Consider the following 54,322-nt stretch of genomic DNA (forward strand, 5'->3'; position numbering starts at 1 on the left):
GGAGGTGGTCGCGCGCGGACGCGACGTCGATCGCCGGAGGATCGGGATCGGAGCCGACGAGCATGGCGAGCGGCGTGCCCTCGGCGTCGCGCAGCCAGGTCGCGACGACGACGCCCTCGAGCTGGTCGGCGAGCGCGTCGGAGCTGCCGGGATCGGCGTCGAGGTCCAGGATCACGACCGGGTCGCCGTCCTCGAGCAGCGCGCGGAGCTCGGTCAGGCAGCCCTCGGTGGGGGTGGCACCGACGTCGGCGGCGTCGAGGCGGGTCCGCATGCGGACCCCCTCCACCTCGCGGGCGAGGGTCCACCGGCGGATCCCGACCCGCTGGCTGAGCGCGGCGGCGACCTCACGGGCGACGGATTCGAACGCAGGCGGTTCGACCCCTGTCACGATGTCGCTCGACTGCACTGTTCCACATCCGATGCCCGCGCTGACTGCTCATCTGGTTGTACCCAGCGTGATCGGCGCGCACACCGACCGGATGGTCCGCCTGTGGACGGTCAGGCGCCGCGGGCGCGCTGCTTGAGCTCGGCGTACTTGGGCTCGCGCTCCTTCAGCCACACCAGCAGGGGCGCGGCGACCACGACCGAGGAGTACAGCCCGAGGAGCATGCCGATGAACAGGGCGAGGGACAGGTCGAGCAGCGTGGCGACGCTGGTGACCGCGAAGCCGATCGCGACGAGCACCGCGACGGGGAGGATCGACGTGACCGCGGTCGACAGCGACCGCATCAGGACGTGGTTGAGCGCGCCGTTGGCGACCTCGCCGTAGGTGCGCGTGGACACCCCGGACAGGGCCTTGGTCTCCTCGTCCACCCGGTCGAACACCACGACGGTGTCGTACAGCGAGTACCCGAGGATGGTGAGGAACGCGATGACGGTGGCGGGGGACACGCGGAAGCCGGTCAGGGCGTAGAGCCCGACCGAGGCGATCATGTCGTGGGCCAGGCTGGCGATCGCGGCGACGGCCATCCGCCACTCGAAGCGGATGCTCAGGTAGACCACCACGAGCAGCAGGAAGACGACGAGCCCGCGGACCGCCTGCTCGGTGATCTGCGCCCCCCAGCGGGGCCCGATGGTGGAGGCACTGACCTCCCCGCCGCTCAGCTCGGCGAGCACGTCGATGACGTCGTCCTCGCTGACGTCGGGGTTCTCGCTGAGCGCCTGCGTGGACACCTCGGCCCCGGCGCCGTCGTCGAGGATCTGGACGATGGTCTCGTCGATGCCGGCCTCGGTCAGCGCGGCCTCGATCTCCTCCACGTCGAGGGTGTGGTCGGCGTCGACGACGGTGAAGGACGACCCGCCGACGAACTCGATCGAGAAGTCGAGCCCGCGGACGAGCAGCGCCAGGGCGCTGACGGCGAGGATCGCGATGACGACGAGGAGCCACAGCCGCGACCGGCCGATGAAGTCGATCTCGGTCTGGCCGGTGACCAGGCGGGTGAGGATGCCGTCGCGGCCCTCCGGCCGGGTCGGCGTGGCGGTCGAGTCGCTCACTTGCGTCCCTTCTTGCCGGCGCGGCGGGTGCGGGCCACGGTGCTGCGCTCCTGCGCGGCCTGCCGCTGCTCGTCGGTCACCCCGGCGCCGAGGCCGACCCACGGCGCGGACGCGAGCTTCGGGCTGCGGGCGACCAGGCCGAACATCCCGCGGGTGAAGGTGGCGAACAGCAGCACGTCGATGATCGTCGACATGCCGAGGGTGAAGGCGAACCCGCGGACGGGCCCGACGGCGAGGAAGTACAGCACCACGGCGGCGAGGAAGCTGACGACGGCGCCGGTGAAGTTGGTCCTGAAGGAGTTGTGGAAGGCGTGCTCGGCGGCGGTGCGGATGGTCCGCCCGGCGCGCAGCTCGTCGCGGTACCGCTCGCGGTAGATGATCGAGGAGTCCCCGGCGATGCCGATGGAGATGATGATGCCGGCGATGCCGGCGAGGGTGAGGGTGAACCCGACGAGCTCGCCCAGGACGATGAGCAGGCCGTAGATGGTCGCGACGCCGACGACGATCTCGAGGGCCGCGAGCAGGCCGAGCCCGCGGTACAGCACGACCAGGTAGACGGTGACGAGGGCGAGGCCGATCACGCCGGCGACGAGCGCGGCGTCGAGGGAGTCCTCGCCGAGCGTCGGGCTGATCGTCTGGAAGGTCCCGAAGTCGAGCTGGATGGGGAGGGCACCGGACCGCAGGACCAGGGCGAGGTCCTTCGCGGCGTCCTCCTCCCCCACCTGGATGACGGCCTGGCCGTTCGGGATGCCCTGCCCGCAGGCGATGTCCTGGGCCATCGGCGAGGCCTGCTCGACGACGTTGTCGAGGACGATCGCGAGCTGGCGGGTGACGCCCTGGTTGCAGGCCAGCTCGGCGGTGATCTGCTCGAACGCGTCGGCGCCCTCGGAGTCGAACTCGAGCGCGGTCAGCCACGTCTGGCCGAGCCCGCCGGGGGCGATCTCGGCGCGCGCGTCGGTGAGGGAGTCGCCGGAGACCGTCGCCGGTCCGAGCTGCAGCCGGGCCCACTGGTCGCGGGGCAGCTCGTCGCCGTTCGCGTCGGTGGTGCGCAGGCACAGCACGACCGGCTCGTCGGGGTCGGGGACGCTCAGGTCGTCCCGCTCGTCACAGGTGGCCCCGGCGTCGACCGGCGCCGCCGGCTCCTCGGTGGCGGGCGCCTCGCTGACGGGCTCCTCGCTGGCGGGCGCTTCGGTGGGGTCCGCCTGCGCGACGGTCTTGCTGGCCTCCGGGGCCGGGTCGGCGCCCTCAGTGGGGAGCGCGTCCTCGGAGGGGAGGGGGAGCGCCTCGGCGGTCGGCGGCGTGAACTCGCCGGTGGTGCCGGGCGGGATCTCGGCGAGGACCGGCCGGAACTGCAGCTGGGCGGTGCGGCCGATGATCTCGCGGGCCTGGGCCTGGTCGGCGACGCCGGGGAGCTGCACCTGGACGGTGTCGCCCTGACGGGCGATGTCCGGCTCGGCCACGCCGAGCGCGTCCACGCGCTCGCGGATGGTCTGCACGGTCTGGTCGAGGACCTCGACGTCGATCTCACCCTGCCCCTGCGCGGGGATCAGGTCGGCGCTGACGCCGCCCTGCAGGTCGAGGCCCAGCCGGGGCTCGAGGCCCGCGACGAGGATCCAGGTCCAGAGCGCGCCCAGGAACACCAGGTAGGCGACGATGAGGGCGGTCAGGCGGCTTCGTGACATGGGCTACAGCACCGGGACGTCGTTGACGGTGATCTTGAACTCGGCGCCCAGCGTGCGGCCGGCGCGACGGCACATGACCATCCGCTCCATGAAGATCTCGAAGTACTCGAAGACCGGGGTGACCGAGGTGTCGACCTCGAGCTCCAGCGTGAGGGTCTTCGACGGCACGGTGATCCGCGCCGGGGAGTGGTCGCGCGCGGGGTCGAGTCCCTCCTCGCGCCGCACGTCGTCCAGCTCCTTCTCGAAGCCGGCCTCCTCGCTGATCGGCTCCGGCTCGATCCGATCGGAGACGCGGAGGAAGCTCGACGTGACGGCGTAGTTGACCCGGTCGTGGATGTCGGCCTCGATGTCGCCGGTGTCCCGCACCCGCGAGCGGTGCACGTCGGACTTGTCGGCCACGATCACCGCGGCGCTGACCGGGCTGACCGCGACGCCGTACTGCTCCTCGTGGTTGCCGACCGCACCCATGATCTGGGCGATGTCGACCATCGGGATGTCGAGCTCGCGCAGCACCGTGAAGGCGATGATCCCGGAGGTCTGGCCGTGCTGGGACCGGCTGACGACGTTGCCGATGTCGTGCAGGTAGCCGGCGACCGCGCCGAGCTCGGCGAGGTGCTCGTCGTGGCCCAGGTGGGTCAGGACGTTGTAGGCGATGTGCCCGACCAGGTTGGCGTGGCGGAAGCCGTGCTCGGTGAAGCCCTGCGCGGAGAGGAACTCGTCGGCCATCTCGAGCATGCCGGAGATCTCGGCGTGCTGGCGCACGGTGTCGAGCAGCGGGATGCGGCTGCGGCCGGTCGACTGCTCCGGGGTGGTCTGCTCGAGCCCCTCCGCGGTCCTCCCGCCGAGGGGGACGCTGGCAGGCAGCAGCTCGGACTCGACGTGGGAGTCCAAGGGCTAGCGGGTCCCGTCGTCGGTGGGGCGGTCGTCGTCGACGGTGTCGACGTCGTCGTCGAAGTCGAAGTCGTCCTCGTCGCCGAAGTCGTCGTCGAAGTCGTCGTCCAGGTCGTCGAGGTCATCGCTCGGCTCGGTGAGCGACTTGCTCACGGCGTTGCGGGCCATCGTCACGACCGTGCCGGGGGCGATCTCGACGCTCATCGTGTCGTCGGTCAGGCCGACGATCTCGCCGTGGAACCCGCCGATCGTCACGATCCGGTCCCCGATGCCCAGCTTCTTCAGCATCGACTGCTGCTCCTGCTGGCGCTTCCGCTGGGGGCGGATGATCAGGAAGTAGAAGACGAGGCCGATCAGCAGGAACGGCAGGAGCGAGGCGATGGGGTTCGCGGCTGCGGCGCCGTCCCCGCCGTTCTCGGCGAGGAGGATGGCGTCGGACGCGCTCGCGATGATGGTGGTGGTGATGGCCATGTCGAACCCTTGGTCCAGCCGTTGGAGTCTCGGTCGTGGCGCGCCGCGGTCGATCGACCGGGGTGCAGGCGCACGCGAGGTCAGCGCACTGCCTGGCGCGACGAGCAACGGTAGCACCTCACCGAGAGGCCGCTGCGCCCGCCGTCGGCCGGGTCAGCCCTCGAACAGTCGGGGGACGTCGGCCTCCGGCGGGGCGAACGGCAGGTCGAGGTGGGCGAACGCGGCGGCGGTCGCCACCCGGCCGCGGGGCGTGCGGGCGAGCATCCCCCGCTGGATCAGGAACGGCTCGACGACGTCCTCGACGGTGTCGGGCTGCTCGCCGACCGCGACCGCGAGCGTGCCCAACCCGACCGGTCCGCCCCCGAAGTCGCCGCACAGGCGGTGCAGGACCATCCGGTCGAGCTTGTCCAGGCCGGCGTGGTCGACCTCGAACATCTCGAGGGCCGCCGCCGCCGTGGCGGCGTCGACGGTGCCGTCGCCGCGGACCTCGGCGTAGTCGCGGACCCGCTTCAGGAGGCGGTTGGCGATCCGGGGCGTGCCGCGGCTGCGGCGGGCGATCTCCTCCGACCCGGCGGTGTCCACCGGCACCCCGAGCAGCTCGGCGGAGCGCCCGACGATGCGGGTGAGGTCGGCCGCCTCGTAGAACTCGAGCCGGGTCGCGAAGCCGAACCGGTCGCGCAGCGGGCCGGTCAGCAGACCGGTGCGGGTCGTCGCCCCGACCAGGGTGAAGGGGGGGAGGGGCAGCCGGAAGGCCTTCGCGGCCGGGCCCTTGCCGACGACGATGTCGAGGACGAAGTCCTCCATCGCCGGGTAGAGGATCTCCTCCACCGCCCGCGGCAGCCGGTGGATCTCGTCGAGGAACAGGACGTCGCCCTGCTCGAGGTTCGTGAGGATGGCGGCCAGGTCGCCCGGGCGCTCGAGCGCCGGGCCGCTCGTCGCCCGCAGGGCCGCGTCCATCTCGGCGGCGACGATGTGGGCGAGGGACGTCTTGCCGAGCCCCGGCGGGCCGCTGAACAGCAGGTGGTCCGCGGCCGCACCGCGCTGGCGGGCACCGGTCAGGATCAGCTCGAGCTGGGCCTTCACCCGGTCCTGGCCGACGAACTCCCCCAGGCGGCGCGGTCGGAGGGACGTCTCGAGGTCCGCGTCGTCGGCGGCGGGCTGGGGGTCGAGCAGCGGCTCGCGGTCGGCGTCCATCAGGTCGCCAGACCGCGCAGCGCCAGGCGGATCAGGTCCTCGGCGCTCGCATCGCCGGGCAGGCCGCGCAGGGCCGCCTCGACCTCGCCGGCGCCGTAGCCGAGGGCGCCGAGCGCGAGGCGGGCCTCGGACCGGGGATCGCTCGCCGTCGGGCCCGCGCCGACGCTGGTGGCGCCGGCGGTGGCGAGGTCGCCCAGCGACCCGACCTTCGAGCGCAGCTCGAGGATCATCCGCTGGGCGCCCTTCTTGCCGACCCCGGGCACGGCGGTCAGGGCGGTGACGTCGTCGGCGATCACCGCCGCCCGGAGGCCGTCGGCGCCCAGGGTGTCGATGGCGGCCAGGGCGATCTTCGGGCCGACCCCGGACACGCTGAGCATGACCGTGAACAGGTCGCGGTCGGCGGGGCCGGTGAAGCCGTACAGATCCATCGCGTCCTCGCGGACCGCGAGGTGGGTGTGGAGGGTCAGCTCCTCGCCGCGTCCGGCAAGACGCGCGCCGGTGGGCACCCGCACCCGGTAGCCGACGCCGGCGACGTCGAGGATCACCTCGCCAGCCGAGAGCTGGGCGACGACGCCGCGGAGGAGGGCGATCACCGTCCCCTCCCCTCCCCCGGTCGGCGGATCGGCGCGAGGCCCGGGCCGGCGTCGGCCAGCGCCGCGGCGAGTCGCGGCGGCAAGCCAGCCGGTTGGTTGCGAACACCGGGTTGTTGCAGGTCGCCTGGTTGTTGCAGGTCACACAGCGCGACCGCGAGGGCGTCGGCGCGGTCAGCCGGGGTGGGTGGCGCGTCGAGGCCGAGCAGGTGGGCGACCATGTAGCCGACCTGGTCCTTCGCCGCGTCGCCGACGCCGGTCACCGCCGCCTTGACCTGCGACGGGGTGTACTCGACGACCGGCAGGTCGTGGACCGCGCCGAGCAGGTGGACCAGGCCGACGACCTGCGCGGCGCCGATGCCGGTGCGGGCCTGGGCGTTGATGAAGACCCGCTCCACCGCCAGCACGTCGACGTCGTGGCGGACCAGCGTCGCCTCGATCGCCCGGTGGACCGCGTGCAGCCGCTGCCCGTGCGGCGTGTCCGCCCCGGTGGCGACGACCTCGGCGTGCAGCTGCGACGGGCGTGGCCGTCCTGCGGCCACCACCGCGATCCCGCAGCGGGCCAGGCCGGGGTCCACCCCCAGCACGATCCGTCCGAACATGCGTTTGACCCTAGCAGCGTCACAGCCGACTGGGGTGAGCCAGCCCCGGGTGGCCGACGAGGTCCTCGACGGGCGACGGGAGACCGACCAGCCAGCCTTGTGCGTGGGTGAAGCCCAGGTCGGTGGCGAGCTCGAGGTCGGCCGGCTCCTCCACCCCCTCGACGACGGTGCGGATCCCCAGGGCCGGCCCCAGCCCGGCGATGGCGCGCAGCACCTCCCGGGGGGCGTGGCCGCGGCGCGCGGCGGCGACGAAGTAGGCGTCGACCTTCAGCACGTCGATCGGCAGCTCGCTGACCGAGCGGAGCGACGAGCTGCCGACGCCGAAGTCGTCGACCGCGATCATGACCCCCAGCCGGCGGACGGCCGCGAGGCTCTGCGTGACCTGCGCGACGTCGCGCATCAGCATCGTCTCGGTCAGCTCGAGGACCAGCCGGCCGGCGGGCACGCCGAAGGCGGCGGCCTGCTCGACGACGCGGTGCAGGGACCCCGGACCGGCGAGGTCCTCGGTGTCGAGGTTCACGCTCAGCCGCACCCACCCGGGCAGCTGCGCCATGGCGGCGAACGCGGCCTCGCGGGTCCGCCAGGAGATCCGCGGCCACGCGCCGAGGTGGTCCGCCGCCTCGATGAAGCGGCCCGCGGCGACGACCCCGTCGGGGGTGGCCATGCGGGAGAGCGCCTCGACGGCGCGGATGTCGCCGCCGTCCACCTTCACCACGGGCTGGAGGTGCGCGGTCATCTGCCCGCGGGCCAGCGCACGGCTGAGCCGCCGCTCCATCGCCGCCCGCTCGGAGTCCCAGCGGCGCAGGTCCGCGTCGTAGCTGCGCATCCGGCCGGGTCCCTGCCGCTTGGCGGACGATGCCGCGGTGTCGGCTTCGTGCAGCACCCCTTCGGCGTCGCCGTCGAGGGCAGCGGTCGCCCCGACGCTGACGCTCAGCCGCACGCGCCGGCCGAGGACGGTGACCTCGCCCGACACCGCGTGGAGGCGCTCGGCGAGCCCAGCCGACAGCGCGTCCAGGGCAGCCGGCGTGGCGTCCCCGCGGGTTCCCCGCGCCAGCACCACGAACTCGTCGCCGCCCATCCGGCCGACCACCCCGCCCTCGGGCGCCGCGGCCTCGATGCGCCGCGCGAGGGCGCGGAGGACCTCGTCGCCGACCCGGTGGCCCATCCGGTCGTTGATCAGCTTGAACCCGTCGACGTCGACCACCGCGACGGCGACCGGGACGCCGTCGGCCAGCCACGCGTCGAGCTGGGTCAGCGCCGCGGCCCGGTTGGCGACGTCGGTGAGCGCGTCGTGCGTAGCCGCGTGGTGCAGCACCCGCGCGGCGCGACGGTGGTCGGGGATGTCCTGGCTGACCGCGTACACGCGGCCGCTGACCGGCTCGTGCCGGATGGCGTAGACCACCTGGAGGTCGTTGCCCTGGCGGTCGAGGGTGCGCAGCTCGACCTCGACGATCTCACCGGCGATGGCGCGGGCGAGCGCCTCCTCCCAGGCCGGCAGGTCGTCCGGGTGCACGGCGTCCTGGACCGTCCGGGTCATGACGTCCTCGAACGGCATCTTCACCAGGTCGCAATAGGCCTCGTTCGCCCACACCGACCGCCCGGAGGTGTCGAGCACCGAGACCGGGACCGGCAACAGGTTGCCGATCCGCCGGATCGACTCCTGCTCCAAGCCCTCCCCCCCGAGCGCCGACATGCCCTACGCGACGGCCTCCAGCAGGTCGTCGGCGATGTCGTAGTTGGCGTAGATCTCCTGCACGTCGTCGGCGTCCTCGAGGGCGTCGATGATCCGCAGGACCTTCTTCGCCGAGTCCTCGTCCGTGATCGGGACGTTGACGCTCGGCAGCATCGTCGAGTCCGACGAGGAGACGGTGATGCCCGCCGACTCGAGGGCCTTCCGCAGGCCGTTCACGTCCTCGGGCGCGCAGGTGATCGTGAACTGCTCGTCGTCGGCGGTGACGTCCTCGATGCCCGCCTCCAGGCCGGCCACGAGCAGGTCGTCCTCGGACGTCCCGTCCGCCGGGACGGTGAGCACGCCGGTCCGGGTGAAGAGGTAGTTGACCGCGCCGGGCTCTGCGAGCGACCCGCCGTGCTTGGTGAACGCCGCCCGCACGTCAGCGGCCGCACGGTTGCGGTTGTCGGTCAGGCACTCCACGTACACCGCGACGCCGCCGGGGGCGTAGCCCTCGTAGAACACCGTCTCCCACTGCGCGCCCCCGCCCTCCTTGCCGGAGGCCCGATCGAGCGCGCGCTGGATGTTGTCCTTCGGGACCGACGCGTCCTTCGCCTTCTGGACCATGGTCGCGAGCGTCGGGTTCGCGTCGGGGTCGGCGCCACCTTCGCGGGCTGCGGCTTCGATGGCCTTGATCAGGCGGGCGAAGAGCTTGCCGCGCTTCGCGTCGGCAGCGCCCTTCTTGCGCTTGATCGTGGACCACTTGCTGTGTCCGGACATCTACGTCACCCTGAGCATCTCGAGGAACAACTGGTGCAGACGGGGGTCGCCGGCGAGCTCCGGGTGGAACGCGCTCGCCAGCAGCCGGCCCTGACGGCAGACCACGATGCTATCGCCGGCCGCCTCGTCCCCCACCCGGGCGAGCACCTCGACGCCCTCGCCGGCCCGCTCGATGGCGGGGGCGCGGATGAACACCGCCCGCAGCGGTCCGCCGTCCACGCCGCGGACGTCGAGGTCGGCCTCGAAGCTGTCGACCTGGCGGCCGAAGGCGTTGCGGCGCACCGTGATGTCCATCGCGCCGAGCAGGGGCTGGTCGGCGGGTCGGCCGTCGTGGTGGGTGGCCTGCGAGGCGAGCAGGATCGCGCCCGCGCAGGTCCCGAAGACGCCCATGCCGTCGACGATGCGGCTCTTGAGCGGCGCCATCAGCTCGAACAGGGTCAGCAGCTTCCCGATGGTCGTCGACTCCCCGCCGGGGATGATGAGCCCGTCGAGGCCGTCGAGCTCGTGGGCGTGGCGGACCGGCGCGGCGGTGACGCCGAGCCCCTCGAGGATGTGGAGGTGCTCGGCCACGTCGCCCTGGAGCGCCAGCACGCCGATCGTGGTCGTCATCGCCCCCAACCTATGCGGGGTGGCAGGATCGGCGTCCCATGAAGGCCCTCGTCATCACCCGCCCCCCGCAGATCCGCGTCGCCGCGATGCTGACCCTCGTCGTCATCGTCAGCTGGGCCGCGGTCAACGCCGACCTGTCGGACTTCGGCGTGCTGGCCTACCCCGCGATCGTGGCGCTCCAGACCGTGCGCGAGTGGAGCTGGCGCCTGGAGGTCACCACCCGCGGCCTCCACGAGCGCCAGGGGGTGGGTGCGCCCCGGGACATCGACTGGAAGGCGGTCGACGCCGTGATCATGCCGGACGCCGCGTGGTGGCGGATCAACCCGGTCCTGAAGGTCGAGGGCGCCCCCAACATCCAGATGACCGCCACCGAGGACGTCGACGCCGTCATCCGGCTGGCCCAGCAGAAGCGGAAGGAGATCATCGGCGACCCCGCGTCGATCTCGCTCACCCGCTCCCTCACCCCCTGGGTGGTGCTGCTCTGCCTGGCGTGCCTGCTGCTCGGCGCCCAGATCGCCGGAGCCGCCACGTGACGGGTTCCACGGAGGGTCAGCCGGGTACACCGAGCGCCATGCATCGAGCGCGCACCATCCTGGAGGGGGTCACCGGCGCCACCGTCTCGGTCGGCAACGCCGTGGACGTCTACCGCAACGGGGACGAGATCTTCCCGGCCATGCTCGAGTGCATCGAGCGGGCCGAGCGGACGATCGACCTGCTGACGTACGTGTACTGGACGGGCGACATCGCCCAGAAGATGGCGCACGCCTTGGCCGAGCGCGCGCGGGACGGGCTGCGCGTCCGGGTGATCCTCGATGCGGTGGGCGCCTTCTCGATGAACTCCGAGCTCGTGGAGGAGATGCGCGAGGCGGGCTGCCACGTCGAGATGTTCCGCACCGTCGACGACCGCCCGACCCGCCTGCACCACCGGACCCACCGCAAGCTGCTGGTGTGCGACGAGTCGACCGCGATGACCGGCGGGGTCGGCATCGCCGAGGAGTGGGAGGGGGACGCGCGGAACCCCGACGAGTGGCGCGACACCCACTTCCGCGTCCGCGGTCCCGCGGTCCGTGCGATGACCGCCGCGTTCATCGAGCACTGGGTGGAGTGCGGGCACCCGACGTGGACCGACGACGACACCTTCCCCGACCTGGACCGGGCCGGGGACTGCGACGTCCTCGTGCTCCGGGGGACGTCCGGCCCGTTCTGGCACGACATCGGCCTCGCGATGGACGCCCTGCTCCGGGCGGCGGAGTCGAGCATCCACCTCACCACCGCGTACTTCGTGCCGGGCGAGAGGATGCTCGAGCTGCTGTGCGACGCGGCGACGCGCGGCGTCGACGTCCAGCTGCTGCTGCCGGGCACCCACCTCGACAAGCGCGTGGTGCACCTGGCCAGCTCCGACGACTACGAGCAGCTGCTCGAGTGCGGCGTCACGATCCACCACTACGAGCAGACGATGCTGCACGCGAAGACCCTCACGATCGACGGCCAGATCGCGCTGGTCGGCTCCGCCAACATCGACGAGCGGAGCATGCGCCACAACGAGGAGATCTGCCTGGCCGTCTTCTCCGAGGGGCTCTGCGAGACGCTCGAGGGCCACTTCGCCGACGACGTCGCCGCGTCCGAGCTGATCGACCTCGAGGGCTGGCGCGACCGCCCGATCTACAAGAAGTGGGCCGAGGCGATCGTCAACCCGATCCAGGACCTCTTGTAGGGGCTCGTACCTACCAGCCGCGGCTGGCCAGCCGCTGGGTCTCCGACAGGTCGTCGAGGTTGATGCCGACCATGGCCTCCCCGAGGCCGCGGGACACCTTGGCGATCACGTCGGGGTCGTTGCAGTAGGTGGTGGCCTGCACGATCGCGCGGGCCCGCTGGGCCGGGTTGCCGGACTTGAAGATGCCCGATCCGACGAACACGCCGTCCGCGCCCAGCTGCATCATCATCGCGGCGTCCGCGGGTGTGGCGATCCCGCCGGCGGTGAACAGCACCACCGGGAGGGTGCCGGTCTCGGCGACCTCGCGGACCAGCTCGACCGGCGCCTGCAGCTCCTTCGCCGCGGAGTAGAGCTCGTCGGCGCTGAGCCGGCTGAGCCGGGCCATCTCGCCGCGGATCGCCCGCATGTGCCGGGTGGCCTCGACCACGTTGCCGGTGCCCGCCTCGCCCTTCGAGCGGATCATCGCCGCGCCCTCGGCGATGCGCCGCAGCGCCTCGCCCAGGTTCGTCGCGCCGCACACGAACGGGACGGTGAAGGCGTGCTTGTCGATGTGGTGGGCCTCGTCGGCGGGGGTCAGCACCTCGGACTCGTCGATGTAGTCCACGCCGAGGGACTGCAGCACCTGCGCTTCGACGAAGTGGCCGATCCGCGCCTTCGCCATCACCGGGATCGACACCGCGTCGATGATCCCGTCGATCATGTCGGGGTCCGACATGCGTGCGACCCCGCCCTGGGCGCGGATGTCAGCCGGGACGCGCTCGAGCGCCATGACGGCGACCGCGCCGGCCTCCTCGGCGATGACGGCCTGCTCGGGTGTGACGACGTCCATGATAACGCCGCCCTTGAGCATGTCGGCCAGGCCGCGCTTGACCCGGCGCGTGCCGGTCACTTCAGTGGTGGACTCGCTCATGGCCGTCATGGTATCCGCCACCCCGCGGGCCACTGCGGCAGGCCACTGCCACCGCGACGACCAGGGGCACCCTCGTAGGGGAGGGGTGCCGTCGCACCTTGCAGCGACACCGGCCGTCGGAGTCGGTGGGTGGCCGCGCGCCTGTGGACCGAGTGGGCGACCCTGTCGCACGGGTGGCCCACCATCCGGTGCATGGAGGACTCACTGCCACCACCGGCCCCGATCACGATGTCCCGAGCGGCCACCGACGTGCACCGCCTCCCCCCGGAGCCCGGGCGTCCGTGCCTCCGCGGGACCGAGCTGCGCTACCTGCTCATCCTGATCCTGCACCGCGAACGGCGCGCGCTGACGGTGGGTGAGCTCGTCGCGGCGGTCGACCGCGCGGGCTTCGACGTCCTCGGACGGCCCGGCAAGACGGTCTCCGACGCGCTGCGGTGGGAGGTCGACCGCGGGCGAGTGCGCAAGCCCGCCCGCGGCCGCTACGCGATCGGCACCGTGTGCCACCAGACGCGGTGGCGGATGCGGCGTCGGATCGCACGCCGCCGCGCGCTGGGCGGCACCTCGCACGTCCCCGGTTCGCGACACCCGCGCCCCGCGCCCGACGCCGCAGCGGCTCTGAGTCCGCCAGCGGCGTAGAAGGGGCATCGCCGGCCCATGCGCCCCGACGTGGTGGATCCGGCCCACACCCGGGCGACATCCACCACGTCACCAGGCCCGACGGCAGTCCCACCGAGGCGACCCGAGGACCCGTTGTCGCTGAGAGGTGCGACAGAGGGTCCGCGACGGAGACCGTCAGCCCTCCGTCGGCTCCTCGGTCGGGGCATCCGCGCTGATCGGGCCGGTCGGGGCGGTGTCGACGCCGAAGGCGTTGGGCTGCAGCTCGACCCACGTCCGCCCCGGCGCCAGCGGGAAGATCCGGCCGTCGGCGTCCAGCCACTCGAACTGGCTGTCGCGCGACGTCTTCCGCCACGAGCCGGTGAAGACCTGCCCGTCGCGGAGGAACGTGGCAGGTCCCTCCCCGATCAGGTCGACCCCGACGGTCGGGGCGCCGGAGACGTCGACCCCTCCCCCGCCGCGGATCCCGACCGAGGCGTAGACGACGTTCTCGGCCGCCACCTGCTGTCCGGAGGCGGCCAGGTGGCGGGTGCCGTTCTGCCCGCGTTCGAACACCTCGCGGTCGGCGCGCCACGCCCAGGAGTGGCTGTAGTCGTCGCTGAACGCGGCGGCGACCGCCTCGACGGGCGTGCCGTCGTCGGGCACCTCGGCGTCGAAGGGCCACGGCTCGGTGGCCGGCGGCGCGTCGGTGCCGGCGTCCCACAGGCGCTGGGCGATCGCGTTCAGGTTGTGCGGGGCCGCCCGGTCGCCCACCCGGTAGATCGCCCCGCCGGCCTGCCCCTCCTCGAAGACCGTCAGCCCGGCGCTGAACAGCACGTTGTAGGTCGGGGCAGCGGCGCCGGAGATGGCCAGGATCCCCTGGAACGGCGGGAACAGGTCGGCGTCCACGTCGCGACCGGACCGGACCGGACCCACCTCACCCGGGTCGGTGGACCCGAACACGGCGAGGAAGCGCGTGATGCCGCCCTCCACGAGCTCCTCGAAGACGATGTCGGCCTGATCGAGCCCCAGCTGGGGGCGGGCCGCCGGCGAGTTGTCGACCTTGATGCCGAGCGCCGGCAGGTCCAGGCGGGCAGGGTCCGCGACCTCCTCCCCCGTCAGCGGGTGGGTGGCCACCTCCTCGGTCGCGGTCGGCGTCGGCGTCGGCGTGGGAGTCGGCGTGGGGGTCGACTCCGTCGTCGGCACGGCGACCGGGGTGGGCGAGGCGGTCTCCTCCGGCTCGCCCGAGCCCGAGCACGCGGCGATCGCCAGGGCGAGGACGAGGAGGAGGGCGGTCAGGTGGCGGGTGCTCACGAGGGAGGGAGTGTAGCGACGCTCAGGAGGTGCTCCGACCAGCTGGCACGTCCGCCTCGCCGGCCTCCCCGGCCGCGGCGAGCTGCTCGGCCACGAAGCCGCGGTGGACCTCCCGGTAGATCTCCTCGACGCGCGAGCCGATCACCGACCAGCTGTACTCCTTCGCGGTCCGCTCGCCCTCCGCGGCCATCGCCGACCGCAGCTTCGCGTTGGCCAGCAGGGCGTCCAGGGCGTCGGCCAGCGCGATCGAGTCGCCCGGCGGCACCATCCGGCCCTGGACGCCGTCGGACATCACCGTCCGGTAGCCCGGGATGTCGCTGGCGACCACCGGCAGCCCGGCGGCCATGCCCTCGAGGAGGACGATCCCGAACGACTCGCCACCGATGGCCGGGGACACGAAGACGTCCGAGGAGGCGTGGTAGCGGGGCAGCTCGGCGTGGGAGACCGCGCCGACGAAGAGGACCTCGGTGCGCAGGCTCGGGGGGACCATGTGCTGGCAGCGCTCGCGCTCGGGCCCCTCCCCCACGACGCACAGCCGCAGGTGGTGACCCGAGGCACGCAACCGCAGGAACGCCTTGATGAGGGTCTCGAGCCCCTTGCGCTTCTCGAGGCGCCCCACGAAGAGGAGGAGGGGCCGGTCGGGGTCGACGAGGGCCTCGAGCGGCTCGGCGCCGGCGAAGCGGTGGTCGTCGACGCCGTTCGGCAGGATCGTGAAGCTGCTGGTCGGCACCCCCATGGCCTCGGCGGCGAAGCGCTGGGCCGAGGGGCTGACGGCGACGCGGACCTTCAGGTCCTGCACGATCTTGCGGATGAACGGGGCGGTCGCCCGGTAGATGCGGTCGGAGTCGGACCAGGCGTGGAACGTGCCGATCTTCGGCATCGGCCCGCCGACCGTGGCGGCCATCGACACCCACGGGGCGAGCGGCTCGTGGATGTGGGTGATGTGGGGCCCGTACTCCTGCAGGCCGCGGCGCATCCGGTACACCACCCGCGGCCCGAGGCCGACGGGGGCGACGGAGGAGTTGTAGCGGATCGGCACCGGCCGGCCGACGTGCTGGACGTACCGGTTGATGCCCTCGCGCGGGAGGCGGCCGCTGGTCGGCGCGAAGATCCGCACCTCGTGCCGCTCGAGGAGGAACTCGGCGAGGTTCGCGACGTGGGCCTTCACCCCACCGGGCTTGGACCAGTCGTACGGGCAGACGAGGGCGACCTTCACGAGGGCCGGTCCGCCTCGAAGATCGGTTGGAAGGCGTGCCACTGCGCGGGCGCGAGGCGGATCAGGTCCTCGAGGGCGTGGGCGGTCGCCTGGACGCCCTCCCGTGCGGTCATCTCCGCGGTGGAGAAGGCCGGGAGGACCTGCAGGTGGTAGCGCAGCCCCGGCCGGTGGAGCATCGTGATCGGGACGATCGCCGCACCGGTCCGCTTGCTGAGGAGGGCCGGGCCGGCGGGGATCCGGGCCGGCTCGCCGAAGAAGTCGACGAGCGGCGCGCGCCCGGACAGGTCGCGGTCGCTGAGCAGGCCCACGAGGTGGTTGGCGGCCAGGACGTCCCGCAGCCGTCCGGTGAGATCGTCGCCGCGTCGCAGCGGCACGATCTCGAGGCCGAGCGCCTCGCGCATCGTCACGAACTTCTTGAACACCTGGCGCGGCCGCAGCACCTCGGCGACGCAGGCGAGGTGGTAGCCGTGGCTCTCCGCCCACCGCGCGGCGATGTCCCACGACCCGTGGTGGGCGAGGAGGACTATGGCGCCACGACCCGTCTCGAGCACGGCGTCGAGGTGCTCGAAGCCACCGGTCGTGGTCCGCTCGTCGAGCCAGGACGGGTCGATGTCGGCCGCCCGGAACGCCTCGACGTGGTAGCGGGCGTAGCTGGCATAGGCCTCGGCGACCGTCGCGTCGAGCTCGGCCGGACCGACCACGCGGGACAGGTTCCGCCGGATCATCCCGTCGTCGGCGACCCTCGTGGCCACCCGCCCGCCAAGTGCGCCCAACCCGAAGGCCACCGACCGCGGGACCCGGCGCGTGCCCTCCCAGACCCCCTCCCAGACGTGGCCGGAGAGCCGCTGGCGGCGGGTCTCGGGGGTCCGCGGCGGCGGCACCCGGTCGACCGCCCCGTGGTTGCGGTCCACCACCGCCCCGGCCAGGCCGCTGCCCCGGTAGGCGTAGCGGCCGTCGGGGCCCGGTCCGTGCTCGGCCCGCGGGGCACGTGGAAGACCCGGCACCATCGGTGTCGGGTCGTGCGCGTCGGGGTCCGAGGCCACGTGCATCGCCCCGGAGACTACGCGGCTACCAGTCCGTGGCGATGTACTGGGTCTCGCAGAACTCGTAGATGCCCTCCGTCGAGCCCTCACGGCCGAGCCCGGACTGCTTCATGCCGCCGAAAGGGGAGGCGGGGTCGCTGACCAGGCCCTTGTTGAGGCCGATCATGCCGGCCTGGATGCGCTCGCTGACCGACAGGCCCTTCGCCAGATCGCGGGTGTACACGTAGCCGGTCAGGCCGAGCTCTGTGTCGTTGGCCATCGCGACGACCGCGTCGACGTCGTCGAAGGGGTAGACGGGCGCGATCGGCCCGAAGATCTCGGTGTGGGCGATCTCGCTCGCGTGGTCGACGTCGCCCAGCACGGTCGGCTCGAAGAAGTGCCCGGGACCGTCGATGGCCTTGCCGCCGACGGCGATCCTCGCGCCGTCACCGGTGGCGGAGCCGACCAGGCGGGTGAGGGACTCGACGGCGTCGGCGTCGATCATGGGGCCGCACCCGACACCCTCCTCGGTGCCCCGGCCGACCGTCACCTGCCCCATCCGCTCGGCGAGTGCGGCGGTGAAGTCCTCGGCGATGCCGCGCTGGGCGTAGAACCGGTTGGCGGCGGTGCAGGTCTCCGCGGAGTGGCGCATCTTCGCCGTCATCGCCCCCTCGACCGCGGCGTCGAGGTCCGCGTCGTCGAAGACGATGAACGGGGCGTTGCCGCCGAGCTCCATCACGGTCTTCAGCACCCGGTCGGCGGCCTGTCGCAGCAGGATCCGACCGACCTCGGTCGAGCCGGTGAAGCTCAGCATCCGCACCGGCGTCTGGGCGACGGCGGTCTCGACCCACGACGACGAGTCGGTGGTCGGGACGATGTTGACCAGGCCGTCCGGCAGACCGGCTTCGAGCAGGAGCTCACCGATCCGCAGGCTGGTCAGCGGCGTCTGCTTCGGCGGCTTGATCACCACCGCGTTCCCCGCGGCCAGGGCCGGCGCGAGCTTGCGGGTGATCATCGCCGCGGGGAAGTTCCACGGGGTGATCATGACCACCACGCCGATCGGCGGGTGGTGGACGATGATCCGCTTGTCCGCGGCGGGCGCGGTGCCGATCTGGCCGCGGATCCGGACAGCCTCCTCGGCGTTCCAGCGGAAGAACTCGGCGGCGTAGGACACCTCCCCCTTCGCATCCGAGAGCGGCTTGCCGTTCTCGGCGGTGATCAGCCCGGCGAGCTCGTCGGCGTGGGCGACCATCAGCTCCCAGGTCCGCCGGAGGATCTCCGACCGGTCCCGGGGCGGGGTCGCCGCCCACCGCTGCTGCGCGACGTGCGCCTTCGCGACGGCGTGGACCACGTCCTCTGGGCCGCCGGCCGCGACCTCGGCGATGGTCTCACCCGTCGCGGGGTCCTCCACCTCGAAGACCGCGCCGCTCGCGGTGTCGCTGAACGTACCGTCGATCATCATCTTGGTCTGCATGTCCCCATCCTCCCCCGCCCGGGCGGGCGCGATCCAGCCCGGCCTGCCGGCGGACCGCGACCAGGCGCTGGGCGATCGTGACCAGGCCGCCGACGGCGAGGACCCACCCGCCGAGGGCCAGGAGCCCCAGGCCGAGGCACGGCAGGACGATCGCCATGCGCTCGGGGCGCTCGATGATGCCGACGGTGGCGTCCCAGCCGAGCGACTCGGCCTTCGCCCGGATGTAGGAGGTCAGCATCGCGGCCGCGAAGGCGATCATGACGAGGGTGAACACCAGCGCGTCGTCGCGGGCGACCCAGGCGTAGGCGGCGAAGATCGTGGCGTCGGAGACCCGGTCGGCGACCGAGTCGTAGAACGCGCCGAACGGCGACGACGTGCCGGTGAGGCGCGCGACGGTCCCGTCGAAGGCGTCTAGGGCGACCGCGACGGCGACGACGCTCGCCCCCAGCACCGGACGTCCCGCGAGCACCACCCCGACGCCGGCGAGGACGCCGAGCAGCCCGATGGTGGTGATCGCGTTGGCGGTCACGCCCAGGCGCACGAGCCCCCGTCCGATCGGGACGACGACCCGGTCGGTGCTCGCGCGGAAGTAGGCGTTGACGGCCACGGTGCCAGGGTAGTCAGAGGTCGCTGACGACGACGTCGAAGGACCCGCTGTCGCCGCCGAACTCGGTGACCTCGAGGGTGTAGGTCCCCTGGTCGAGGGTCTCGGTGATGCGGGACGCGAAGAAGGCCGAGCCGCCGTCGTCGTCCTCGTCGATCAGCACGCCGTCGGGGCCGAGCAGCGCGATCTCGGGATCGAAGTCGCCGCGGCCCACCACGTCGATCTGAACCCTCGTGCGGTCCCGGACCTCGAAGGTGAACTCGCCGACGTCGCCGTCGCCGATCGATCCGCCCGTCTCGAGGAGCCGGGGGGCGTCGGGGATCTCGGCGTCCTGCAGCTCGGCGAGGTCGAGCTGCTCGAAGCTCTCGATCGCGTCCTGGACGGTGTCGCCCGCCGACCGGATGACGAGGAACACGCCGATGCCGAAGATCAGGACGATGCCGAGCACGACGGCCAGGACGATCCACAGGACCTTCGAGCCCGACGACGAGGTGCTCGGCTGCGGACCCCACGGGCCGGGTTGACCCGGCGGCGGCTGCCCCCACTGCGGCTGCTGCCCCCAGCCGGGCTGCGGCGGTGGCGGCTGCTGCCCCCAACCCGGGTCCTGGCCCCAGCCGCCCTGGTCAGGCGGTGGCGGGGGCGGGGGCTGCCCCCAGCTCTGGTCGTCGCTCATGGGCGGGATGGTAACCGCCGATCACTCCGAGTCGCGCTCCAGGCGGGCGCGCTGGGGCCCGACGGTGGCCTTCGGGTCGCGGGCGGACGCGAAGCCGGCCGTGAAGACGGCCCACCGCTCGGACGCCATGCCGGCGAGCACCAACCCGGCCCCGGCGACGGAGGCGGCCTTCCGCCGGCGACCCCCGAGTGCGAGCAAGGCGGTGCCGGCGGCGGTCAGGCCCTTCGCGGCCGTCGTGAGCCGGCCGGACCGGCCCTCGTGGTACGGGGCTCCGATCTCGCCCAGCCGCTGCTCCATCGTCCGCGCCGCGGCGATCTCCGCCACCCCGCCGATCAGCGCCAGCCGGTGGGCGACCGGGTCGTTCGGGCGCAGCACCGCCCCCGCCGCCCCGGCCGAGGCCACCGATCCGGCGGCGAAGACCGCCGGCAGCTCGTGGCGGGCGGCGTGCCACACCGGGACGGCGGTGTTGGCGAGCAGCGCGCCCGTGTAGGTCGCCAGGGGCGGGCCGCGCAGCGCCGCCACCGCGTCGGCCACCCGCCGCAGGCGCGGGAACCAACCCAGCTCGCCGAGCAGCGCCGACCCGACCGCCGCAGGGCCGTACCCGGCGAGGATCCAGGACCCGACGCTCATCGGCGACGTCGGCTTCAGCACCCGCAGCATGTGGTGGAACCGCGACGGCCGGCCGAGGTCGGAGATCAGCAGCACCGGGCTGACGACCGCGCCCGCCCCGGCGATGCGCCGAGCCGCCCGGGCGAGGCCGCGATCGCCGATGGCGTCCGCGGCCACCGCCACGACGGAGGAGGCGCCCGCCATGCCGCCCGCGAAGAGGTACCAGGGGATCTCCCAGGTCCACACCGGTGGCTTGATGACCGGCTGGTCGTAGTAGCTGCGCGGCTCGGCGCGCGGGACGACCGAGCCCTTCCCGCCGGTGAGCGACGGACGGGGGTCCGTCATGCCCGTCGTCCCGCGACCACCGCGCCGACGATGACCGCGCCCATGCCGAGCGCGGCGGCGCCGACGGCCCGCCAGACACCCGGCAGGAACTTCGTGGCGGCGATCGGGTCGGGCGGCAACCCGTACACCTCGGGGTCGTCGAGCAGCAGGAAGAACGCCCCGCAGCCGTCGACCCCGTTGGCCTCGTCGGCGCCGTAGAGCTGCGCGCCGACGTAGCCGGCCTCGACCACCTCGTCCAGGCGCTCGGCGGCGGCCGCCCGCATGTCCTCGTAGGTCCCGAACAGGATCGAGTCCGTGGGGCAGGACTGCGCGCAGGCGGGCTCCATCCCGCCCTTCAGCCGGTCGTAGCACATCGTGCACTTGTAGGCGCCCCCGTCGTCGGATCGCCGGTCGACGACCCCGTAGGGGCAGGCGGGGACGCAGTAGCCGCACCCGTTGCAGATGTCGTCCTGCAGCACGACGGTGGCGAACTCGGTCTTGAACAGCGCACCGGTCGGGCACACGTCGAGGCACGCCGCGGTCGTGCAGTGCTTGCACACGTCCGACGACATCAGCCAGCGGAAGCCCTGGTCACTGGCGGAGTCGACGGATGCGACGCGACCGTCGCCGTCGGCGCGGGTGATGTCGAGCTCCCCGTCGACGAACAGCCCCGCCTCCCCGTCGCGGCGGATCTGGGGGATCCGCTGTTCGATGAAGTGCACCGCCCGCCAGTTGTCGGCGTCCAGCCCGACGGTGTTGTCGTAGCTGAACCCGGTCAACGCCATCTCGCCGGCGGGGACGTCGTTCCACTCCTTGCACGCGACCTCGCAGGCCTTGCAGCCGATGCAGACGGTCGTGTCGGTGAAGAAGGCCATCCGCGGCTGGGGGTCGTCGTAGCCGACGGTGGCCGGGGAGGTGGTGAGGCGATCGGTCATGTGCGGGGCTCCCCACGTCGGTGGTCCTCCACGAACTCCCGCAGGGCCGGGCCGCGCGGCCGGCGGCCGGGCTGGATGTCGCAGGTGGCGGCCTTCACCTCCTGGATGTGGACGTTCGGGTCGAGGACGATCGGGAACAGGTCGTTGGCGCTGTCGCCGGTGCTGATGCCGCTGTAGCCCCAGTGGTAGGGCAGGCCGACCTGCTCGATGGTGCGGCCCTGGACCCTGAGGGGCCGGATCCGGTCGGTGACGAGCACCCGCGCTTCGATGGCGGTGCGCGAGGTGACGATCGTCGCCCAGCCGCCGTTGACCAGCCCGCGCTCGGCGGCGAGCTCGGGGCTGACCTCGCAGAACATCTCGGGCTGCAGCTCGCTGAGGTGCTCGACGAAGCGGCTCATGCCACCGGCGGTGTGGTGCTCGGTCAGGCGGTAGGTGGTCATCACGAACGGGTAGGCGTCGGCGCCGGCCTCGTCACCGGTCGGCTGGTAGGCGTTGTCCCGGCGCGGGAACTGCTGGCGGACGGGGTTCGCCTGCTGGCCGTACAGCAGGTTCGGGACCGGCGACTCGTGGGGCTCGTAGTGGGTGGGGAAGGGACCGTCGAGCAGCCCGTTGGGCACGAACAGCCACGACCGGCCGTCGGACTGCATGATGAACGGGTCGGTGCCGGACAGGGCATCCTCCGCGGTCGCCCCCTCGGGGGGGACGTAGTCGGGGGCCCGCGTCTTCTTGAAGTCCGGGGTGTCCTCGCCGGTCCAGCGGCCCTCCTCGGGGTCCCACCAGACGTACTTGCGCCCCTCGTCCCACGGGTTGCCCTGCGGATCGGCCGAGGCGCGGTTGTACAGCAGCCGGCGGTTGTCCGGCCACGCCCAGGCCCACTCGGGCGCCACCCAGGACTGCTCGCTGCCGGGCTTGCGCCGTCGGGTCTGGTTGACCCCGTCGGCGTAGCTGCCGCAGTAGATCCAGCAGCCGCACGCCGTCGAGCCGTCGGCCTCGAGCTGGGTGTAGCTCGACAGCGGGTTGCCGTCGGCGTCCCAGCCGTTGATCTCGGCGAGGACGGCCTCGGCGTCCGGCTCGGCGTGCGCCCCCTGGGTCGGGTAGTCCCAGGTGAGGTGGCGCATGCCCTGGTCGCGCGCCTCGTCGGAGTCGGCCAGCCGGGCCTTCAGGCGGCGGCCGAGGTGGAAGGCGAACCACAGGTCGCTGCGGCAGTCGCCCGGGGGCTCGACGGCCTTGTCGTGCCACTGCAGCAGCCGCTGGGTGTTGGTGAACGACCCGTCCTTCTCCACGTGCGTGGCGGCGGGCAGGAGGAAGACCTCGGTGCCGATGTCGGTGGTGACCAGCTCCCCGGTCTCGATCTCGGGGCTGTCGTACCAGAAGCTGGCGGTCTCGATCTCCTGGAAGTCGCGGACGACCATCCAGTCGAGCTCGGCCATGGCCAGCCGGTGCAGGCGTGAGTTCGCGTTGCCGACCGCGGGGTTCTCGCCGAGCACGAAGTAGCCCTTGACCAGCCCGTCGAGCATGTCCATCGCGGTGCGGTAGGCGGAGTGGTCGCCGCTGATCCGCGGCAGCCAGTTGAACCCGAAGTCGTCCTCGGCGGTGGCGGCATCGCCGAACCACGCCTTCAGCAGCGACACCAGGTAGGCATCCATGTGGCCCCAGTAGCCCGTCGGCGAGGCGTTCTGCTCGACGTAGCTCTGCAGGTCGCCGTACTCCTCGGCGTGGGGCATCGGGATGTAGCCGGGGAGGATGTTGTAGAGCGTGGGGATGTCGGTCGAGCCCTGGATGGACGCGTGGCCGCGCAGCGCCATGATGCCGCCGCCCTTGACGCCGATGTTGCCGAGCAGCTGCTGGATGATCGCGGCGGTGCGGATGTACTGGACGCCGACGGAGTGCTGGGTCCAGCCGACTGCGTAGCAGAACGCGGCGGCCCGGTCGGGCGAGGCGGTGGAGCCGAGCGCGTCGGCCACCCGGAGGAACAGCTCCTGGGGTACCCCGCAGATCTCCTCGACCACCTCGGGCGTGTAGCGCTGGAAGTGGCGCTTCAGCTGCTGGAAGACGCACATCGGGTCGGTGAGCGTGGGGTCGGTGTGCGGCGGGTGGCCGTGCTCCAGCCGTCCGCCGTGGCCCCCGGACTCCGACCCCGCCGCCGACCCCATCTCGCGCTTGCCGGCCGCGCTGGCGGCCTCCATGTCGCGGTACTGCCAGGACGTGGTCAGGTAGCTGCCGTCGTCGGGATCCCAGCCGCTGAACAGCCCGTCGCCGTCCTCGGCGTCGACGTAGTCCTCCTCGAGGATCGTCTGGGCGTTGGTGTAGTTGACGACGTAGTCGCGGAACCACTGCTCGGTGGCCAGCAGGTGGTTGACGATGCCGCCGAGGAAGGCGATGTCGGTGCCGGCGCGCAGCGGCACGTGGATGTCCGCCACCGCGCTGGTCCGCGTGAACCGGGGGTCGACGTGGATGATCGTCGCGCCGTTCCGCTTGGCGTCCATGACGTACTGGAAGCCGACGGGGTGGCACTCGGCCATGTTCGAGCCCTCGATGACGATGACGTCAGCGTTGGCCAGGTCCTGCTGGAAGGTCGTGGCACCGCCGCGACCGAACGAGGTCCCCAGACTGGGGACGGTGGAGGAGTGTCATATCCGGGCCTGGTTCTCGACCTGGATGGCCCCGATCGCGGTGTAGAGCTTCTTGAGGAGGTAGTTCTCCTCGTTGTCGAGCGTCGCCCCGCCGAGGTGGGCGATGCCCATCGTGCGCTTGAGGGGCGTGCCGTCCTCGTCGACGTCCTGCCACGACGCGGCCCGCGTGGCGATCACGCGGTCGGCGATCATGTCCATCGCGGTCTCGAGATCGAGGTCCTGCCACTCCGTCGCGTGCGGCGGCCGGTACTTGACCGTCGTCTCACGCGTGGGCGACGTGACCAGGCTGCGGCTGGCCGATCCCTTGGGGCAGAGCTTGCCCTTCGAGATCGGCGAGTCGGGGTTGCCCTCGATCTGGGTGACCTCGCCGTCGGAGACGTAGATGCGCTGGCCGCAGCCGACCGCGCAGTAGGGGCAGATCGAGTCGACCACCCGGTCAGCCGTCGTGGTGCGGGGCACGAGCTCGGCCGACCGGCGCGACCGCACCGCGGCGCCCCGTCCCAGGGGGTCGTCTCCGCGCAGCTGGCGCACGACGGGCCAGGCGTCGAGGAGTTCGCGGAGTCCCATGTGGGCCTGACCCTAGCGCAGGACGGTGCCCGTCAAACGCGGCGCTCGATCGCCTAGGGCATCTGCGCCTCGAGCGCCGGCTTCAGCAGGTCGTAGGTGTCCCGCATCAGCTGGGGCAGCACGCGGGTCTGCCCGATGACGGGCATGAAGTTCGTGTCACCACCCCAGCGCGGCACGACGTGCTGGTGGAGGTGGTCGGCGATGCCGGCACCTGCGACGGTCCCGAGGTTCATGCCGACGTTGACGCCGTGCGGCGAGACGGTGGCGGCCATCGCGCGGATCACCCGCTGTGTCAGGTCGGCGATCTCCTGGGTCTCCGCCGCCGAGAGGGTCGTGTAGTCGTCGGTGTGGGTGTACGGGATGACCATGACGTGCCCGGGGTTGTACGGGTACGCGTTGAGGATCACGAACGCCGTCTGCCCCCTGTGGAGCACCCGGGAGTCGTCGAAGGAGTCGGCGTCGACGCAGAAGGGGCACCCCTCCTCCGACCGGCCGGGGTCGCGGATGTACTCCATCCGCCACGGCGTGTACAGCCGGCCGTAGTGGTCCGTCCGCTCGTCCAGCGGATCGGCGTCGGGGTGGTCGGCGCCGGCGGGCAGGTGCTCCTCCATGGCCGCCCAGCGTAGGCCGCGTCGCCGCGGCTCAGCCGAGGGCCGAGCCGGCGGCCACGGCTGGGTGGCCGTCACCGTCGAGCGGTGCGTCCAGCACGACGGCGCAGTCGCGCCCGCGGGCCTTCGCCAGGTACAGCGCCTCGTCGGCCAGACGCAGCGCGCTGTCGGAGGCGCCGAGCACGGCCCCGCCGATCGAGATGGAGGTGCGGATGTGGTTGACGCCCACCACGACCGACCGGCGGTTGGCCTCGACGAGGCGGTCCGCCACCACCCGGGCCTCCGCCACGTCGACGTGCAGCAGGATCGCGAACTCGTCTCCCCCGAGCCGGGCGATCACCGATCCGCTCGGCGCGGTCGTGAGCAGCCGCTCGGCGACGGCGCGGAGGACCTCGTCGCCCGCGTGGTGCCCGAAGGTGTCGTTGACGGCCTTGAAGGCGTCGACGTCGATGATCAGGGCGACACCCTGCGCCCCGTCCCGCTCGGCGGCGTACAGGTGGTCGTTGAACAGCGCCCGGTTGGCGATCCGGGTCAGCTCATCGTGGGTGGCGCGGTAGCGCAGGTCCGCCCGGCTCTCCTCGAGGTCGCGCGCGACCAGCCACAGGCGGGCGATCACGAGGCCGAACATGACCATGGTGGCGGCGAGCAGCTGGCGGTCGCTCGCGTGGGAGCCGACCGCGTTCAGCACGGCGTGGAGGACCGGCGCGGCGAGCGCGGCGATCGAGAGCAGCACCAGCCGGGCGGGGCGGAGGTCGGCGGCGGACTCGAGGTCGGCCCCGTCGGCGATGGTGGTGGCGCTGCGGTGGGAGGCGGCCGCGAAGAAGCCCACGTAGGCGATCCACCAGAGGGCGTCGACCGACAGGCCGGCCGTGTACGTCGCGTAGGACGCGAGGTACAGGTACCAGACGTCAGCCGCGAGGTTGAGGGTGACCGCGCCGAGGAGGAGCCACAGGGACGGCGAGGGCCGCAGCCGGTGCACCAGCAGCTGGGTGCAGGTGACCAGCAGCAGCAGGTCCCCGATCGGGTAGGCGGCCGTGACGAGTCGGGCCAGCAGCGGCTCGCCGGCGTCGGTGACGGCCGGCGTCACGAAGAAGATCCACAGGGCGAGGCCGGCGCCGGAGGCCAGGATCAGCCCGTCGATGACGGGTTGGGGTCGGCTCCGTCCCGTCCCGGTCCGGGCCATCCGGGTCAGACCGACCGCCATCATCGGGTAGGAGGCGATGTACAGCAGGTCGCTCGCGTTCGGGTAGGCCTCGCTCTCGGCGACCAGGGTGAGGTAGGCGTAGGCGACGTCGCCTGCGATCCAGACGCACACGGCGGCGGCGATGGCCACCCACCCCGTCCGCGGGGCCCGCATCCGCCACACGGCGACCGCGGTCGCGATGGCGAGGCCGACGGCGCCCACCAGCCAGAAGCTCTCGGCGATCAGACCCTCGGGCAGGGTGAAGTAGACCAGTCCCCAGAGGGAACCGAGCAGCACGACTGCCTTCGAGGTGCGGTTCACCCCTCCCCATCGGCGGGGAGGGGGCGGAGCTGAGCCCTAGCCCGGTTGGGGGCCGAGCCCCTTCGCCGACACCTCGTCGGCCAGCTCGGCCACCCAGGCGTCGAGCGCCACGCCCTTGCGCTGGTCGCCGTAGCGCGGGCGGATCGACACGGTGCGGTCCTCCGCCTCGGCGTCGCCGACGATCAGCATGTAGGGCACCCTCGCCTGCTGGTGCTTGCGGATCTTCGCGCCCATCGTGTCGTCGCCGACGTCGACCTGGGCGCGGAGGTCCGCGGCGCGCAGCGCAGACTCCACCTCGCGGGCGTAGTCGAGGTGGGCGTCGCTGATCGGGATGACCACGGCCTGCCGGGGGGCCAGCCAGGTGGGGAACGCCCCGTTGTAGTGCTCGAGCAGGATCCCGAAGAACCGGTCGAGGGATCCGTACAGCGCCCGGTGCACCATGTAGGGGCGGTGCGCCTCGCCGTCGGACCCGGTGTAGGTCAGGTCGAAGCGCTGGGGGTGGTTGAAGTCGACCTGGACGGTGGTCAGCTGCCACGCGCGACCGATCGCGTCGGTCACCTGCAGATCGATCTTCGGGCCGTAGAAGGCCCCCTCCCCCTCGTCGACGACGTAGTCGAGACCGGAGCGGTCCAGGGCCTGGCGCAGGGCGTCCTCGGCGTGCGCCCACTCCTCGTCCGTCCCGACCGTCTCGGCCTTCGGCGGCCGGGTCGACAGCGCCACCCGGCTGGGCCCGGCGCTGAACCCGTAGTCGCGGTAGACCTCGAGGGCGAACGTCAGGCAGCCGAGCACCTCGTCGACGACCTGGTCGGCGGTGCAGAAGATGTGGCTGTCGTCCTGGGTGAACCCGCGGGCGCGCAGCAGCCCGTGGACGGTGCCGGACTTCTCGTAGCGGTACACCGTGCCGAGCTCGGCCAGCCGGAGCGGGAGCTCGCGGTAGGACCGCTGCCGCGACGCGTAGATCAGCACGTGCATCGGGCAGTTCATCGGCTTGGGGTAGTAGTCGATGCCCTCGGACTCCGACGACGGGTCGAGCTGCATCGGCGGGTACATCCCGTCGGCGTAGAAGTCGAGGTGCCCGGAGGTCGCGAACAGCTGCCCCTTGGTGAGGTGCGGCGTGTAGACGCCCTCGTACCCGTGGCGGCGGGTGGCCGCCCGGATGTAGTCCTCCATCTGCTGGCGGACGATCCCGCCGTCGGGGTGCCACACCGCCAGGCCGGGACCGAGCTCCTCCGGGAAGCTGATCAGGTCGAGCTCGCGGCCGAGCTTGCGGTGGTCGCGCTTGCGCGCCTCCTCCTGCTGGGTGAGGAACGCCTTGAGCGCCTTCTTCGACTCCCACGCGGTGCCGTAGATCCGCTGCAGCATCGGGTTCTGCTCGCTGCCCCGCCAGTAGGCGCCGGCGACGCGCTGCAGGGTGAAGGCCGGGATCCACTTGGTGGTGGGGACGTGCGGACCTCGGCACAGGTCCTGCCAGTGCCCGCCGTCGGGCTTGTCGTTGCGGTAGATCGAGATGCCCGCGCCGTCCGGGTTTACGGTCGGGTCCTCCGCCGCCGCCTCCCCGTCGGTGAGGATCTCGACCTTGTACGGGTTGTCCGCGAAGGCCTCGAGGGCCTCGTCGCGGTGCACCTCGACGCGGACGAACGGCTGGTCCTCGCGGACGATCTCGACCATGCGCGCCTCGATCTGCTCGAGGTCGTCGGCGGTGAAGGGCCGCTCGGGGTCGAAGTCGTAGTAGAAGCCGTTCTCCACGGGCGGGCCGATGCCGAACGGGGTCCCCGGGAACAGGTCGGTGACGGCCTGGGCCATCACGTGAGCGGTGGAGTGGCGGATGATGAACCGCCCGTCGTCGGAGTCCGCCGCGATCGGCTCGACCCGCGCGCCGTCGGCCACCTCGCGGGACAGGTCCACGGGCGTCCCGTCGACCGTCGCGGCGACGACCATGCCCCGCACGGCCCCGAGGGCCTTGAGCGCGTCCTGGGCCGTCGTGCCGGTGGGGACCTCGACGCTCGCGCCGTCTGGTCCGTACACCGTCATCACGTCCGACACCGGGTGCTCCTCACGTTCTGGGGGTCAGGGCGGCGAAGGATAGCCGGCGTCGGCGTGCGCCCGTCCTCGGTGTCCGCCTACGCTTGGCACGCCGCCCGCCCTCGAGGAGTGACCATGCCAGAGCCCGTCATCGTCGCCGCTGCGCGCACCCCCATCGGCCGAGCCGGCAAGGGGTCGCTGGTCGACTTCCGGCCCGACGACCTCGCCGCGATCGCGGTGGGTGCCGCCATGGCCGAGGTGCCCGAGCTCGACCCGTCCGACGTCGAGGACCTCATCCTCGGCTGCGGCCTGCCCGGCGGCGAGTCCGGCTTCAACATGGGCCGGGTGGTCGCCACCCTCCTCGGCTGGGAGACCGTCCCGGGGACGACCGTGACCCGCTACTGCGCCTCGTCGACCCAGTCGATGCGGATGGCCGCGCACGCGATCAAGGCGGGCGAGGGCGACGTGTTCGTCGCCGCCGGCGTCGAGACCGTCAGCCGCTACGTGAACGGCACCTCCGACGCCGGTCCGCACAACCCGCGCTTCGCCGAGGCCGAGGCCCGCACGCAGCGCGTCGCCGAGGAGGGCGCTGACGACTGGACGCCGCCGGAGGGCCTGCCGGACATCTACATCCCGATGGGCCAGACCGCGGAGAACGTCGCGGTGCTGCACGGCGTCACCCGCGAGCGGATGGACGAGTTCGCGGCGCTGTCCCAGCAGCGAGCCGTCGAGTCGCAGGGGAACGGGTTCTGGGAGCGCGAGATCACCCCGGTGGAGCTGCCCGACGGCACCAAGATGACCGCCGACGACGGCCCGCGACCGGGGACGACGGTCGAGAAGCTCGCCGAGCTGAAGCCGGTCTTCCGCCCGGACGGCCGCATCACGGCCGGCAACGCCTGCCCGCTCAACGACGGCGCCGCCGCGGTCGTCGTGATGTCCGACACGAGGGCGGCCGAGCTCGGCATCACGCCGCTGGCGCGGATCATCGCGACGGGCGTCACGGCGCTGAACCCCGAGATCATGGGCATGGGCCCGGTGGAGGCGTCGAAGCAGGCCCTCGCCCGGGCGGGGATGACGATCGACGACGTGGACCTGGTCGAGATCAACGAGGCGTTCGCCGCCCAGGTGATCCCGTCCGCCGACGAGCTCGGGATCGGGTGGGACAGGTTGAACGTCCACGGCGGGTCGATCGCCGTCGGCCACCCGTTCGGGATGACCGGCGCCCGGATCATGACCACGCTGCTGAACGGGCTGCAGACCGCCGACAAGTCCATCGGGCTCGAGACGATGTGCGTCGGCGGCGGCCAGGGCATGGCCATCATCGTGGAGCGCCTGTCGTAGTGGACCCCAAGATCGTCCCGTCGACCCTGCCCGCCGACTTCGCGAACCTCGGCCGTGACTGCCAGGCGCTCGAGCGGGCCGGTGCCGACCGGCTCCAGTGGGACGTGATGGACGGCACGTACGTGCCGAACCTGACCTTCGGCCCCGACGTGATCGCCGCCTGCCGCCAGGTCTGCGAGCTGCCGTTCGAGGTCCACGTCATGGCCGACCGGCCCGAGGACCTGCTGGAGCGCTACGTGAAGGAGGCGGGCTGCGAGGTGGTCATCTGCCACCCCGAGACCCTCGCCATGCCGCACCGCACGTACCAGCAGATCAAGGACTGGGACGCGAAGGTCGGCGTCGCCCTTTCCCCCGCCACGCCCCTGGCCCACGTCGAGGACGTCATGGACCTGATCGACATGATCCTGATCATGACGGTCAACCCGGGCTTCGGCGGCCAGTCCTACCTGACCTCCATGGAGCCGAAGATCACCCGGGCGAGGCTGATGATCGAGGCGTCGGGGCGCGACATCGACCTCGAGGTCGACGGCGGCATCGGTCCCGACACCATCGCCGGCGCCGCGGCGGCCGGGGCCGACGTGTTCATCAGCGGCAGCGCGCTGTGGCGCTACCCCTCGTTCGCCGAGGGCATCGACGACCTGCGCGAGCGGGCCCGCGCCGCGACCGCAGGCGGTGTGGACTCCGCCAGTTGAGGTACCATCCTCCGTCCTCGGGCGCGTAGCTCAGTGGGACGAGCGCTCCGCTCACACCGGAGAGGTCGCTGGTTCGATCCCAGCCGCGCCCACCCGATCCCGCGGCACCAGCCGCGGGATCGTCGCGTCCCCCGGGTCGGTTCCCCCGGTCAGTCGGTGGCGGCGCGGAAGATGATCGTCTGGCCGTTGCCGCGGTTCTCCGCCAGCTCGACGCGGGTCACCTCGGTGCGGAACGGGCCGGCGCCGAAGAAGCTGACCTGTCCGCCGACGGAGCGGACCACGCGGGTGTCGACGACGCTGCCGTTCGCGTCGTACAGGTTCACCTGGTAGGTGTCGTCGTCGTCGGTGCCCCGCACCACCGCTGCGATCTCGCCCCGCTCGCCGACGCGGGCGGCGCCCTCGTGGCGGGGGGCGACGTCGTCGACGGCCATCGGCTCGCCCAGGTTGATCGTGGCCGCGGCGGCCTGCAGGTCGTCGATGACGCCTTCGAGGCCGCTGTTCTGCCCGCGGAGGACGAAGTTCCAGACGCTCAGGACGACGATCAGCAGCAGACCGGCGATGGCCAGGACGCGGATGGTCCGGCTCGGCCCCTCGTCGAAGTCGCCGAAGTCGGTGTCGGGCTCGTCCTCGCGCTCCTTGGTCTCGACCAGGCGCGCGGCCTTCTCCCGCCGCTCGGCGCGCTCGACCTCGGCCAGGTCCGACGCGATGGACCGCAGCTCGCCCACCCGCGCACGACATTCCCCGCAGTCCAGGAGGTGTGACCGGAACGCGCCGGATTCGGCCTCATCCAGACTGCCCATGACATGTCGCACCGCGTAGTCCTCGTAGGGACGGTGCTCTTCGGCGTCACCGAGCATCTGCGATCAGCATACCCATCGCGCGGGGCGACGATAAGTCCGAAATCGGCGTCCTGGGGAGCAGGACCGACCGACCGGTCAGTGACCCTGACCGGCATCGAGTCGGCGGGGACCGAAGCCGTCGGGCAGCAGATCCCGACCCAGGACGTAGGTCGCGGTCCCCCCGTCCGCCCCGGCGGCGTGGACCACCAGATCGGGGGCGAACTCGAAGAGGACCTGCCGGCACATCCCGCAGGGCGTGGTCGGGCCCTCCCCCGACCCGATGACGGCGATCGCCCGGAACCGCCGGTGCCCGGCGGCGACCGCGGCGGCGACCGCCGTGCGCTCCGCGCAGATCGTCGCGGGGTAGGCGGCGTTCTCGACGTTGCAGCCCTCGACGACCGTGCCGTCCTCGCACTCGAGGGCGGCGCCGACGCGGAAGCCGGAGTAGGGCACGTACGCCTGCTGCTGGGCATCGCGCGCCCGGGCGAGGAGCCCCTCGAGGTCCGTCGTCACTGGTCGTCTCCGGCGGGGTGCAGGCTGAGGGACTCCGCGCGGACGTCGCCGTCGCCGCGGCCCGCGCCGTCCTCGTGCACGGGCCGACGCTCGACCAGCACCTCGACGATGCGCCGGCCGCGGACCCGCTCGGCGACCAGCTGCAGCCGGTCGACGTCGACGGACTCCCCCGGGCGCGGGACGTGGCCGAGGACGCCGTAGAGCAGCCCGCCGACGGTGTCCCAGTCGTCGTCGGGCAGGTCCGCCTCGGTCAGCTCCTCGAGCTCGGACACCGAGACGCGGGCGTCGACGCGCCAACGGTCGTGGTCGAGCTGGGCCACCAGCGGCTCCTCGGAGTCGTACTCGTCGATGATCTCCCCGACGATCTCCTCGAGGACGTCCTCGATCGTGGCGATCCCGGCCAGGGCGCCGTACTCGTCCACCACGACCGCCATGTGGACCTGCTCGGCCTGGAGCTCGCGGAGCAGGCCGTCGACCCGCTTCAGCTCCGGCACCACGTACGGCGGGCGGATCAGGTCGTCCCACGGCCCGTCCTCGTTGCCCTCGAGGTGGATCCGCTTGAGGACGTCCTTCGCGTAGAGGACGCCGGCGATGTCGTCGCGATCCTCTCCCCGGTGCACCGGGATGCGGGAGTAGCCGCGGTCGAGGATGACGCCGACGACCTCGTCGAGGGGCAGGCCCGCGGAGACCATCACGACGTCGGGGCGGGGGACCATGATCTCGCGGACGAGCGTGTCGCCCAGCTCGAAGATCGAGTGGATCATCGCCCGCTCCGACGGTTCGATCGACTGCCCCTCCGCCTCGTCGATCAGGTCGCGGATCGCCTCCTCGGTCACGAAGGCCTCGGCCCCGTCCTCCGCGCCGGGCACGATCCGGGCGCCGAGCCACACCAGCAGGGTCGTGGCGGGTCGCAGGACCGCGGAGGCGGTGCTCACCGGTCCCGCGGTGCGCCGGGCCACGTCCTCGGCGTGGCGCAGGGCGATGGACCGCGGGATCAGCTCGGCGCCGACGTAGCCGAGGACGCCCATGACCACGACGGCCGCGACGATGGACCAGGCCGGGACGAGGACGCTGCCGAGCGCGTCGGTGGCCAGGGCGACGGCGGCCACCAGTGGCACGACGATGAGCAGCGTGAGCGCCGACCAGGTGCGGCTCGAGTCCTCGAGCAGGGCGACGACCCGCGCGGCGCCCTTCCGCTGCTCGTCGACGAGCCGGGCGGCCCGGGCGGTGGTCATGCGGTCGAGCGCAGCCCGCGCAGCGGCGAAGTAGCCGGTGACGACCAGCAGGACCACGGCGGCCAGACCCTCGATGACCTCGGCGCTCACCGGCCTGCCCCCTCCACCGCGTCGAAGCTCGCCAGCAGGTCGTCGGTCAACCCGAACATGTGCGCGCGCTCCCCCTCCTCGGCGTGGTCGTGGCCGAGGAGGTGCAGCAGGCCGTGCACCACCAGCAGGTCCATCTCCGCCTGCGCGGTCTTGCCGTGCTCGGGCGCCTGCGCCGCCGCGACGGCGGGGCACAGCACCACGTCACCCAGGATCGCGACGTCGCCGGGCGTCGTCTCGCCGGGCTGGTCGAGGGGGAAGGCGAGCACGTCGGTGGGGCGGTCGCTCCCCATGTGCGTGCGGTTGAGGGCGGTGATGGCCTCGGCGTCGACGCAGAGGACCGACACCTCCATGGCATCGGGGACGCCGCGGTCGGCGCACACGTGCTGCGCCAACCGGCGGAGCCGCGGGAGGTCGACGGCGACCTCCGCCTGCTCGTCGGCGACGAAGACGGTCACGGACGTCGGTCGGGACCCGCCGCGGGCGGGTCGGCATCCGCGGGCGCCTCGGGCTCCGCCTCTCCCCAGGCCTCGTAGGCGGCGACGATCTGCTGGACGATGTTGTGGCGCACCACGTCCCGGCCCGTCAGCTCGCAGAACGCGATCCCGTCGATCCCCTCGAGGATCTGGCGGACCACCCGCAACCCCGACCGGGATGACCGGCCCGGCAGGTCCACCTGGGTGACGTCCCCGGTGACGACCGCCTTCGAGCCGAACCCGATGCGGGTGAGGAACATCTTCATCTGCTCCGGCGTGGTGTTCTGCGCCTCGTCGAGCACGATGAAGGAGTCGTTGAGGGTCCGTCCCCGCATGAAGGCCAGGGGGGCGACCTCGATCACGCCGCGGTCCATCAGCGTGGCCAGGTTCTCGGCGTCCATCATGTCGTGGAGGGCGTCGAACAGCGGCCGCAGGTACGGGTCGATCTTCTCGAACAACGTGCCGGGGAGGAAGCCGAGCCGCTCCCCCGCCTCGACCGCCGGTCGGGTGAGGATGATCCGGGTGACGTCCTTGCGCTTGAGCGCGAGGACCGCCATCGCCATGGCGAGGTACGTCTTGCCGGTCCCGGCCGGCCCGATGCCGAAGGTCACCGTGTTCGTGCGGATCGCGTCCAGGTACCGCTTCTGCCCGAACGTCTTGGGGCGGATCGAGCGCCCTCGGTGGGTCAGCGCCTCGTCGCCGAGGACCTCGGACGGGTTGGCGTGCTCGGATCCGCGGACCATGTCGACGGTGGAGGAGACGGTCCCGGCGTCGAGGTGCTGGCCAGCGGCGACCAGGGTGAGCAGCTCCTCGAAGACCCGGACGACCTGGTCGGGCTGGGGCGGCTCGCCGGTGACGGTGATCTCGTTGCCGCGCACGAGGATGTCGACGTCGAAGGCGTCCTCGACCAGCTTCAGCAGCTCGTCGCGGGTGCCGAGCAGGCCGACCATGGCGTGCTCGCCGGGGACGGTGGTCATGCGGACCGTGCTGGCGGCGTCGGTGCTGGCGGTCAAGCTGGTGCGTCTCGTCGGTGCTCGGGGACAGGGCTGCTCGGGGATGGCGGCTCGGGACAGGACGGGCGTTCGAGCGGTGGCCGAGTCTACCGCGCCCGACGCCGTCGCTACCCTGTCGCGTCGTGTCCACCAGCCGTCTGGGAGCCGTCGCGCTCGTCGGGTGCGTCCTGCTCGCCGGGTGCGGCGTCCTCGGCATCCGCGCGGACGTCTCGATCGAGGAGGCGCGGGAGCTCCTCGACCAGGCGGTCGGGTTGACGGCGGACGGGGACCCGGCGGGCATCTGCGGGCTGTCGCCGTCGGAGGCGTCCACCTGCCTCGACACCCTCGAGACCGCCGGCGCGCTGGTCCCCGAGGACCCGCCGCGGATCGACTGCGTGGTGCGGGCGCCGGAGGACGGGCCGCTCCGCGGCGGGGTGGTGCTGGTGCTCAGCGGCACGGACCGCAACGGCGACGGCTACACGACCGAGTTCGTGGTGTTCGACGACGGAGAGGAGATCGGCGCGCTCGACGCGGTCTGGTGGAGCGGCCTGTCGATCAAGAGCTACGACGGCGACACGGTGACGTGGCGCTTCGACTCGAGCTCGGAGACCTGCGACCGGGGCGGCCTGCCGACGGGTGCGCCTGTGCCGGGCACGGGGTCCGAGCCGGGTGTCGAGTCGGAGTCCCCCTCGGAGTGACCGGGGTTCAGGCCGCCCCGACCAGCACGACCCGGTTGCGACCGGACTGCTTGGCCTCGTAGAGGGCGAGGTCGACGCGTCGGAGCAGGTCGGTCACGGTGTCGCCCGGCTCGACGGCGGTCACGCCGAAGCTGGCCGTGAGGGGGACCCGGCCGCCCATGGCCTCGAGGGCGAGGCGGCAGCGCTCGGCGACCTCCGACCCCTCCCCCAGGTCGGTGTCGACGAGCAGCGCGACGAACTCCTCCCCTCCCCAGCGGGCCAGCACGTCCCGCTCCCGGACCGTGCCGGCCACCACCACCGCGGTCTGGCGCAGCACCTCGTCGCCGACGTCGTGGCCGAGGGTGTCGTTGACGGCCTTGAAGTGGTCGAGGTCGAACATCACCACGGTGTCAGGCCCGCCGCCCTCGTGCGCCCGCGCCACCGCCGCGCGCAGGTGGACGCTCATCTGCCGCCGGTTCGGCAGATCGGTGAGCTCGTCGCGGAAGGCGAGCTCCGCGCGCTCCTGGGCGGTCTGGGCACGTTCGCGCTGGGACTCGACGGAGGCGGCGAGGATGCGGAACATCAGGATCACGATGCCGGCCTGCACCGCCACGGGGAGGACGGTTTCGACGACCCCCGCCGGGTGGTCGAGGCCCATGGGCCCGGCGACCAGCACGACCACGGCGGTCAGCAGGTTGACGCCGCTGACCACCAGGCCACGGGACGGCCCGAGGCCGATGAACGCCGCGCCGCTCAGGAGGGTGACACCGCGGAACGACAGGTACTGCAGGCTGACGAGGTCCGCGGGGGCGTCGGTCGGGGCGATCCAGACCCGGCGGAGGAACAGCGCCAGGCCGATCACGAGGGCGACCGTGATCGCCGTGGGCGGGATGAGGCGCGACCGCGCCGCGAGGACCGCCAGCGCGGCGAACCCCGCCGCCGAACCGAGCCAGGCCGCGCGGTCGAGGGCCGCGAGGTCGGCACCGACGGCCGACAGCACGAGCGCCGCGGCTCCGAGCAGGAGCACGGTCACCGTGAGGGGCAGGCGGGGGTCGTCCATCGGTGCGTGACGGGCGCGTCACACCGCGCTCGCCACCGCCAGTATCCGTCGCCTGCACGCCCCCGGTACCCCGCGCAGACGAGAGTGATCCGCGCGGACTAGTCCACCCGCCAGGGCGCGTCGACGTACGGGTCGGCCGGGGGGTGGGGCGCGGGCGGGTGGCCGGGCAGGTCCGGTACCTCGAAGCGGAGGATCGCCCCGCCGAGCGCCTTGCCGAGGTTGTCCGCGCGCAGGCTGCGCGGGCCCCCGCCGCCGAGAGCGTCACGGAGCAGGAACTTGAGGGCCAGGACGTTCGGGAGCTCCCACCGGGTGACGTCGCCGCGGACCAGGTCGCCGTAGTGCGCGGCGACCGCCTCGGTGGTGAGGTGGGTCACGAGGTGGTCGTAGGCCGCCCGGTCGCGGGCGAACACGGTGACGTCGGAGTCCGGCCCCTTGTCCCCTGGCCGGGCGAAGGCGAGGTCGTTGACGAGCACGGTCCCTACAGCTCCTCGATGACGACGTGGACGTCCGCGTCCACCGGTCCGCGGTCGACGAGGTCGGTGTGGATCCGCAGCAGCCCGGACGGCTTGGGGCGGGCCCGGTTGGCGGGGGTGAAGCCGGGCGGCGGGGCGGACAGGCCGAGGGGCACGATGTGCCGTGCCACCTGCGCGCAGGCGTCGGCGTCGACGGTCGACCACGCCATCCTGAGCACCACCTCCGCCGGGTCGGGGTCGGGCTGATCCGGTCGCCATGCCGCGGGGCCGTGCAGGGCGTCGACGCCGAACAGCTCGACGTGCCACCCCGCGAGGGCGATGCCGGCCTCGGCGATCCGCTTGCGCGCGATGTCGGCGGCCGCCCGGGCCTTGGCGGGCGCGTCGGGCCAGCCGAAGGCGACGGAGATGTCGGCGGCGTACCCGTCGGCGGTGGCGCCGACCACCTTGTACCGGCCGGTCGCCGGACGTCCGCGGGTGCCGTGGACCCGGACGCGGTCGTCGCCGAGGTCGGTCAGGTGCACGGTGGTCATGTCGACGACGACGTCGGGGGTCAGGTAGGCGGTCGGGTCGCCGACCTCGTAGAGCAGCTGCTGGCGGACCGTGTCGACGTCGACGCGACCGCCGGCCACCTCCGGTGAGAAGATCGTCGCGGTCCCGTCGGCGGTCACGTCGGCGAGGGGGAAGCCGAAGCGCCACGGGTCGGGGACGGTCCACCACTCCCCCGCGTGGTTGCCGCCGGTCGACTGGCCCGAGCACTCGAGCAGGTGGCCGACGACCGTGCCCGCGGCCAGGCGGTGGACGTGGTCCGGGTCGTCGAGGGACCAGCCGTGCTCGTGGACCAGCGGGGCGAGGAACAGCGCGGCGTCGGCGACCCGGCCGGTGATGACGATGTCGGCGCCGCGCTCGAGCGCCTCCACGATGCCGGCGACGCCGAGGTAGGCGTTGGCGAACCGCAGGTCGTCGACGGCGGGGAAGCCGGAGGGCAGCAGGTCGGGGCGGGCGCGGAGGTCGTCGCCGGTGACCACCGCCACGGTGAGCCCGGCGAGGTCGAACCGGGCGGCGGAGGCCTGCAGCAGCTTGAGGGCGGCCAGGGGGTTGATGCCACCCGCGTTGGTGATGACCCTCGTGCGCCCGGCCAGGACCGCCGGCAGGGCCGCCATCAGGTAGAGGGGCAGGTCGCGGGTGTACCCGAGGGTCTCGTCGCGGGCGCGGTCCTTGGCGAGGATCGCGAGGGTCAGCTCGGCGAGGGCCTCGAGGCAGAGGTAGTCCGGCTCCTCGGTCAGCAGGTCGGCGATGGCGGCGGGGGTGTCGCCGTAGAACCCCTGCCCGCCGGCCACGCGGACCGCTCCCTCGCCGTGGCGCTCACGCATCGCGACCCCGCCACTCGTCGCGACCGATGCGGTACAGCACCTGGGTGTGGTCGCGCAGGTCGACGGTGCGGCCGGTGTCGGTCAGGCCGACCTTCTCCATCACGCGGCGGCTGGCGGTGTTGTGCGGGACGGTGACGCTGATGACCTCGTCGAGGCCGAGGTCGTCGAAGGCGTGGGCGACCGCGGCCCGTCCCGCCTCGCTGGCGTACCCCTGGGCCCACAGCTCCGGGTCGACGAGCCAGCCGACCTCGACGCCCGGCCAGCCCTCGGGGTTCCACAGCCCGGCGCGACCGACGAACCGGCCGTCGGACCTGCGGATCAGCGCCCACTGCCCGTAGCCGCGCAGCGCCCAGTGCCCGAGGAACGTGGCGATGAGCCGCCACGTGTCCTCGCGCTGCCGCGCCGGGCTGGGGAGGGGATCGGGCAGGCCGCCGAACCACTCCGCGACGCGCGGGTCGTGCTGGATCCGGCTGAACGCGTCGACGTGGTGGTCGGTGAGCGCGGTCAACCACAGGCGCTCGGTCTCGATGACGGGGATGGTCATGCCCCGGGCCAGCGGCACGCCCGCCCGGCGCTCGATCTCAGACAAGTGCGGTCGAGCGGGGGTAGGCGACGGAGGGGTCGGTCATGACGTTGACCAGGTAGGGCACCCCGGCGTCGAAGCCGCGCCGGATGGCCGCGGTCAGGTCCGCGGCGTCGGTGACGGTCTCCCCGGCGCCGTTCATGGCCCGGACGACCTGGTCGTAGCCCAGGCCCGGCTGCAGGTCGGCGGCGACGTCCCAGCCGTCGTACATCTGCTGCATCGGGTACTTCTCGAGCGCCCAGATGCCGTTGTTCCCGCAGATCATCACGACGGGCAGGTCCTGGCGGACCAAGCTCTCGACGTCCATCAGGCTGAACCCGGCAGCGCCGTCGCCCAGCATGAGGACGACCTGGACGTCGGGGTGGGCGATGCGGGCTGCGGCCGAGTACCCCATGCCGGTGCCGAGGCAGCCGTACGGGCCTGGGTCGAGCCAGCGGCCGGGCTGGTGGCTCTGGACGTACCGGCCGGCGTAGCTCACGAAGTCGCCGCCGTCGCCGATGACGACGGCGTCGCGGTCCAGCACCTCGGCCAGCGCGCCGTAGACGCGGGCGGGGTGGATCGGGGTGGACGAGCCGCCGGTCAACAGGTCGGCGTCCTGCGCCTGGGCGGCCTCCTCGGTGTCCCGCAACCCGGCGATCCACGTGCGGCGCTGTTCGGCGAGGTCGCCGGTCGGGCCGCCGGCGGCGTCGGCGAGGGCGTGGAGGAGGGGGCCGAGCGATCCGGCTGCGCTGGCGGCGGGGTTGGCGTGGCGGCTGATCTGGTCGGGGTGGTCGACGACGTGGACGGTCTCGGCGTCACCGAAGTGCCCGAAGCCGAGCCGGAAGTCGAGCGGCGTGCCGATGACGACGACGAGGTCGGCGCTCTTGAACGCCGCCCCCCGGGCGCGGCTGAGGACCTGGGGGTGGTCGGCGGGGATGCACCCGCGGCCCATGCCGTTCTGGATCACCGCGGCGCCGAGGGTCTCGGCGAGGTGGCGGAACGCCTCCTCCGCAGCGTCGAGCCAGACGTCGGTGCCGCCGATCAGGACGGGGCTCCGGGCGGCCTGCAGCTTGGCCGCGATCGCCGCGACGTCGTCGGGGTCGTGGGTGATCCGATCGGGGTCGGCCGGGGCGGGGACGGTGTCGGTGCCCGCCGGGGTGAAGACGGTGTCCATGGGGATGTCGACGAACGTCGGCCCCCGGTGGGCCGAGCCTGCCAGCCGGAGGGCCTCGGCGACGGTGGGGGCGACCTCGTCGGGCGTCATCGCCGTGACCGCGGACTTCGTGAGCGGGCCCATGAACGCGGTGTGGTCGATCTCCTGCAGGCTGCCGGCCCCCCAGGTGGCGGCCGGCGCGCGGCCGCCGAGGACGACGAGCGGCGAGCCGCCGAACCGTGCGCTCGCGACCGCGCTCATGCCGTTGGTGACGCCGGGACCGGCGGTCAGCGCGGCCACCTGCGGGCTGCGGGTCAGCTTGGCCAGCCCCTCGGCGGCGAAGGTGGCGGACTGCTCGTGGCGGAAGTCCCACAGCTGCACCCCGACCTGCCGGCACCCGTCGTACAAGGGGAAGATGTGCCCGCCGGAGAGGGTGAACAGGTGGTCCACCCCGGCGGCCTCCAGCGCGTGGACGGCGAGGGCACCGCTCGCGAGCTGCTCGGACATGGGACGCGGTCTCCTTACCTGGGAGGTACTTCCGGACTGACCCGGGTCATGTCAGCCTAACCACCATGCGCACCGAGACCCACGTCCACACCTGCCCGCTGTGCGAGGCCACCTGCGGGCTCGCCATCGACGTCGACCCGGTCGGGCGGACGGTCCTGAAGGTCCGCGGTGACGACGAGGACGTGTTCAGCCGCGGGTTCGCCTGCCCGAAGGGGCTGGCGATCGGCGAGCTGCACGCCGACCCCGACCGGCTGCGCGCTCCGCTGGTCGACGGGCAGGAGGTGACCTGGGACGAGGCGTGGCAGGCCGTCGCGGACCGGCTGGGGCGGGTCATCCAGGGGTCGGGCCGCGAGTCGATCGCGATGTACCTGGGCAACCCGAACGTCCACAACCTCGCCGGGGCGATCTACACGCCCGCGGTGGCCAAGGCGCTCGGGTCGCCGTGGGTGTTCACCGCCTCCACCGTCGACCAGCAGCCCAAGCACGTGTCGGCGGCGCTGATGTTCGGCCACAAGCTCACGATCCCGATCCCGGACGTGGACCGGACCGACTACCTGCTGGTGCTCGGCGCCGACCCGCTGACCTCCAACGGGTCGTTGATGACCGCCCCGGACATGCCCGGCCGGCTGCGCGCGCTGCGGGGACGCGGGGGCCGGCTGGTCGTCGTCGACCCGCGCGTCAGCCGGACGGCCCGCGCGGCCGACGAGCACATCGCGATCCGGCCGGGCACCGACGCGCTGTGGCTGGCCGCGATCGCGTGGACGCTGCTCGACGCCGGGCTCGCGACGCCCGTCGATGGGGTGGCCGGCCTGGACCGCCTGCCCGGCGCGCTGGCGCCCTTCACCCCCCAGGCGGTCGCCGGGCCGACCCGCGTGCCGGCGGACGTGACGCGGCGCATCGCCGGCGAGCTGGCGGCCGCGCCGTCGGCCTGCGTCTACGGGCGGATGGGCACCTCGACGGTGCGCTTCGGCACCACCGGGTCCTGGCTGGTCGACGTGATCAACGTGCTGACGGGGAACCTGGATCGACCCGGCGGGGCCATGTTCCCGCTGGCCGCGGCCGGGCAGACGAACAGCTCGCCGACGCGCCGGGCCCGGGAGGTGGCGTTCGGTCGCTGGACGACGTCGGTGCGGGGGCTGCCGGAGACCTTCGGTGAGCTGCCCGCCGCCGCGTTCGGCGAGGAGCTCGTGGACGGTCCGATCCGCGGGCTGATCACGATCGCGGGGAACCCCGCGTTGAGCGTCCCGAACGCCGAGCTGGTCGCGAAGGGCCTGTCGGGCCTCGACGTGATGATCTCGATCGACGCGTACCTGAACGAGACGACCCGGCACGCCGACGTCGTGCTACCCATCCCGTCGGTCCTCGAGCGGGAGCACTTCGACCTCGCCTTCTCCCAGCTCGCCGTCCGGAACGTCGCCAACTGGTCCGACCCGGTGTTCGACACCGACCAGCCCCAGGAGTGGGAGGTCCAGTGCCGCCTGGCCGGGCTCCTCCAGGGCATGGGCCCCGGGGCGGACGTCGACGCGGTCGACACGTTCATCCTCTCGACGATGATCCAGCGGGAGGTCGCCGCGGCGGGGTCGGTCATCGCCGGGCGGGACCCCGGCGAGGTGATCGCGGCGCTCGGGGACCGCCGGGGGCCGGCGCGGGTGGTCGACTTCCTGCTGCGCGTCGGGCCGTACGGGGAGGGGTTCGGCGCGGATCCGGACGGGGTGACCCTCGAGCGGGTCCGGGCGCGGCCGCACGGCGTGGACCTCGGCCCGCTGGTGCCGCGGCTGCCGGAGGTGCTGTTGACCCCGAGCGGGCAGGTCGAGGTCGCGCCCGAGCCGATCCTCGCCGACCTCCCGCGCATGGCCGCCGCGTTGGACGAGCCGGCCGACGGGCTGGTGATGGTCGGCCGACGCCACCTGCGGTCTAACAACTCCTGGGGGCACAACGTCGCGACCCTGGTCGGGGGCACGAACACCTCGACGGTGCAGATCCACCCCGCCGACGCGTCGGCCGCCGGGGTGGTCGACGGGGGGGAGGCGGTGGTGACGTCGGCGACCGGGTCGGTCACGGCCGTGGTGGAGGTCACCGAGCGGATCACCCCGGGCACCGTGTCCCTCCCCCACGGGTGGGGCCATGACGTCGACGGGGTCCGATTGGGCGTGGCGGCCGCCGCCGGCGGGACTAACCCCAACGTGCTGACCGGCCCGGAGGTCGACCCGCTGAGCGGAAACGCGATCCTGAACGGCGTCCCGGTCTCGGTGGCGCCGGTGGTGGGGGCGGCCTGAGGCGGTCCTCCGTTGTGCTCAGATCTGAGCTTCAGCTTCGCCGGCGACGTCACGGCTCAGATCTGAGGTTCGGCTCGGGCGAGCGTGTGCGCAGATCTGAGCTTCAGCTCCGTCAGCGGAGCCCCCGCTCAGATCTGAGGTTCAGCTCGCCCGGCGGCGACTGCGCGCAAGGGCCGAACGGGTCAGCGCGACAGCCGCGCCCGGGTCCGCGTCCACGTCGTACACCGTGATCCGCTCGACGGTGATGCCCCGGTCGCGGAGCGCCGCATCGTCACGACGGTCACGCGCAGCCTTCTCCGGCAGCCAGTGGGACGGACCGTCCACCTCGAGGTTGAACCGGTCGTCGAGCAGGACGATGTCGCCGAGGCGGACCGGGTCATCCTCGGGCACCGGGTGGTTGAGCAGGGCCGGGTACCCGTTCGCCCGGAGCACCCGGGCCACCGCGGCCTCGGTCCCCGAGAACGACACGTCGTCCTCGAGTTGGGCGAGCACGCGCCGGAGCCTGGCGCTGCCCGTGAACCGGGGGCGGAGGAGGAGGTGAGCGGCCAACCGCTGCAGGGTGGTGAGGCCGGCGCCGATCGCCGCGCACACCACCCGGGCGACCTGGCGGTCGGTGAGGTCACGGCACGCATCGCCGATCGCCCAGTCCAACGGCGCGCACGGCAGGTCCTCGTGGCTGGTGACCGACATCCGGTCGAGGTGGCTCGAGCGGCGGAAGTCCACACCGTCGACCTCGGTGACCCAGCTGCCCTCGGGGACGGTGATGTCGATGACCGCCCGCCGCGGAGGGTTGAGCCCCCGCCACGTGAGCACCGTTGCACCGGTCACCACCCCCCGTCCCTTGACGGCCAGCAGCCCGATGGCGGCCCGCTGCTCGACCGTCGCACGAGCCGCCGCGTGCACGAAGAGCCGACGCTGGACCCGCAGGAGCTCCTCCCGCTCGATGCGCGCGCGGATCGCGTGGTGCCCGATACCGGCCGCGTTGAGCCGATCTGTCGTCGTGGCGCCGTGGAGGTGGTCGTCCATGCCCTCACCCTGGTCGATCTGCGGGCGCGGACGCGGACGACTTCCACGGAGCTGTGGATAACAATGGCGGGGGCGCGCGCGGGGCGGTGAACCCAGATCTGAGCACTGGGCGTGCCGACGGAGCCGAGGCTCAGATCTGCGGCGAGGTGACCGTGCCCCAGGGCTCAGATCTTCGCCGCACGTGCGCCCACGGAGCTGAAGCTCAGATCTGAGATTCCGGTGGTGCCCACCGCCCCCGACCACCACGACGCCCCGACCACCACGACGCCCCCGTCCACCACGAGGTGACCGGGGGCGTGGCGAGCGAGGGGTCAGACCACCACCGGGGCCGGCTCCTCGGTCAGGTCGATCTCGACGGGGTCGACGTGGCCCTCGACGTTGATGCGGGGGACCCACTCGAGCCACGCCGGGAAGTACCAGTTGCGGTCGCCGAGCAGCTCCATCGTGGCGGGCACCAGCACCGACCGGACGATGGTGGCGTCCAGGATCACCGCGACGCCGAGGCCGAAGCCCATCTGCTGCATCATCACCAGGTCCCCGGCGGCGAACCCGGCGAAGACCGCGACCATGATCAGGGCGGCGCCGGTGATGATCGCCCCGGTCGCGCCCAGCCCGAAGGCGACCGACGCGGAGTTGTCGCGGGTGACGTCGAAGCGCTCCTTGATCCGGCTGAGCAGGAACACGTGGTAGTCCATCGACAGCCCGAACAGGACCGCGAAGAGGAACACCGGGATCCACGTCTCGATCACGTCGACCTGCTGGAAGCCGAGCAGCTCCGCACCCCAGCCGTGCTGGAACACGCCGACCAGCAGGCCGTAGGCGGCGCCGACGCTGAGCAGGTTCATCACGATGGCCTTCAGCGGCACGACGACGGAGCGGAACGCGACCAGCAGCAGCAGGAAGCTCAGGCCGAGCACGAAGGCGAACACCCACGGGGTCCGGCCCGTCACGACCTCGTTGTAGTCGAGGGTCCACGCGGCCTGGCCGGTGATCAGCGCCTCCGCCGGCACGCCGGCGAACACCGCGGGGATCGTCTCGTCGCGCAGCTCGCGGATGTGGTCCATCCCCTCGGTCGTCGCGGGGTCGATGAGGGTGGCGGCCTCGACCAGGAGCAGCTCCCCACCGGGTGAGGGGCTCACGGTCACGTCGCCGAAGATCTCGTCGGCCTCGAGCCGGGCCACGAGGTCCTCGACCGCGCCCTGCACGGCCGGGTCGGCCACGTCGTCCCCGGTGACGACGATGGGGGTCTCCACCGCGCCGCCGGAGAACTCGGCGTTCATCACCTCGAAGGCGTGGCGGGCCGACGAGCCCTCGGGCAGCGACGCGATGCCGTTCTGGCCGAGCTCGATCGTGGCGTACGGCACGGCAAGGGCGACCAGCAGGCCGCCGGCGACCAGCATCGACACCACCGGTCGGGCGGTGACGACGGCGGTGACCCGGTTCCAGAAGCGGTGGTCGACGGCACCGGCGCGTCGCCGCACCCACGGCAGGCGGAGCGCGTCGACCTTGTCCCCCATCAGCGCCAGCACGGCCGGCAGCAGGGTCAGCCCCGCGGCGACCGCGGCGGCGACGACGAGGATCGCCCCGATCCCGAGGCTGCGCATGATCGTGTCGGGCACCAGGAGCATGCCGAGCAGGGCGATGACCACGGTGACGCCGCTGAACAGGACCGCGCGGCTGGCGGTGGCGCCGGCGACGCCGATCGCGTCGATCGTCTCACGGCCGGCGGCGCGCTCCTCGCGGTAGCGCTGGACGACGAACAGGGTGTAGTCGATGCCGACGGCCAGGCCGATCATCGTGATCATGTTGACCACGAAGAAGGACAGGTCGGTGACCTGCCCGACCAGCGCGGTCAACCCGACGGCCCCCGCGATCGCGACGATCGCGAGCACGATCGGGACGAACGCCGCGGCCACCGCGCCGAAGACGAGCACGAGGATCACCAGGGCGGCGGGCAGGCCGAACAGCTCGGCCTGGCGGAGGTTCGACTCGGCGAGCTCGTTGAACTCGTGGGTGACCGATCCCTCGCCGATGGCGGAGACCGCGAGCGCGCCGTCGTGGTCTGCGAGGAGCTCGACGAGCGCCTCCGCCCGGCGGTCGACCGCGTCGGGGTCGGCGTCGACGTAGGTGACCTGCAGCAGGGCGGTCGTGTCGTCGGCGGAGGCCATCTGCGGTGCGCCGAGGTGGGGTCCGACGACGGTGTCGACGTCGTCGAGGGCCTGGAGCTCCGCGGCGAGGGTGGCGAGGGCCGGGTCGGCGGTGATGCCGGGTGCGGCGGACTCGACGACCACGAACTCGGTGGCGGGTTCGTCCGCGCCGGCGAAGGCGGTCTCGATCAGGTCGTCGGCGCGCTGGGCGTCGGTCTCGACGAGCAGCTCGCCGTCCTGGGTCAGCACGTCGCCGAGGCCGGCGGCGGAGACGATCGCCAGGGCGAGCAGCACCACCCAGGCGCCGACGGTCACCCACGGGTGGGTGGCGGAGCGGCGCGCGAGGGTGCCGGTGAGGCCGGCGCGGGGACGGCCGAGCGGGCGGAGGGGTGGGCGGGGTGACGGGGGTCGGGGCACGACGAGGTCCTCCATCGAGGAGCGGCCGCCACGGCGGACGGCGGGGAGCGGGGGACCACCCCGGCGGCGCCGGTCGGGGCGGTGCGACAGGCTCAGCTGTCGAGGCCGAACCTAGGCAGCGCACCTCCCCGTGGCGTCAGCCGACGGGGTGATGTTGCCGTCCGCCCCGAGGTGTAGGGGGCACCCCCGTCAGGGACCCCCCGACCCCACCCCGACCGCCTGGCTCAGGCCTTCAGGTTCAGGCCTTGAGGTTCAGGCCTTGAGCAGCCGTGCGATGGCCGCGGTGGCCTCGTCGAGGTGTGCCTCGGCCGACTCGTCGTCGCCCGACCGCGCGGCGTCGAGCACGCACCCGCGGAGGTGGTCCTCGACGAGCAGGAGGCTCACCTTCTCGAGGGCGCGCTTGACCGCGGTCACCTGGGTGAGGACGTCGATGCAGTAGGTCTCCTCGTCGACCATGCGGTGGATGCCGCGGACCTGCCCCTCGATCCGCTTGATCCGCTTGAGGAGGGCGTCCCGGTCGTCGTTGGCGACGTACCCCGGCTCGGTGGGCGTGTCCTCAGCCACGGCCGAACCTCCGGAGCCGCAGGCTGTTCAGCACGACCGACACCGAGGAGAACGCCATGGCGGCGCCCGCGATGGCGGGGTTGAGGAGTCCGATCGCGGCGACGGGGATAGCGAGGGTGTTGTAGCCGAACGCCCAGCCGAGGTTCTGGCGGATGGTCCGCTCGGTCGCCCTGGCCAGCCGCATGGCCGTCGGGACGCTGCGGAGGTCGCCGCGGATGAGGGTCAGCTCCGACGCCTGGATCGCGACGTCCGTCCCGGTGCCCATCGCGATGCCGAGGTCGGCCTGGGTCAGCGCGGGCGCGTCGTTCACGCCGTCGCCGACCATCGCGACGGTCAGGCCCTCGGCCTGCAGGCGCTCGATCTCGGCCTGCTTGTCAGACGGCAGCACCTCGCTGAGGACCCGCTCGATGCCGACCGAGGCGGCGACCGCCCGGGCCGTGCGGTCGTTGTCGCCGGTGAGCAGGGCCACCTCCACGCCGACGGCCTTGAGGTCGGCCACCACGTCGGCGGCGTCGTCCTTCAGGGTGTCGGCCACGCCGATCACCCCGCGGACCTCGCCGTCCCAGGCGACCAGCACCGCGGTGGCGCCGTCGGACTCGATCTCGGCCGCGCGGGACGCGAGGCCGGTGGGCAGCGCCTGGTCGCCCTCGACCATCATCCGCCGGCTGCCGACGAACGCGTCGACGCCGCCGACGCTGGCCGTCACGCCGTGGCCTGCCACCGCGCGGAACCCCTCGGCGGTCGCACCGGCCGGCCATGTCCCCTCCACCTCCCCCGCAGGCGCTGCCGCAGCCGCCGCGGCCACGACGGCGCGGGCGATCGGGTGCTCGGAGTCGGCCTCGACCAGCCCGGCGACCGCCAGGGCCGTGTCGCGGTCCACGCCGTCGGCTGCCGCGACGTCGACGACTGCCATCTCCCCGCGGGTCAGGGTGCCGGTCTTGTCGAAGACGACGACGTCGACGTCGCGGACCTGCTCGAGGGCCTCGACGCCCTTGATCACGATCCCGAGCTGGGCCGCGCGGCCCGTGCCGGCCATCAGGGCGACGGGCGTCGCCAGGCCGAGCGCGCAGGGGCAGGCGATGATCAGCACGCTGACCGCGGCGGTGACGGCCGCGGCCGCGTCGCCGGTGGCGAGCAGCCAGGCGGTGAGGGTGACGAGGGCCACGACGATCACCGTGGGCACGAACACCGCGGACACCCGGTCGGCCAGGCGTTGGGCCTGTCCCTTGCCGTCCTGGGCCCGCTCCACCAGGGCGGCGATCTGCGCCAGCGCCGTGTGGCTGCCGACGGCCGTCACGCGGACCGTCAGCGCCCCCCCGGCGTTCGTCGTCGCGCCGGTGACGTCGGAGCCGACGGCCTTCTCGACCGGGACGCTCTCCCCGGTCAGCATGGACTCGTCGACCGCGGAGCTCCCGGCCACGACCTTCCCGTCGACGGGGATGGTCTCCCCCGGGCGGACGCGGACGAGGTCGCCGACGGCGAGGGCGTCGACGTCGACCATCCGCTCCTCACCCTCGGCGGTCACCAGCCGCGCCTCCTTCGCCCCCAGCTCGAGGAGGGCTTGGAGCGCCTCGCCGGCACGGGCCTTGGCCCGGGCCTCGGCGTACCGCCCGGCGACCAGGAACACGATGATGAAGACGACCGCCTCCCAGTAGACGGTCATGCCCTCGGCGGCCCACTCGACCGCGGAGAACCCCCAGGCGGACAGCGTGCCGAGCGCGATGAGGGTGTCCATGTTCGCCGTGCGGGCACGCGCGCGGCGGGCGGCTTCGGCCAGGAACGGCCAGCCGATGCCGAACAGGACCGCCGTGGCGAGGAGGGGGGCCGCCCACCGCTCGAACCAGTGCGGCATGCCGGTCAGCATGATCACGCCGAACAGCAGCGCGACCGGGGCGCCGAGGACCAGGCGGCGGCCCCAGCGGCGCTGCTCGGCCTGCTGGGCGGCGCGGCGCTCCTCGGCGCGGCGGTGCGGCACGAGCCCGTAGCCGATCGCGGCCACCGCGGCGGCCAGCGCCTCGGGGTCCACGTCGGCGGACGGCTCGACGCTGACGTGCGCGAGCCCCGTGGCGTAGTTGACGCGGGCGTCGGCGACACCGTCCTGGCGGCCCAGCACGCGCTGGACGCGCGCCGCGCAGGACCCGCAGGTCATGCCCTCGACGTCGAACTCGAGGTCGGCGGCAGCCGGACTCCGCGTGGAGGTGTCGCTCACGACCCGGCTCCCGGCACCTGATCTGCTGGGACCTCGTAGCCCTGCGCCTCGATCGCCTGCACGATCGCGTCACGAGAGGTGGTGGCGTCGTCGAAGCGCACCCGCACCGTGGCAGCGGCGATGTCGACCTCGGCGTCGGCCACCCCGTCGAGGGGGCGCAACGCACCCTCGATGGAGGACTTGCAGTGGTCGCAGTGGATCTCGGGCACGGCGATGGTCTCGGTCGTCATGCCACCAACCATACCCATAGGGGGTATCAGCTGACAACCCGTCCCTCACCCGTCGTCGAGCAGCCGCCGCAGCGCTGCATCCCAGTCCTCGGACTCCACCTGCCCGGCATCGACCGGCTCGGCACCCACCTGCACGCCGACGGGGACGCGCCGCGACGCGAGGAGGACCACCGCGTCGAGCGTGCCGACGTCGACGTGCGCCTGCTCGCCGGCGGGCGTGGTGACCTCGAGCCAGAAGGCCGGCGCCGTCCCCCCGCGCACCAGCAGCCGCGGCTGGCCGCCCCCGAGCAGGCGGCAGCAGCGCAGCAGCAGGTCGACGTGGACGTCCACCTGACCGCGGCACCCGGTCGTGTGCCCGTGCAGCGCGTGGATGTGGGCGAGCGCGTGCCCGGCGGCTGCGGGGACCTCGAGGTCCAGCTCGCACGGTGGCGCGCCGACCACGTCCAGGTGCAGCCGGAGCTGCCGGCCGTGGCTGGCCAGCGTGAGCACGGTCGCCGGCAGGAACTGCGGCGTCATCGCACGGGCCCCGCGGTCCGCGCGACGTCGCCGGCGTGCAGGTACAGCAGCTCGGGACGCTCATCGCCGCCGCGGCGGAGCCCGATGACCCACTCGCGACCGTCCACGCGCAAGACGACCCACGCCTCGTCGGCGGACACCGCCCGCTCGTCGACCACCTCCGCGCGGCACCCGGGGGACAGCCCCGCGGCGATGCTTGCGGCCTCGGCGGACCAGTCGGTGATCAGCGCTCCTCCACCATCCATGGCGGTAAGCTAAGGTTGCCCTCACTTGATGTGCAAGGGCAGTCCCGGGTCCGATCGGACGGTGCCGGCGTCAGCCCCGGTCGCTCACCCCGTCGGCGCCCTGCTCGCGGAGGGCGTTGCGGAGCGCCGTCGCGGCGGCGGCCAGCGACTCATCCCCCGGATCGGGATCGGCGTTCGCGAAGTTCAGGTCCTCGATGGAGTCGATCCCGGCCACGTGGCTGTGGAGGTGCGGGACCTCGAGCCCCGCGATGGCCAGGCCGACGCGCTCGTGGTCGAAGGCGGCGTCGATGGCCCGCGAGATCGTGTGCGCCACGTCGAAGAGGTGGCTGCGCAGCTCGGCGGACGCGTCGATCCAGTGGTCGACGGGCTCACGCGGCACGACCAGGGTGTGCCCGGGGGTGAGCGGGTTGATGGTGAGGAACGCGACGCAGACGTCGTCCTCCCAGACGAACCGCCCCGGCAGCTCGCCGTCGATGATCTTGGTGAAGAGGGTCTCGGCCATCCCCATACGCTGCCATGTCAGGCCGAGCGCAGCTCGACCCCGGCCTCCTCGGCGGTGCGGACCCGCACCCGGGTCAGCATCTCGGGCTGGTGGTCCTCCCCGCGCGCGGCCTCCGCGAGGCACTCGTCGACGAGCGCCGCCATGCGCGACAGGGCGTGGCGGGCGAAGCGCCGCTGCATGGTGCGACCGAACAGGGCCATGCCGAGTCGCACGATCGGGTTGGCGATGTGGGCGGGCCGGCTGAAGGCGTGGATGCGGAACTCGACCGCGCCGGTGTCGAGCCACTTCCACACCTCGTAGTCCATCTGCCCGGTCTCGAGGTGGCCCTGCAGCGTCCGGTAGTTCCACCCCCAGATCTGCACCCGACGGCCGTCCACCTCGGTGGTCTCGTCGCGGACCCCGCCGACGCGGAGGGCGAGGAGGAACCGCAGCCCGTAGAACCTGGCTTCGAGGAGCATGTCGCGGTCCTCGAGGGGCTGGTCCGCGTGGTAGATCGCCCGCACGATCGCGGGATCGGCGAACTCGTAGTCGGCCATCAGCTGCCGGCACACCTCGAAGGCGCCGCCCGCGACCGGCTCGCCGGGGGGTTCCGCCGGCAGCGGCTGGCACCAGTCGTCGATCTGCCAGCCCGTCTCGGCGCTCGGGGGCGGTCCCTCGAGGTCGAAGTTGAGGGGCAGGTCGTGGATCTGGTCGAGGGCGCGCCGGGCACGGGGCGACACGCTGCCGGTGGTCCGGTACCGCTCACCCGGGTCCCCGCCGGTGGGGGCGTCGACCTCGTAGGTGTGGGTGTCCACCTCGACGCTGGTCATGACCACGCCGCCGGCCAGGTCGACGACCCGCTCGCAGAACGACGCCCACATGTGGAGCTGGGCCTCGCTGGCGAGGGGCAGGCGGTGGTAGAGCAGGTCGAAGAGGCGGCTCGCGCACCGCGCGAACGACTCGATCTCGAAGACGACCCAGTCGTACCGCTCGTGCGGCAGCACCCGGAAGGTGATCTGGCCGGCTTCGACGTGCCCCTCGAGCGTCACCAGGGTGAACGACGAGTCGTCGGCCTCGACGACCCGGACCGGGCCGTTCCAGGGGCCGGGGAGGTGGACGACGTACTCGCGACCCACCTCCACGGGCATCGGGCCGCGCTCGGCGGGATCGGGTGACTCGAACCGGGCCATCTGCGCCGGCACCGCGCAGTTGAGGTCGTCGCGGATCCGCGCCATGACCTCCTCCGGCTGGAGGTGGCTGTCGGTGAACGCGATGCGGTAGCGGCGGTGGTACAGCGGCCCGACGCCTGCGCTGGCGCGCAGCACCCGGCTGGGGCCGTCGACGACGTCGCGCTCGAGGTCCGGCGGCGCCGGCGGCTCGACCAGCCGCCGTCCGCGGCGGAACAGGGGGACCCGGTGGCCGAGGTACAGCACACCGGCGTGGGCCAGGCTCAGGGCCCAGCGGACGATCCGGCGCAGGCGGCTCGGCCGCTCCCCGGTCGGACCGCCGGCGTCCTCGATGTGCTGGGGGATCGTGGGCATCCCCCCAGCGCTTCCCCGCCGGCCCCTCCGCGACGCATCCTCGAGGCGGGGCGGCCGCGGTGGTCAGCGGGCGCCGGGCGGGGAAGGGTGACGGGGTGCGACACCTCCTCCGCTCCGCCCGCTCCCCCGCCCGCCGCAGCCCGGTCGTCCCCTCGTGGGTCCCGCGGGCGGCGCACGACATCGGCCTCGCGGCGTGGTTCGGCGGGGCCTACATGGGGGCGGTCGCGCTGAACGGCGCCTCCCGCGAGGTCGACGACCCGACGCAGCGCGCGCGCGTGGCGAACGCGGGCTGGTTCCGCTGGGCCGCCATCGTCCCGGTGGCGGTCGGGTCCCACCTCGTCGGCGGGGTCGCCCTGACCCGGCGGAGCGGGACGGCGCGCGGCGCCCAGGCCGGGGTGGCCCTGGCCCGGGGCGCCCTCCTGGTCGGTGCGCTCGCGGCGACCGCGGAGAGCGGACGGTCGGGGCGGACGGTGTCCGGGGCCGGCGACGTGCCGGTCGCGACCGCCGTCCAGCCGATCGACGACACGCCCGACGACGTGGCTCGCGCCCAGCGGATCCTCCGGGTGGTCCAGTGGATCATCCCGGCCGCGACGGGCGCGATGATCGTGCTCGACTCCTGGCAGCAGGCGCACGGCGGGACCCGGGTGGCACCCGAGCGGTGGCTCGATGCCGTCCTGCCCGGCTGATCGGTGATCACCCGGTCGATGACATCCCCGGCCGGTTCCACTAACCTACGGTCGCGTAACCTACGCCAGCGTAGGTTCTGCCGACACCGCCGAAAGAGGATCCCCCATGGCCCAGCGACTGTCCGATGCCGAACTGCTCGCCGAGCTGGAACCACAGGCCGAGGCGTTCCTCGAGCGACACCTCAAGATGACCGAGACGTGGTACCCCCACGACTACGTCCCCTACGGCGACGGGCGGGACTTCCAGGCCGAGCCGTGGACGCCTGACCAGCCGACCCTCTCCGGCGTCGCCCGCACGGCCTTCTTCGTCAACCTGATGACCGAGGACAACCTGCCGAGCTACCACCGCGAGATCTACGACATGTTCGGCAAGAAGGACTCGGCGTGGATGACGTGGGTCCACCGCTGGACCGCGGAGGAGGGACGGCATTCCATCGTCCTGCGCGACTACCTGGTGCTGACCCGGAACGAGGACCCCGTCAAGCTCGAGGACGGGCGCATGGCGGTGATGGAGGAGGGCTACGACAAGGAGGACAAGAACGCCCTGCGCGGGATGGCGTACGTGTCCTTCCAGGAGCTGGCGACGCGGATCAGCCACCGCAACACCGGCCGGTACTCGGGCGACCCGGTGGCGGACCGGATCATGGAGCGGATCTCGAAGGACGAGAACCTCCACATGATCTTCTACCGGGACATGATGGAGTCCGCGAAGCACGTCGACCCGAACGCGGTCGTCGAGGCGGTCGCCGACGAGGTCATGGGCTTCCAGATGCCCGGTGCGGGCATGCCCGACTTCAACCGGATGGCCATCGAGATCGCGAAGGCGGGGATCTACGACCTCCGCGTCCACCACGACGACGTGATCTGGCCGATCCTCCGCAAGTGGGGCATCTTCGAGATGGAGGGGCTGGACGAGTCCGCGGAGAAGCGCCGCGAGGAGCTGGCCGGGTTCCTCAGCGGGCTCGACGCGATGGCGACCCGCTTCGAGGAGAAGCGCGCCGCGAAGAGGGCCAAGGCCGAGGCGCGCGAGAAGGACTTCGTCAGCTAGCGCGCCGGCTCGCATCCGCGAGCGCCCGGCGGTCCACCCCGCGACCGCCATCGCCCCACGGGCGCATAGCGAACACCAGGCCGTCCACCCCGCAACCGCCATCGCCCCACGGGCGCATCGCGAACACCAGGCCGTCCACCCCGCGACCGCCATCGCCCCACGGGCGCATAGCGAACACCAGGCCGTCCACCCCTCGACCGCCATCGCCCCACGGGCGCATCGCGAACACACCAGGCCGTCCACCCCGCAACCGC

General features: G+C 72.8%; 52 protein-coding genes, 1 tRNA gene and 1 pseudogene. 10 read left to right on the top strand and 44 right to left on the bottom strand.

Annotated elements, in window-relative coordinates; genetic code table 11:
• The 11 genes from ACEQ2X_RS15765 to pdxT all read right to left on the bottom strand — a co-directional run.
• A partial coding sequence (locus ACEQ2X_RS15765; protein ID WP_370326787.1) for a hypothetical protein occupies positions 1–388 on the bottom strand: 388 nt, incomplete at its 3' end.
• A 110-nt stretch (positions 389–498) separates the two neighbouring features.
• Positions 499–1,494: a protein translocase subunit SecF gene (secF, locus tag ACEQ2X_RS15770; RefSeq protein ID WP_370326788.1), complete on the bottom strand. Its 996-nt coding sequence runs from the start codon at positions 1,492–1,494 to the stop codon at positions 499–501.
• Positions 1,491–3,176, bottom strand: coding sequence for a protein translocase subunit SecD (gene secD / locus ACEQ2X_RS15775; protein WP_370326789.1), 1,686 nt, complete (start codon positions 3,174–3,176; stop codon positions 1,491–1,493). Before secD ends, secF begins: the two co-directional genes overlap by 4 nt.
• A gap of 3 nt (positions 3,177–3,179) precedes the next feature.
• Entirely contained in the window at positions 3,180–4,067 is an 888-nt protein-coding gene (locus ACEQ2X_RS15780; RefSeq protein WP_370326790.1) for a phosphohydrolase, read from the bottom strand.
• 3 nt (positions 4,068–4,070) lie between these two features.
• Positions 4,071–4,538: a preprotein translocase subunit YajC gene (gene yajC / locus ACEQ2X_RS15785; protein WP_370326791.1), complete on the bottom strand. Its 468-nt coding sequence runs from the start codon at positions 4,536–4,538 to the stop codon at positions 4,071–4,073.
• Positions 4,539–4,691: 153 nt separating this feature from the next.
• Positions 4,692–5,732 carry a Holliday junction branch migration DNA helicase RuvB gene (ruvB, locus tag ACEQ2X_RS15790; protein ID WP_370326792.1) on the bottom strand — a complete coding sequence of 347 codons (1,041 nt, stop codon included), beginning with the start codon at positions 5,730–5,732 and terminating at the stop codon, positions 4,692–4,694.
• Entirely contained in the window at positions 5,732–6,325 is a 594-nt protein-coding gene (ruvA, locus tag ACEQ2X_RS15795) for a Holliday junction branch migration protein RuvA (protein ID WP_370326793.1), read from the bottom strand. Before ruvA ends, ruvB begins: the two co-directional genes overlap by 1 nt.
• Positions 6,322–6,924: a crossover junction endodeoxyribonuclease RuvC gene (locus tag ACEQ2X_RS15800; protein ID WP_370326794.1), complete on the bottom strand. Its 603-nt coding sequence runs from the start codon at positions 6,922–6,924 to the stop codon at positions 6,322–6,324. The genes ruvA and ACEQ2X_RS15800 overlap by 4 nt, the downstream gene beginning before the upstream one ends.
• A gap of 19 nt (positions 6,925–6,943) precedes the next feature.
• On the bottom strand, positions 6,944–8,617 hold the full coding sequence (locus tag ACEQ2X_RS15805) for a putative bifunctional diguanylate cyclase/phosphodiesterase (protein WP_370326795.1): 1,674 nt from the start codon (positions 8,615–8,617) through the stop codon (positions 6,944–6,946).
• A 3-nt stretch (positions 8,618–8,620) separates the two neighbouring features.
• Positions 8,621–9,373, bottom strand: coding sequence for a YebC/PmpR family DNA-binding transcriptional regulator (locus ACEQ2X_RS15810; RefSeq protein WP_370326796.1), 753 nt, complete (start codon positions 9,371–9,373; stop codon positions 8,621–8,623).
• Positions 9,374–9,982, bottom strand: coding sequence for a pyridoxal 5'-phosphate synthase glutaminase subunit PdxT (gene pdxT, locus ACEQ2X_RS15815; RefSeq protein ID WP_370326797.1), 609 nt, complete (start codon positions 9,980–9,982; stop codon positions 9,374–9,376).
• A 38-nt stretch (positions 9,983–10,020) separates the two neighbouring features.
• Between pdxT and ACEQ2X_RS15820 the strand changes: the two genes are divergently transcribed.
• Together ACEQ2X_RS15820 and ACEQ2X_RS15825 are read left to right on the top strand one after the other, a co-directional pair.
• Positions 10,021–10,515, top strand: a complete 495-nt coding sequence (locus tag ACEQ2X_RS15820) for a hypothetical protein (RefSeq protein WP_370326798.1) — start codon at positions 10,021–10,023, stop codon at positions 10,513–10,515.
• 38 nt (positions 10,516–10,553) lie between these two features.
• Positions 10,554–11,696 carry a phosphatidylserine/phosphatidylglycerophosphate/cardiolipin synthase family protein gene (locus tag ACEQ2X_RS15825; RefSeq protein ID WP_370326799.1) on the top strand — a complete coding sequence of 381 codons (1,143 nt, stop codon included), beginning with the start codon at positions 10,554–10,556 and terminating at the stop codon, positions 11,694–11,696.
• Between the two features lie 10 nt (positions 11,697–11,706).
• Here the strand turns inward: ACEQ2X_RS15825 and pdxS are convergent, their stop codons facing one another.
• Positions 11,707–12,606 carry a pyridoxal 5'-phosphate synthase lyase subunit PdxS gene (gene pdxS / locus ACEQ2X_RS15830; RefSeq protein WP_370326800.1) on the bottom strand — a complete coding sequence of 300 codons (900 nt, stop codon included), beginning with the start codon at positions 12,604–12,606 and terminating at the stop codon, positions 11,707–11,709.
• 192 nt (positions 12,607–12,798) lie between these two features.
• Here pdxS and ACEQ2X_RS15835 point away from each other — a divergent pair, with 192 nt between their 5' ends.
• Positions 12,799–13,242, top strand: a complete 444-nt coding sequence (locus ACEQ2X_RS15835; protein ID WP_370326801.1) for a hypothetical protein — start codon at positions 12,799–12,801, stop codon at positions 13,240–13,242.
• A gap of 156 nt (positions 13,243–13,398) precedes the next feature.
• On the opposite strand, the gene ACEQ2X_RS15840 is transcribed toward ACEQ2X_RS15835, so the two are convergent.
• The 12 genes from ACEQ2X_RS15840 to thrS are packed head-to-tail and all read right to left on the bottom strand — an operon-like array spanning position 13,399 to position 28,714.
• Positions 13,399–14,514: a DUF3048 domain-containing protein gene (locus ACEQ2X_RS15840; RefSeq protein WP_370326802.1), complete on the bottom strand. Its 1,116-nt coding sequence runs from the start codon at positions 14,512–14,514 to the stop codon at positions 13,399–13,401.
• A 22-nt stretch (positions 14,515–14,536) separates the two neighbouring features.
• Complete coding sequence (locus ACEQ2X_RS15845; RefSeq protein ID WP_370326803.1) at positions 14,537–15,730, bottom strand: glycosyltransferase family 4 protein; 1,194 nt, start codon at positions 15,728–15,730, stop codon at positions 14,537–14,539.
• The gene (locus ACEQ2X_RS15850; protein ID WP_370326804.1) at positions 15,727–16,779 is read right to left on the bottom strand and encodes a phosphatidylinositol mannoside acyltransferase; all 1,053 of its coding nucleotides are present in this window, start codon (positions 16,777–16,779) and stop codon (positions 15,727–15,729) included. The genes ACEQ2X_RS15845 and ACEQ2X_RS15850 overlap by 4 nt, the downstream gene beginning before the upstream one ends.
• A 19-nt stretch (positions 16,780–16,798) precedes the next feature.
• Positions 16,799–18,226, bottom strand: a complete 1,428-nt coding sequence (locus tag ACEQ2X_RS15855; protein ID WP_370326805.1) for an NAD-dependent succinate-semialdehyde dehydrogenase — start codon at positions 18,224–18,226, stop codon at positions 16,799–16,801.
• Positions 18,141–18,833 carry a CDP-alcohol phosphatidyltransferase family protein gene (locus ACEQ2X_RS15860; protein WP_370326806.1) on the bottom strand — a complete coding sequence of 231 codons (693 nt, stop codon included), beginning with the start codon at positions 18,831–18,833 and terminating at the stop codon, positions 18,141–18,143. The genes ACEQ2X_RS15855 and ACEQ2X_RS15860 overlap by 86 nt, the downstream gene beginning before the upstream one ends.
• Before the next feature lie 13 nt (positions 18,834–18,846).
• Entirely contained in the window at positions 18,847–19,503 is a 657-nt protein-coding gene (locus ACEQ2X_RS15865; RefSeq protein ID WP_370326807.1) for a DVUA0089 family protein, read from the bottom strand.
• A gap of 21 nt (positions 19,504–19,524) precedes the next feature.
• A complete protein-coding gene (nrfD, locus tag ACEQ2X_RS15870; RefSeq protein ID WP_370326808.1) occupies positions 19,525–20,457 on the bottom strand; it encodes an NrfD/PsrC family molybdoenzyme membrane anchor subunit in 933 nt (310 codons plus the stop codon).
• Entirely contained in the window at positions 20,454–21,371 is a 918-nt protein-coding gene (locus tag ACEQ2X_RS15875) for a 4Fe-4S dicluster domain-containing protein (protein WP_370326809.1), read from the bottom strand. Before ACEQ2X_RS15875 ends, nrfD begins: the two co-directional genes overlap by 4 nt.
• Positions 21,368–24,571, bottom strand: a complete 3,204-nt coding sequence (gene fdh, locus ACEQ2X_RS15880; RefSeq protein WP_370326810.1) for a formate dehydrogenase — start codon at positions 24,569–24,571, stop codon at positions 21,368–21,370. Before fdh ends, ACEQ2X_RS15875 begins: the two co-directional genes overlap by 4 nt.
• A gap of 53 nt (positions 24,572–24,624) precedes the next feature.
• Complete coding sequence (locus ACEQ2X_RS15885) at positions 24,625–25,182, bottom strand: HIT domain-containing protein (RefSeq protein ID WP_370326811.1); 558 nt, start codon at positions 25,180–25,182, stop codon at positions 24,625–24,627.
• 31 nt (positions 25,183–25,213) lie between these two features.
• Positions 25,214–26,683 carry a diguanylate cyclase domain-containing protein gene (locus ACEQ2X_RS15890; protein WP_370326812.1) on the bottom strand — a complete coding sequence of 490 codons (1,470 nt, stop codon included), beginning with the start codon at positions 26,681–26,683 and terminating at the stop codon, positions 25,214–25,216.
• A 36-nt stretch (positions 26,684–26,719) separates the two neighbouring features.
• Entirely contained in the window at positions 26,720–28,714 is a 1,995-nt protein-coding gene (gene thrS, locus ACEQ2X_RS15895; protein ID WP_370326837.1) for a threonine--tRNA ligase, read from the bottom strand.
• Between the two features lie 126 nt (positions 28,715–28,840).
• Here thrS and ACEQ2X_RS15900 point away from each other — a divergent pair, with 126 nt between their 5' ends.
• From ACEQ2X_RS15900 to ACEQ2X_RS15910, 3 genes are all read left to right on the top strand, one after another.
• Positions 28,841–30,046 carry an acetyl-CoA C-acetyltransferase gene (locus ACEQ2X_RS15900; RefSeq protein ID WP_370326813.1) on the top strand — a complete coding sequence of 402 codons (1,206 nt, stop codon included), beginning with the start codon at positions 28,841–28,843 and terminating at the stop codon, positions 30,044–30,046.
• On the top strand, positions 30,046–30,738 hold the full coding sequence (rpe, locus tag ACEQ2X_RS15905) for a ribulose-phosphate 3-epimerase (protein ID WP_370326814.1): 693 nt from the start codon (positions 30,046–30,048) through the stop codon (positions 30,736–30,738). The genes ACEQ2X_RS15900 and rpe overlap by 1 nt, the downstream gene beginning before the upstream one ends.
• Before the next feature lie 19 nt (positions 30,739–30,757).
• Positions 30,758–30,830: transfer RNA gene (locus tag ACEQ2X_RS15910), tRNA-Val, on the top strand.
• A 57-nt stretch (positions 30,831–30,887) separates the two neighbouring features.
• On the opposite strand, the gene ACEQ2X_RS15915 is transcribed toward ACEQ2X_RS15910, so the two are convergent.
• From ACEQ2X_RS15915 to ACEQ2X_RS15935, 5 genes are all read right to left on the bottom strand, one after another.
• Complete coding sequence (locus ACEQ2X_RS15915) at positions 30,888–31,595, bottom strand: hypothetical protein (RefSeq protein ID WP_370326815.1); 708 nt, start codon at positions 31,593–31,595, stop codon at positions 30,888–30,890.
• 78 nt (positions 31,596–31,673) lie between these two features.
• Positions 31,674–32,090, bottom strand: a complete 417-nt coding sequence (locus ACEQ2X_RS15920) for a cytidine deaminase (RefSeq protein ID WP_370326816.1) — start codon at positions 32,088–32,090, stop codon at positions 31,674–31,676.
• On the bottom strand, positions 32,087–33,415 hold the full coding sequence (locus ACEQ2X_RS15925) for a hemolysin family protein (RefSeq protein ID WP_370326817.1): 1,329 nt from the start codon (positions 33,413–33,415) through the stop codon (positions 32,087–32,089). Before ACEQ2X_RS15925 ends, ACEQ2X_RS15920 begins: the two co-directional genes overlap by 4 nt.
• Positions 33,412–33,870: an rRNA maturation RNase YbeY gene (gene ybeY, locus ACEQ2X_RS15930; RefSeq protein ID WP_370326818.1), complete on the bottom strand. Its 459-nt coding sequence runs from the start codon at positions 33,868–33,870 to the stop codon at positions 33,412–33,414. Before ybeY ends, ACEQ2X_RS15925 begins: the two co-directional genes overlap by 4 nt.
• Positions 33,867–34,865 carry a PhoH family protein gene (locus tag ACEQ2X_RS15935; protein ID WP_370326838.1) on the bottom strand — a complete coding sequence of 333 codons (999 nt, stop codon included), beginning with the start codon at positions 34,863–34,865 and terminating at the stop codon, positions 33,867–33,869. The genes ybeY and ACEQ2X_RS15935 overlap by 4 nt, the downstream gene beginning before the upstream one ends.
• A gap of 158 nt (positions 34,866–35,023) precedes the next feature.
• Between ACEQ2X_RS15935 and ACEQ2X_RS15940 the strand changes: the two genes are divergently transcribed.
• Positions 35,024–35,578: a hypothetical protein gene (locus ACEQ2X_RS15940; protein ID WP_370326819.1), complete on the top strand. Its 555-nt coding sequence runs from the start codon at positions 35,024–35,026 to the stop codon at positions 35,576–35,578.
• Between the two features lie 7 nt (positions 35,579–35,585).
• Here the strand turns inward: ACEQ2X_RS15940 and ACEQ2X_RS15945 are convergent, their stop codons facing one another.
• The 5 genes from ACEQ2X_RS15945 to ACEQ2X_RS15965 form a co-directional block, all read right to left on the bottom strand.
• Entirely contained in the window at positions 35,586–36,617 is a 1,032-nt protein-coding gene (locus ACEQ2X_RS15945) for a GGDEF domain-containing protein (protein ID WP_370326820.1), read from the bottom strand.
• A 98-nt stretch (positions 36,618–36,715) separates the two neighbouring features.
• A complete protein-coding gene (locus ACEQ2X_RS15950; RefSeq protein WP_370326821.1) occupies positions 36,716–37,090 on the bottom strand; it encodes a hypothetical protein in 375 nt (124 codons plus the stop codon).
• A 5-nt stretch (positions 37,091–37,095) separates the two neighbouring features.
• Positions 37,096–38,460 (bottom strand): acyclic terpene utilization AtuA family protein, encoded by a 1,365-nt coding sequence (locus ACEQ2X_RS15955; RefSeq protein ID WP_370326822.1) that lies wholly within the window; start codon positions 38,458–38,460, stop codon positions 37,096–37,098.
• Entirely contained in the window at positions 38,453–39,049 is a 597-nt protein-coding gene (locus ACEQ2X_RS15960) for a GNAT family N-acetyltransferase (protein ID WP_370326823.1), read from the bottom strand. The genes ACEQ2X_RS15955 and ACEQ2X_RS15960 overlap by 8 nt, the downstream gene beginning before the upstream one ends.
• Positions 39,042–40,682, bottom strand: coding sequence for an acetolactate synthase (locus tag ACEQ2X_RS15965; RefSeq protein ID WP_370326824.1), 1,641 nt, complete (start codon positions 40,680–40,682; stop codon positions 39,042–39,044). The genes ACEQ2X_RS15960 and ACEQ2X_RS15965 overlap by 8 nt, the downstream gene beginning before the upstream one ends.
• 65 nt (positions 40,683–40,747) lie before the next feature.
• Between ACEQ2X_RS15965 and ACEQ2X_RS15970 the strand changes: the two genes are divergently transcribed.
• Positions 40,748–42,958, top strand: a complete 2,211-nt coding sequence (locus ACEQ2X_RS15970; RefSeq protein ID WP_370326825.1) for a molybdopterin-dependent oxidoreductase — start codon at positions 40,748–40,750, stop codon at positions 42,956–42,958.
• Between the two features lie 141 nt (positions 42,959–43,099).
• On the opposite strand, the gene ACEQ2X_RS15975 is transcribed toward ACEQ2X_RS15970, so the two are convergent.
• The 9 genes from ACEQ2X_RS15975 to ACEQ2X_RS16015 all read right to left on the bottom strand — a co-directional run bounded on the left by ACEQ2X_RS15975 (position 43,100) and on the right by ACEQ2X_RS16015 (position 52,334).
• The gene (locus ACEQ2X_RS15975; RefSeq protein WP_370326826.1) at positions 43,100–43,984 is read right to left on the bottom strand and encodes a hypothetical protein; all 885 of its coding nucleotides are present in this window, start codon (positions 43,982–43,984) and stop codon (positions 43,100–43,102) included.
• A 311-nt stretch (positions 43,985–44,295) separates the two neighbouring features.
• Entirely contained in the window at positions 44,296–46,548 is a 2,253-nt protein-coding gene (locus ACEQ2X_RS15980; protein WP_370326827.1) for an MMPL family transporter, read from the bottom strand.
• Between the two features lie 252 nt (positions 46,549–46,800).
• Positions 46,801–47,112, bottom strand: a complete 312-nt coding sequence (locus ACEQ2X_RS15985; protein WP_370326828.1) for a metal-sensitive transcriptional regulator — start codon at positions 47,110–47,112, stop codon at positions 46,801–46,803.
• On the bottom strand, positions 47,105–49,321 hold the full coding sequence (locus ACEQ2X_RS15990) for a heavy metal translocating P-type ATPase (RefSeq protein ID WP_370326829.1): 2,217 nt from the start codon (positions 49,319–49,321) through the stop codon (positions 47,105–47,107). The genes ACEQ2X_RS15985 and ACEQ2X_RS15990 overlap by 8 nt, the downstream gene beginning before the upstream one ends.
• Positions 49,318–49,551, bottom strand: a complete 234-nt coding sequence (locus ACEQ2X_RS15995) for a heavy-metal-associated domain-containing protein (protein ID WP_370326830.1) — start codon at positions 49,549–49,551, stop codon at positions 49,318–49,320. Before ACEQ2X_RS15995 ends, ACEQ2X_RS15990 begins: the two co-directional genes overlap by 4 nt.
• Before the next feature lie 45 nt (positions 49,552–49,596).
• The gene (locus ACEQ2X_RS16000) at positions 49,597–50,067 is read right to left on the bottom strand and encodes a hypothetical protein (protein WP_370326831.1); all 471 of its coding nucleotides are present in this window, start codon (positions 50,065–50,067) and stop codon (positions 49,597–49,599) included.
• A complete protein-coding gene (locus ACEQ2X_RS16005) occupies positions 50,064–50,312 on the bottom strand; it encodes a hypothetical protein (RefSeq protein WP_370326832.1) in 249 nt (82 codons plus the stop codon). Before ACEQ2X_RS16005 ends, ACEQ2X_RS16000 begins: the two co-directional genes overlap by 4 nt.
• A 70-nt stretch (positions 50,313–50,382) precedes the next feature.
• Positions 50,383–50,814 carry an HIT family protein gene (locus tag ACEQ2X_RS16010; protein WP_370326833.1) on the bottom strand — a complete coding sequence of 144 codons (432 nt, stop codon included), beginning with the start codon at positions 50,812–50,814 and terminating at the stop codon, positions 50,383–50,385.
• 17 nt (positions 50,815–50,831) lie between these two features.
• Entirely contained in the window at positions 50,832–52,334 is a 1,503-nt protein-coding gene (locus ACEQ2X_RS16015; protein ID WP_370326834.1) for a DUF1990 family protein, read from the bottom strand.
• 95 nt (positions 52,335–52,429) lie between these two features.
• Between ACEQ2X_RS16015 and ACEQ2X_RS16020 the strand changes: the two genes are divergently transcribed.
• On the top strand, positions 52,430–53,020 hold the full coding sequence (locus ACEQ2X_RS16020; RefSeq protein ID WP_370326835.1) for a hypothetical protein: 591 nt from the start codon (positions 52,430–52,432) through the stop codon (positions 53,018–53,020).
• Positions 53,021–53,126: 106 nt separating this feature from the next.
• Complete coding sequence (locus tag ACEQ2X_RS16025) at positions 53,127–54,068, top strand: acyl-ACP desaturase (RefSeq protein WP_370326836.1); 942 nt, start codon at positions 53,127–53,129, stop codon at positions 54,066–54,068.
• On the opposite strand, the pseudogene ACEQ2X_RS16030 reads toward ACEQ2X_RS16025, so the two are convergent.
• A pseudogene (locus tag ACEQ2X_RS16030) lies at positions 54,061–54,322 on the bottom strand (hypothetical protein); the annotation flags it as partial. The gene ACEQ2X_RS16025 and the pseudogene ACEQ2X_RS16030 sit on opposite strands and share 8 nt — an antisense overlap.

The organism is Euzebya sp. (assembly GCF_964222135.1).
Lineage (GTDB): Bacteria > Actinomycetota > Nitriliruptoria > Euzebyales > Euzebyaceae > Euzebya.

Excerpts from the sequence above, each read along its gene's own strand:
- secD (WP_370326789.1), bottom strand. The coding sequence starts at position 3,176 with ATGTCACGAAGCCGCCTGACCGCCCTCATCGTCGCCTACCTGGTGTTC.
- yajC (WP_370326791.1), bottom strand. The coding sequence starts at position 4,538 with ATGGCCATCACCACCACCATCATCGCGAGCGCGTCCGACGCCATCCTC.
- ruvB (WP_370326792.1), bottom strand. The coding sequence starts at position 5,732 with ATGGACGCCGACCGCGAGCCGCTGCTCGACCCCCAGCCCGCCGCCGAC.
- ACEQ2X_RS15800 (WP_370326794.1), bottom strand. The coding sequence starts at position 6,924 with ATGTTCGGACGGATCGTGCTGGGGGTGGACCCCGGCCTGGCCCGCTGC.
- ACEQ2X_RS15805 (WP_370326795.1), bottom strand. The coding sequence starts at position 8,617 with ATGTCGGCGCTCGGGGGGGAGGGCTTGGAGCAGGAGTCGATCCGGCGG.
- ACEQ2X_RS15810 (WP_370326796.1), bottom strand. The coding sequence starts at position 9,373 with ATGTCCGGACACAGCAAGTGGTCCACGATCAAGCGCAAGAAGGGCGCT.
- pdxT (WP_370326797.1), bottom strand. The coding sequence starts at position 9,982 with ATGACGACCACGATCGGCGTGCTGGCGCTCCAGGGCGACGTGGCCGAG.
- ACEQ2X_RS15820 (WP_370326798.1), top strand. The coding sequence starts at position 10,021 with ATGAAGGCCCTCGTCATCACCCGCCCCCCGCAGATCCGCGTCGCCGCG.
- ACEQ2X_RS15825 (WP_370326799.1), top strand. The coding sequence starts at position 10,554 with ATGCATCGAGCGCGCACCATCCTGGAGGGGGTCACCGGCGCCACCGTC.
- pdxS (WP_370326800.1), bottom strand. The coding sequence starts at position 12,606 with ATGAGCGAGTCCACCACTGAAGTGACCGGCACGCGCCGGGTCAAGCGC.
- ACEQ2X_RS15835 (WP_370326801.1), top strand. The coding sequence starts at position 12,799 with ATGGAGGACTCACTGCCACCACCGGCCCCGATCACGATGTCCCGAGCG.
- ACEQ2X_RS15850 (WP_370326804.1), bottom strand. The coding sequence starts at position 16,779 with ATGCACGTGGCCTCGGACCCCGACGCGCACGACCCGACACCGATGGTG.
- ACEQ2X_RS15855 (WP_370326805.1), bottom strand. The coding sequence starts at position 18,226 with ATGCAGACCAAGATGATGATCGACGGTACGTTCAGCGACACCGCGAGC.
- ACEQ2X_RS15865 (WP_370326807.1), bottom strand. The coding sequence starts at position 19,503 with ATGAGCGACGACCAGAGCTGGGGGCAGCCCCCGCCCCCGCCACCGCCT.
- nrfD (WP_370326808.1), bottom strand. The coding sequence starts at position 20,457 with ATGACGGACCCCCGTCCGTCGCTCACCGGCGGGAAGGGCTCGGTCGTC.
- ACEQ2X_RS15875 (WP_370326809.1), bottom strand. The coding sequence starts at position 21,371 with ATGACCGATCGCCTCACCACCTCCCCGGCCACCGTCGGCTACGACGAC.
- ACEQ2X_RS15885 (WP_370326811.1), bottom strand. The coding sequence starts at position 25,182 with ATGGAGGAGCACCTGCCCGCCGGCGCCGACCACCCCGACGCCGATCCG.
- thrS (WP_370326837.1), bottom strand. The coding sequence starts at position 28,714 with ATGACGGTGTACGGACCAGACGGCGCGAGCGTCGAGGTCCCCACCGGC.
- ACEQ2X_RS15900 (WP_370326813.1), top strand. The coding sequence starts at position 28,841 with ATGCCAGAGCCCGTCATCGTCGCCGCTGCGCGCACCCCCATCGGCCGA.
- ACEQ2X_RS15915 (WP_370326815.1), bottom strand. The coding sequence starts at position 31,595 with ATGCTCGGTGACGCCGAAGAGCACCGTCCCTACGAGGACTACGCGGTG.
- ACEQ2X_RS15935 (WP_370326838.1), bottom strand. The coding sequence starts at position 34,865 with ATGACCACCGTCCCCGGCGAGCACGCCATGGTCGGCCTGCTCGGCACC.
- ACEQ2X_RS15945 (WP_370326820.1), bottom strand. The coding sequence starts at position 36,617 with ATGGACGACCCCCGCCTGCCCCTCACGGTGACCGTGCTCCTGCTCGGA.
- ACEQ2X_RS15955 (WP_370326822.1), bottom strand. The coding sequence starts at position 38,460 with ATGCGTGAGCGCCACGGCGAGGGAGCGGTCCGCGTGGCCGGCGGGCAG.
- ACEQ2X_RS15965 (WP_370326824.1), bottom strand. The coding sequence starts at position 40,682 with ATGTCCGAGCAGCTCGCGAGCGGTGCCCTCGCCGTCCACGCGCTGGAG.
- ACEQ2X_RS15970 (WP_370326825.1), top strand. The coding sequence starts at position 40,748 with ATGCGCACCGAGACCCACGTCCACACCTGCCCGCTGTGCGAGGCCACC.
- ACEQ2X_RS15975 (WP_370326826.1), bottom strand. The coding sequence starts at position 43,984 with ATGGACGACCACCTCCACGGCGCCACGACGACAGATCGGCTCAACGCG.
- ACEQ2X_RS15995 (WP_370326830.1), bottom strand. The coding sequence starts at position 49,551 with ATGACGACCGAGACCATCGCCGTGCCCGAGATCCACTGCGACCACTGC.
- ACEQ2X_RS16000 (WP_370326831.1), bottom strand. The coding sequence starts at position 50,067 with ATGACGCCGCAGTTCCTGCCGGCGACCGTGCTCACGCTGGCCAGCCAC.
- ACEQ2X_RS16005 (WP_370326832.1), bottom strand. The coding sequence starts at position 50,312 with ATGGATGGTGGAGGAGCGCTGATCACCGACTGGTCCGCCGAGGCCGCA.
- ACEQ2X_RS16010 (WP_370326833.1), bottom strand. The coding sequence starts at position 50,814 with ATGGCCGAGACCCTCTTCACCAAGATCATCGACGGCGAGCTGCCGGGG.
- ACEQ2X_RS16015 (WP_370326834.1), bottom strand. The coding sequence starts at position 52,334 with ATGCCCACGATCCCCCAGCACATCGAGGACGCCGGCGGTCCGACCGGG.
- ACEQ2X_RS16025 (WP_370326836.1), top strand. The coding sequence starts at position 53,127 with ATGGCCCAGCGACTGTCCGATGCCGAACTGCTCGCCGAGCTGGAACCA.